The organism is Paraprevotella sp. (assembly GCF_986071375.1).
Genome location: NZ_CFQRNQ010000012.1, coordinates 1 through 57,671, shown reverse-complemented (window position 1 = coordinate 57,671; position 57,671 = coordinate 1). Strand labels below are relative to the sequence as shown.

General features: G+C 49.9%; 45 protein-coding genes (1 of these 45 running past the window's edge). 17 read left to right on the top strand and 28 right to left on the bottom strand.

From position 1 onward, the window contains the following. Positions 1–813, bottom strand: partial view of a malate dehydrogenase gene (locus AC5RDV_RS07980; protein WP_008628210.1) — the 5' portion only. The gene continues 180 nt to the left of window position 1, outside the view; the window shows 813 of its 993 coding nt (coding positions 1–813); it begins with the start codon at positions 811–813; the stop codon falls past the left edge of the window. Between the two features lie 130 nt (positions 814–943). Between AC5RDV_RS07980 and AC5RDV_RS07975 the strand changes: the two genes are divergently transcribed. From AC5RDV_RS07975 to AC5RDV_RS07955, 5 genes are all read left to right on the top strand, one after another. Then, positions 944–2,776, top strand: a complete 1,833-nt coding sequence (locus AC5RDV_RS07975) for an aminopeptidase P family protein (RefSeq protein ID WP_008628211.1) — start codon at positions 944–946, stop codon at positions 2,774–2,776. A 3-nt stretch (positions 2,777–2,779) separates the two neighbouring features. Continuing rightward, the gene (locus AC5RDV_RS07970; protein ID WP_040602944.1) at positions 2,780–3,364 is read left to right on the top strand and encodes a gamma carbonic anhydrase family protein; all 585 of its coding nucleotides are present in this window, start codon (positions 2,780–2,782) and stop codon (positions 3,362–3,364) included. Between the two features lie 19 nt (positions 3,365–3,383). Next, complete coding sequence (locus tag AC5RDV_RS07965) at positions 3,384–3,893, top strand: PH domain-containing protein (protein ID WP_282746977.1); 510 nt, start codon at positions 3,384–3,386, stop codon at positions 3,891–3,893. Between the two features lie 301 nt (positions 3,894–4,194). Then, on the top strand, positions 4,195–6,840 hold the full coding sequence (locus AC5RDV_RS07960; protein WP_282746976.1) for a hypothetical protein: 2,646 nt from the start codon (positions 4,195–4,197) through the stop codon (positions 6,838–6,840). 27 nt (positions 6,841–6,867) lie between these two features. After that, on the top strand, positions 6,868–7,053 hold the full coding sequence (locus AC5RDV_RS07955; RefSeq protein WP_008628217.1) for a hypothetical protein: 186 nt from the start codon (positions 6,868–6,870) through the stop codon (positions 7,051–7,053). A gap of 80 nt (positions 7,054–7,133) precedes the next feature. Here the strand turns inward: AC5RDV_RS07955 and AC5RDV_RS07950 are convergent, their stop codons facing one another. The 3 genes from AC5RDV_RS07950 to gltX form a co-directional block, all read right to left on the bottom strand. Beyond that, on the bottom strand, positions 7,134–7,343 hold the full coding sequence (locus tag AC5RDV_RS07950) for a hypothetical protein (RefSeq protein WP_040602945.1): 210 nt from the start codon (positions 7,341–7,343) through the stop codon (positions 7,134–7,136). Between the two features lie 354 nt (positions 7,344–7,697). After that, positions 7,698–8,918, bottom strand: coding sequence for a 3-deoxy-D-manno-octulosonic acid transferase (locus AC5RDV_RS07945; RefSeq protein WP_008628222.1), 1,221 nt, complete (start codon positions 8,916–8,918; stop codon positions 7,698–7,700). Then, positions 8,915–10,432 (bottom strand): glutamate--tRNA ligase, encoded by a 1,518-nt coding sequence (gltX, locus tag AC5RDV_RS07940; protein ID WP_282746973.1) that lies wholly within the window; start codon positions 10,430–10,432, stop codon positions 8,915–8,917. The genes AC5RDV_RS07945 and gltX overlap by 4 nt, the downstream gene beginning before the upstream one ends. A gap of 97 nt (positions 10,433–10,529) precedes the next feature. On the opposite strand from gltX, the gene AC5RDV_RS07935 reads away from it, so the two are divergent. Continuing rightward, positions 10,530–12,593, top strand: coding sequence for an HD family phosphohydrolase (locus AC5RDV_RS07935; RefSeq protein ID WP_282746971.1), 2,064 nt, complete (start codon positions 10,530–10,532; stop codon positions 12,591–12,593). Between the two features lie 10 nt (positions 12,594–12,603). Here AC5RDV_RS07935 and priA read toward each other — a convergent pair whose 3' ends face one another. The 10 genes from priA to AC5RDV_RS07885 form a co-directional block, all read right to left on the bottom strand. Next, entirely contained in the window at positions 12,604–15,081 is a 2,478-nt protein-coding gene (priA, locus tag AC5RDV_RS07930) for a replication restart helicase PriA (RefSeq protein WP_282746969.1), read from the bottom strand. A gap of 114 nt (positions 15,082–15,195) precedes the next feature. Continuing rightward, on the bottom strand, positions 15,196–15,834 hold the full coding sequence (locus tag AC5RDV_RS07925; RefSeq protein ID WP_282746968.1) for a porin family protein: 639 nt from the start codon (positions 15,832–15,834) through the stop codon (positions 15,196–15,198). 90 nt (positions 15,835–15,924) lie between these two features. Beyond that, entirely contained in the window at positions 15,925–16,992 is a 1,068-nt protein-coding gene (gene porN, locus AC5RDV_RS07920) for a type IX secretion system ring subunit PorN/GldN (RefSeq protein WP_443688312.1), read from the bottom strand. A 43-nt stretch (positions 16,993–17,035) separates the two neighbouring features. After that, positions 17,036–18,598: a type IX secretion system motor protein PorM/GldM gene (porM, locus tag AC5RDV_RS07915; RefSeq protein WP_008628232.1), complete on the bottom strand. Its 1,563-nt coding sequence runs from the start codon at positions 18,596–18,598 to the stop codon at positions 17,036–17,038. Between the two features lie 26 nt (positions 18,599–18,624). After that, entirely contained in the window at positions 18,625–19,560 is a 936-nt protein-coding gene (gene porL / locus AC5RDV_RS07910) for a type IX secretion system motor protein PorL/GldL (RefSeq protein ID WP_282746966.1), read from the bottom strand. Positions 19,561–19,581: 21 nt separating this feature from the next. Then, positions 19,582–21,018 (bottom strand): T9SS ring complex lipoprotein PorK/GldK, encoded by a 1,437-nt coding sequence (gene porK / locus AC5RDV_RS07905; RefSeq protein ID WP_130893562.1) that lies wholly within the window; start codon positions 21,016–21,018, stop codon positions 19,582–19,584. A 2-nt stretch (positions 21,019–21,020) separates the two neighbouring features. Beyond that, entirely contained in the window at positions 21,021–21,971 is a 951-nt protein-coding gene (locus tag AC5RDV_RS07900; protein ID WP_282746964.1) for a PorP/SprF family type IX secretion system membrane protein, read from the bottom strand. Positions 21,972–22,135: 164 nt separating this feature from the next. Beyond that, a complete protein-coding gene (locus AC5RDV_RS07895) occupies positions 22,136–22,357 on the bottom strand; it encodes a DUF2795 domain-containing protein (protein ID WP_008623219.1) in 222 nt (73 codons plus the stop codon). Positions 22,358–22,426: 69 nt separating this feature from the next. Next, positions 22,427–22,984, bottom strand: coding sequence for a cob(I)yrinic acid a,c-diamide adenosyltransferase (locus tag AC5RDV_RS07890; RefSeq protein ID WP_282746961.1), 558 nt, complete (start codon positions 22,982–22,984; stop codon positions 22,427–22,429). A gap of 12 nt (positions 22,985–22,996) precedes the next feature. Then, a complete protein-coding gene (locus tag AC5RDV_RS07885; protein ID WP_303176382.1) occupies positions 22,997–23,578 on the bottom strand; it encodes a hypothetical protein in 582 nt (193 codons plus the stop codon). 636 nt (positions 23,579–24,214) lie between these two features. On the opposite strand from AC5RDV_RS07885, the gene AC5RDV_RS07880 reads away from it, so the two are divergent. Next, entirely contained in the window at positions 24,215–26,221 is a 2,007-nt protein-coding gene (locus tag AC5RDV_RS07880; protein ID WP_282746959.1) for a DUF4954 family protein, read from the top strand. A gap of 12 nt (positions 26,222–26,233) precedes the next feature. After that, on the top strand, positions 26,234–27,319 hold the full coding sequence (locus AC5RDV_RS07875) for a DUF6057 family protein (RefSeq protein WP_282746957.1): 1,086 nt from the start codon (positions 26,234–26,236) through the stop codon (positions 27,317–27,319). Positions 27,320–27,349: 30 nt separating this feature from the next. On the opposite strand, the gene AC5RDV_RS07870 is transcribed toward AC5RDV_RS07875, so the two are convergent. Both AC5RDV_RS07870 and glmM read right to left on the bottom strand, forming a co-directional pair. Beyond that, entirely contained in the window at positions 27,350–29,857 is a 2,508-nt protein-coding gene (locus AC5RDV_RS07870; protein WP_282746956.1) for a glycoside hydrolase family 2 TIM barrel-domain containing protein, read from the bottom strand. A 30-nt stretch (positions 29,858–29,887) separates the two neighbouring features. After that, the gene (glmM, locus tag AC5RDV_RS07865) at positions 29,888–31,273 is read right to left on the bottom strand and encodes a phosphoglucosamine mutase (protein ID WP_282746953.1); all 1,386 of its coding nucleotides are present in this window, start codon (positions 31,271–31,273) and stop codon (positions 29,888–29,890) included. Between the two features lie 169 nt (positions 31,274–31,442). Between glmM and AC5RDV_RS07860 the strand changes: the two genes are divergently transcribed. The 4 genes from AC5RDV_RS07860 (at position 31,443) to AC5RDV_RS07845 (ending at position 37,750) form a co-directional block, all read left to right on the top strand. Then, positions 31,443–34,334, top strand: a complete 2,892-nt coding sequence (locus AC5RDV_RS07860; protein WP_282746952.1) for a hypothetical protein — start codon at positions 31,443–31,445, stop codon at positions 34,332–34,334. Positions 34,335–34,365: 31 nt separating this feature from the next. After that, positions 34,366–35,733 carry a Na+/H+ antiporter NhaA gene (gene nhaA, locus AC5RDV_RS07855; RefSeq protein ID WP_130893568.1) on the top strand — a complete coding sequence of 456 codons (1,368 nt, stop codon included), beginning with the start codon at positions 34,366–34,368 and terminating at the stop codon, positions 35,731–35,733. 141 nt (positions 35,734–35,874) lie between these two features. Then, complete coding sequence (locus tag AC5RDV_RS07850; RefSeq protein WP_008628267.1) at positions 35,875–36,393, top strand: RNA polymerase sigma factor; 519 nt, start codon at positions 35,875–35,877, stop codon at positions 36,391–36,393. A gap of 28 nt (positions 36,394–36,421) precedes the next feature. Next, positions 36,422–37,750 (top strand): anti-sigma factor family protein, encoded by a 1,329-nt coding sequence (locus tag AC5RDV_RS07845; protein WP_282746951.1) that lies wholly within the window; start codon positions 36,422–36,424, stop codon positions 37,748–37,750. Between the two features lie 84 nt (positions 37,751–37,834). Here the strand turns inward: AC5RDV_RS07845 and metG are convergent, their stop codons facing one another. The 9 genes from metG to xerD form a co-directional block, all read right to left on the bottom strand. After that, positions 37,835–39,874 (bottom strand): methionine--tRNA ligase, encoded by a 2,040-nt coding sequence (metG, locus tag AC5RDV_RS07840; RefSeq protein WP_008628271.1) that lies wholly within the window; start codon positions 39,872–39,874, stop codon positions 37,835–37,837. Between the two features lie 181 nt (positions 39,875–40,055). Continuing rightward, complete coding sequence (locus tag AC5RDV_RS07835; RefSeq protein ID WP_428387568.1) at positions 40,056–40,259, bottom strand: helix-turn-helix domain-containing protein; 204 nt, start codon at positions 40,257–40,259, stop codon at positions 40,056–40,058. Between the two features lie 16 nt (positions 40,260–40,275). Next, positions 40,276–40,953, bottom strand: a complete 678-nt coding sequence (locus tag AC5RDV_RS07830) for a cupin domain-containing protein (protein WP_282746950.1) — start codon at positions 40,951–40,953, stop codon at positions 40,276–40,278. 74 nt (positions 40,954–41,027) lie between these two features. Then, positions 41,028–42,089, bottom strand: a complete 1,062-nt coding sequence (locus AC5RDV_RS07825) for a BF3164 family lipoprotein (protein ID WP_282746949.1) — start codon at positions 42,087–42,089, stop codon at positions 41,028–41,030. Positions 42,090–42,094: 5 nt separating this feature from the next. Next, positions 42,095–43,951, bottom strand: coding sequence for an alpha-L-fucosidase (locus tag AC5RDV_RS07820; RefSeq protein ID WP_282746947.1), 1,857 nt, complete (start codon positions 43,949–43,951; stop codon positions 42,095–42,097). A 119-nt stretch (positions 43,952–44,070) separates the two neighbouring features. Continuing rightward, positions 44,071–45,609, bottom strand: coding sequence for a YifB family Mg chelatase-like AAA ATPase (locus tag AC5RDV_RS07815; RefSeq protein WP_008628281.1), 1,539 nt, complete (start codon positions 45,607–45,609; stop codon positions 44,071–44,073). A gap of 10 nt (positions 45,610–45,619) precedes the next feature. Further along, complete coding sequence (locus AC5RDV_RS07810; protein WP_130893570.1) at positions 45,620–46,633, bottom strand: TlpA disulfide reductase family protein; 1,014 nt, start codon at positions 46,631–46,633, stop codon at positions 45,620–45,622. A 15-nt stretch (positions 46,634–46,648) separates the two neighbouring features. Beyond that, positions 46,649–48,334, bottom strand: coding sequence for a tetratricopeptide repeat protein (locus tag AC5RDV_RS07805; protein WP_282746945.1), 1,686 nt, complete (start codon positions 48,332–48,334; stop codon positions 46,649–46,651). Positions 48,335–48,460: 126 nt separating this feature from the next. Then, on the bottom strand, positions 48,461–49,414 hold the full coding sequence (gene xerD / locus AC5RDV_RS07800) for a site-specific tyrosine recombinase XerD (protein ID WP_008628286.1): 954 nt from the start codon (positions 49,412–49,414) through the stop codon (positions 48,461–48,463). Between the two features lie 49 nt (positions 49,415–49,463). Here xerD and aroQ point away from each other — a divergent pair, with 49 nt between their 5' ends. Genes aroQ through AC5RDV_RS07775 form a run of 5 tightly spaced genes read left to right on the top strand, consistent with a single transcriptional unit; the run spans position 49,464 to position 53,617 of the window. Beyond that, on the top strand, positions 49,464–49,895 hold the full coding sequence (gene aroQ / locus AC5RDV_RS07795) for a type II 3-dehydroquinate dehydratase (RefSeq protein WP_282746943.1): 432 nt from the start codon (positions 49,464–49,466) through the stop codon (positions 49,893–49,895). 38 nt (positions 49,896–49,933) lie between these two features. Further along, a complete protein-coding gene (pyk, locus tag AC5RDV_RS07790; RefSeq protein WP_008628293.1) occupies positions 49,934–51,394 on the top strand; it encodes a pyruvate kinase in 1,461 nt (486 codons plus the stop codon). Between the two features lie 12 nt (positions 51,395–51,406). Then, positions 51,407–52,045 (top strand): O-methyltransferase, encoded by a 639-nt coding sequence (locus tag AC5RDV_RS07785; RefSeq protein WP_282746942.1) that lies wholly within the window; start codon positions 51,407–51,409, stop codon positions 52,043–52,045. A 10-nt stretch (positions 52,046–52,055) separates the two neighbouring features. Further along, positions 52,056–52,391, top strand: a complete 336-nt coding sequence (gene rbfA, locus AC5RDV_RS07780; RefSeq protein WP_008628295.1) for a 30S ribosome-binding factor RbfA — start codon at positions 52,056–52,058, stop codon at positions 52,389–52,391. After that, positions 52,388–53,617: an FtsX-like permease family protein gene (locus AC5RDV_RS07775; protein WP_282746939.1), complete on the top strand. Its 1,230-nt coding sequence runs from the start codon at positions 52,388–52,390 to the stop codon at positions 53,615–53,617. Before rbfA ends, AC5RDV_RS07775 begins: the two co-directional genes overlap by 4 nt. Before the next feature lie 159 nt (positions 53,618–53,776). On the opposite strand, the gene AC5RDV_RS07770 is transcribed toward AC5RDV_RS07775, so the two are convergent. Genes AC5RDV_RS07770 through AC5RDV_RS07760 form a run of 3 tightly spaced genes read right to left on the bottom strand, consistent with a single transcriptional unit; the run spans position 53,777 to position 57,096 of the window. Beyond that, positions 53,777–54,799, bottom strand: coding sequence for an HNH endonuclease (locus AC5RDV_RS07770; protein WP_008628304.1), 1,023 nt, complete (start codon positions 54,797–54,799; stop codon positions 53,777–53,779). Further along, positions 54,780–56,033: a DNA cytosine methyltransferase gene (locus AC5RDV_RS07765; RefSeq protein WP_008628305.1), complete on the bottom strand. Its 1,254-nt coding sequence runs from the start codon at positions 56,031–56,033 to the stop codon at positions 54,780–54,782. Before AC5RDV_RS07765 ends, AC5RDV_RS07770 begins: the two co-directional genes overlap by 20 nt. After that, a complete protein-coding gene (locus AC5RDV_RS07760) occupies positions 56,023–57,096 on the bottom strand; it encodes a DNA cytosine methyltransferase (RefSeq protein ID WP_008628306.1) in 1,074 nt (357 codons plus the stop codon). Before AC5RDV_RS07760 ends, AC5RDV_RS07765 begins: the two co-directional genes overlap by 11 nt. Positions 57,097–57,671 lie beyond the last annotated feature (575 nt).

Genomic DNA, 57,671 nt, shown 5'->3' with positions numbered 1-57,671 from the left:
CATCATGATATGGTCATACTTGTCAGTCTTTACGTATGTACCGGCCGGCCAACGGAATTTTTCACCGCCCATAGCCGCACGAATCATTTCCACAGAAAGGTAAGAAGGACTCTGGAAAGAAGAACGTCCCCGGAGTTCGATAATCTTAGCTCCACCCTTGGTCACGTCCACTTTCATGGTTTCCCATTCTTCTGCCGTAAACGCATCTGTTCCGATCAAGTCGTTCAAAGGCTTGCCGTCAACCTTCACGGCCGAACCGAACACAGCCATCTGCTCGCCGTGACCGCCGTATGTAGCACAACCCGTCACCTTGCTTTGCAACACGCCGAACTTCTTGGCCAACGCACTCTGCAAACGAGTTGAATCCAAACCGGCCAAAGTCGTCACCTGTGAAGGCTTCAAGCCTGAATACAGCAATGTCACCAAACCGGTCAAGTCTGCCGGGTTGAAGATGATGACCACATGCTTCACGTCCGGGCAGTAAGTCTTGATGTCCTTGCCGAGCTGTTCTGCGATTTCACAGTTGCCTTTGAGCAAATCCTCGCGGGTCATACCCTGCTTACGAGGAGCACCACCTGAAGAAATGATATACTTGGCATCTTTGAAAGCCTCAGCCACATTGGTCGTAGCCGTGATGTTCACATTGTCGAAACCGCTCTGGCGCATTTCTTCTGCCACGCCTTCGGGAGAGAACACGTCATACAGGCAAAGGTTTGAAGTCAAACCCATCATCAGGGCAGTCTGTGCCATGTTCGAACCGATCATACCGGCTGCACCGACAATCACCAATTTGTCATTCGTCAAAAATTCCATACTCTGTTTTTTATATATGATACAATTAGAAGTTCTTTATTACGCACACAAAATTAAAGAAAAAGGTTCAGACTTACTAATTAAAAAGCGGAATATTTTTTTTCTTAAACAAGAATAATATATTTTTGTAATGCACAAATGGCAAAACTGTATCATGAATAAAAACATCAATAAAAGAGTAGCCGAATTAAGGCTCCATTTAGAGGAAAACGGGTTGGCAGCCTACATTTTCCCTAGCACGGACCCACACCATAGCGAATACCCCCCCGAGTACTGGAAGACACGGGAATGGATTTCCGGCTTCAACGGTTCTGCCGGGACGGCTGTCGTCACATCGGACGATGCCGCACTGTGGACCGACTCCCGCTACTTTATCGCAGCGGAAGAACAACTGAAGGACACTCCGTTCCGCTTGATGAAAGAACGTTTGGAGGGCACACCGTCCGTCACGCAATGGTTGGCGGAGGTTCTTCCACCGGGAAGTGCCGTGGGCATGGACGCATGGACCAACTCCGCAGACGAAATCCGCACCATCAGGGAAGAGCTCACCCATTGCGGACTGCACCTTGAAATAGCAGACCAACCGGCTGACACGCTGTGGAAGAACCGTCCGGCTCTACCCGATTCACCGGTCAGAATACAACCGCCCGCCTTCGCAGGCCGTAGCATAACCGAAAAACTCGCACTCATCCGCGAGGCCATGGCCGGGCGACAAGCCGACGGACTGATTCTGTCCGCCCTTGACGAAATAGCCTGGACGTTGAACCTGCGCGGCACGGACGTGCATTGTACGCCCGTATTCGTAGCTTACACATGGATTACCCCCTCCCGCTGTACCTTATATATAAATAAGGTGAAAGTCACGGAAGAGGTTTCTACTCATCTGGAGGAATGCGGTGTGGAAACACGGAACTATACCGACATCCTGCCCGATTTGTCACGTTTTGACGGCAAGCGGATATGGACAGACTGCCAAACCACAAACTACGCCCTCTGCCGCAGCCTGCCCGAAACATGCTCCGTAGTAGACGCAGCATCCCCCGTGAGCTTGCTCAAAGCCGTAAAACATCCGGCAGAGGTGGAAGGCTACCGCCGCGCCATGCTACGCGACGGCGTGGCCATGGTGAAATTCCTCAAATGGCTCACACCGGCGGTGCAGGCCGGAGGACAAACGGAACTTGGCATCAGCCGTAAACTGGAGGAACTGCGCAGTGAACAGGACTTGTTCTGCGGAAACAGCTTCGACACCATCGCCGGATATGCCGCCCACGGAGCCATCGTGCACTACGAGCCTACTCCGGAAACCGATTTGGAACTTCTACCGCAAGGCCTGTTGCTGCTCGACTCGGGCGCACAATACGAAGACGGCACGACGGACATCACCCGTACCATCGCCCTCGGACCGGTGAACGAGGAGGAACGCCACGACTATACCTTGGTCTTGAAAGGACACATCCGGCTAGCCCGTGCCAAGTTCCCGCAAGGTTGCAGTGGCACGCAACTCGACGCTTGCGCCCGCTATGCCATGTGGCAGGAGGGCATTAATTATCTTCACGGCACGGGGCATGGCGTAGGTTCCTGCCTGTGCGTGCACGAAGGTCCTCATCAAATCCGCATGAACTATATGCCGTCCCCGCTCCTCCCCTACATGACCGTAACCAACGAACCGGGCATCTACAAGGAAGGGCGGCATGGCATACGCATCGAAAACACGCAAATCATCTTGCCCTATCGGGAAACCGAGTTCGGCACATTCCTCCAGTTCGACCCGCTCACCCTCTGTCCCATCGACATGGAACCGATAGACTGGTCCTTGCTCGACACGGAGGAAATCGAATGGCTCAACCGTTACCACAGCCGGGTGTACGACCAACTGGCTCCGTTGCTCGACCACGAGCACCGCACATGGCTTCGCGAGGTGACCTGGCCATACGAACACACAAAAACAACTCATAAATCATAAAATATGGCATTGATTAAGAAACTCAACGACTTGACTCCCAAGTTCGGCAAGCACTGCTACTTCTCCGAAGGGGCAGCCATCATCGGCGACGTCACCATGGGCGACGACTGTACCGTATGGTTTAACGCCGTCCTGCGCGGTGACGTACATTTCATCAAAATCGGCAACCGCGTGAACATCCAAGACGGCTCTTGCCTGCATACGCTTTACGGCAAAGCCCCCATCGTCATCGGTGACGACGTGACCGTAGGACATAATGTCACGCTGCACGGTTGCGAAGTGAAAAGCGGCGCCCTCATCGGTATGGGGTCCACCATTCTGGACCACGCTGTCGTCGGCCACGGTGCCATCGTGGCCGCCGGTGCCTTGGTCCTGAAGAATACGGTCATCGGCGACGGCGAGCTGTGGGGAGGCGTACCGGCCAGATTCATCAAGAAGGTAGACCCCGAACAAGCCAAGGAGCTCAACGTGGGCTATGCCCAACACTACGTCATGTACTCCGACTGGTACCGCCGTTCGGATGCCCATCCCGAACACACGCATTACTGCACCACATCGGAAGAGTATGACGAAGCTACCCGACGGTAATACGTCAACATGTGAAATCATGAGAAAATTCCAATCCTCTTATTCTATCGGACTGTTATGCACCACCTGGTTCATGTCTTTCATCTTGCTAGCAGCCGCCACTACGGCCATCTGCCGGCTGATGAAAGGACAAACCGGCATAGGACTTACAGTAGTTCTGTACGCCTGTATCAGTCTTGTCATCGTAGCATTCATATATTCCTATTTTAACCAAATCAAACAGGTAGAAGTGACAGCAGACAAGGTTGTCATCAGAAAGGTATATGGTGCCATAACCATCCCCCGAAAAGAAATCCTATATGCTCGCCACAGAAAAACGCTCACCCGTGCCATCAAAAGTTGGGGCGTTTATGGGCTGTTCGGACTCTCCGGAGAGTTTTGGGAAGATAAGACAGGACAGTTCACCGTAGTAGTCAAAGACACCCAATCACTGATTGAAATTAAAACATCAAACAAATGTTACGTCGTCAGTTGCGACCGCTATGAAGAGGTGTTGAAACTGTTGGAACAAACCGGATACCAACTTTAGACTGAAACATAAGGTTATGTCCCAACACGGAACTGTACCCCAAAAGTTTTTTGTCTAACTTTTGGGGTACAGTTCCGTGTTGGTGCCCACTTTTTTGTTTACCCTTGGCTCTACGTTCCTTACATCCTATTTTTGCATTTTCGGCACTCCCAAAGCACATTTTCCCCGGTTTTCATTTGAAAATGAAACCATTGTTACATTCCGTGCAACCAAAAGCGCATTCAATATCCGGCAAACAGAATAATTTTGCCATCGGTTAATCACACATCATAACCTTATGTATAAACAAAAATTTTTAGGCATGAAAAAACAAGTACTTTTTGCAATGCTTCTCATGGCGGCATGCTGCGAAAAAGCAAGTCCGAGAAACGTCACCGTAGACTTTCCTGTCTCTCTAAACGAAAACGGGGAACTTTCCGAAGGGACAATTTCAGAAGACAGGTTCGACAACGGCAACATTGAAGGATGGGACATTGAAGGAAAATGTAAAACATCCAACGGGGTTGTGGAATTCTATGAGAACGCATTCGATTTCCATCAGACACGGACTGGGCTATCGAACGGGTGGTACCAAATCACAGTCAATGCTTTCGGGAGAGACAGAAATTCGGATGGCGGAACGGCCCACCGCAACCGGAACGAAAATTTGTTATGGGAAATCTATGGAAACGATTACGCACTTCCGGTCAAAAGCCTATATGAAGAAGCAGAAACTACCGGAAGCGACAACGGGCAATACCCGTTCAGCACGGCAGAAGCCAACCAAAACTTCGAGAATGGCCGATATGGCAACACGGTCAATGTATTGGTGACCGACGGAACGTTGGATTTCGGAATAAGAGGAAGAGAAGGCGGCCAGGGCAGATGGTGCTGTTTCGATAATTTCAAACTGACATATATAGGCAATGACTTATCGGGCCTTTATCAGGCTATGGCAGAAGAAGCCTTAAAAAATGCCAGGAAAATAAGCCAACCCTACAAAGACAAAGTGAAAAAAACAGTGGACGAGACAAGCCCTTCCGACGAAGCGGAAGTCCCAAAGGCCATAAGCACGCTCAACCAAACCATGCTTGAATACATCGACATGCACAACGCGTTGGCAGAAGCCCATTCCAAAGAAACCTTTGAAAAGGGTAAACTGCTTTTGTCCATTTCCAAGTCTACCGACGAAGCCCGTACGGATTTGGAATCATCTTTGTCCACCGGCCAGGAAAACCTTGAGCAAGCAATAAGCCCGGACGAGGCACGCATGGCACAGCTGCAAATGGAAGAAAGCATACAAGGATTCCTTCACGCTTCGCTCCCACGGAATGTGAAAACAGACGTGACAGCCATACTGAAAGACGCCGAATGCCAAAACGATGCAGCCCGATATTGGAACCGGAGCGGAAAGGCTGGCGAATACGTGGAAGACATCCCGGCCTTCAAAAATGACCTTTACGACGGGAAAGGTATCTCATACTGGAACTCCGGACCCGAGGACAACCGCATGCTCGTCTGGCAAGAAACGCAACCCATCCGCCCGGGAAAATACCGTTTCACGGCTTATGCAGCCGGAGGCACATGGAGCGGCGGGAACGTCAATTCGGGCAACAACGGGGGCTTATACCTCTTCATCAACGACCAAAGCGTGGAAATTACCACGGAGACCTTCGGAGTTTACTCCGTGGAAGCAGAAATTCCATCGAATGAAACGAATATAACAGTCGGGCTCAAGGCAGGCGACCACAACACCGTGACATGGGCTATCTTGGCCCAAACCCATTTGGAATATTTAGGGACATCGGACATCACGTCTACTTTCCTCAAAGACGCAGCCTGCCAAGACGGTACGAACAGATATTGGGAACGCAGCGGCAGTGCTTCCGGATACATCGAAAATATCCCTGCCTTCCACAGCGCAGCATACAACGGAGCCGGTGTCTCCTACTGGACAGGGGCCCCGGAAACCGGCAAGAACCTGATTTGGCAGAAAACACAAGCCGTCCTTCCCGGAAAATACAGGTTCTCTGCTTTCGCAGCAGGATGCGTGTGGGGGAACAAAAACCAGAATTTGGGATACGACGGAGAGCTTTACTTGTTCATCAACGGCCAAAAAACGGCACTCACATCAAGTACTTTCAACCGTTATACCGTGGAAATCGAAATATCCTCAGAAGGAACAGAATTGACCGTCGGCCTCCAAGCCGGAGAGAAGAACACTGCCACTTGGGCAATTATTGCCCAGACCCGACTGGAATACTTAGGTAATGAAGCCATCCTGAAAGAGACCGACACGCAATACGGCATAGCAAAAGACACTTATGCCAACGTCGTGTTAGAACGTTCCTTAGTTTCCGGAAAATGGAACACGTTCTGCGTACCTTTCGACATGACTGCCGGGCAAGTCGCCGAAAACGGACTGGGCGAAGTGAGACGACTGGTTGAAGCCACACAACAAGACGGCAACATCGTCCTCCGGTTTGACAAGGCAGAAACGATAGAGGCAGGCCAACCTTACCTCGTACGCCCCACCGGAAACGTGACCGAAATCAAAGCCGACGAAGTATACCTCCACGCCGGACAACCGAACAGCTCTACAGTGGACGGCGTCTCGATGACCGGAAACTATGCGGCCACCACGATTCCACAAGGGGCTTACTTCATCAACGACGACAAGTTCTATTTGGCCGACACGGATAAGGTGAATCTGAAAGGCTTCCGCGCATATATCAACGCGGACCAGACTACGGCCATGGCAGGCGTCAACCGCCTGCTCATCGACATCGACGGCAAGGTGACCAGCATAGAAGAAATAACGTCCGACGGTACAAAAGACAGTAAAGAACTTGTAGACGTGTATACCATAAACGGCATAAAAATAAAAAACGACATGAAAAGAGCCGATGCCCTCGAAGGGTTGGAACACGGTATCTACATCATAGACGGAGAAAAAATAATCAAATAAAAAAACGTATAATAAACAAACAAAACAATGGAAAAGAAAATATATGAAATGCCCCACGTGAAAGCTGTGAAAATGGAATCAAACGGTATGATGGCTTGTAGCGGAATAAATGGTACCGGTGACGGTGTAGACCTCGATTTCGGAGGCAAAGCGTCCGATAGCGGTATCAGCGATGCTTATTCCAACCGAAACAACGGTTGGGAACTCTGGTAATCTGCTTCTTTAAGCACAATCCCCCCAAAAGGCTGCCCTACGCACCCGTGTAGCGGCAGCCTTCTTCTTTTACTATATTTTTACAGTGCAATCTTCAAAACGGCTCCAAAATCGAATATTCGCGCCCATCCCGGATGCCGGAAGAAAATACGCCATCCACGCGAACCGACGGGAATACAAAAGGAAAGCTTGTAACCGCCTTCCGGTGACATCCATCCCCTCAGCCTCCGCAGAACCGGGCGACGGCACTTCAGCCGTGACACAAAAAACAAAGAAATAAAGCGCATCATGCTCTTTCGTTTTTGCATGCAAAGCTCATTCAAATAGCAAAAAACGGAGGCTAAAATCCGGTTTCAAGCCCTCAAAAACACAGTTTGGAACACTTTGATTTTTCAATCTCAGGAGAACGTTTTTTCGTTTGGCTTAGATTGATTTTCCGTTCTGCGCCAAACAATCGGGAAAAATCCTCGGAAAAACGGGGAAAAATCCCCTAAAATGCCCCCGAAATACCGCATCTTCCCCCGCCTTTCCCGGATTTGAGCATACAGATAAGAGCTGTTTTACTGGTTTTCAGCCTATCAAAACACAAAAAAAAGCGGACAAACATCCGCTTTTTCCGACTTATATCTTATATAACTGGCCTTTCAGAACTTCACACTATCGAAAATCAGATCCGACGCTCCGGCATTCCGCTCGATATACTGTCCGGCAATTCGTCCCCGCTCCGCCAAGAACTTCCCGTCGGAAAGCAGACGGTCCATCGTCCGCGTGAACGTGTCCGCATCCGTCACCTCCAAACAACCGCCCTCGCGCAACAAATCCTGCGCCTCACGGAACTTGCGGTTGTTCGGGCCGATAAGCACGGGCACGCCATATACCGCTGCCTCGGGCACGTTATGGATGCCCACGCCGAAACCGCCGCCCACGTAGGCCATCTCGCCGTAACGATAGATAGACGAAAGCAAACCGTAACCGTCGATAATCAAGCAATCGGCACGGGCGGCACTTTCTTCCGTGACACGGGAATAACGCGCAAACGGACGGCGCAACTTTCCCTCTATCTCCTTCAAATGGTCTTCACTGACCACATGGGGCGCCAACACCAGTTTCATTTCCGGATGAGCGTTGAAGTAAGGAATAATCAAATCCTCATCCGGTGCCCATGAGCTTCCGGCCACCAACACCTTGGCATCTTGCTTGAAAGCTTTCACCAACGACAAATCCTTGGCCTGCCGGCAAATGTCCAACACACGGTCGAAACGCGTGTCTCCGGCCACGGTGACGTTCGTGATGCCCTTGCGTGCTAACAATTCGCGCGAAGCTTCGTTTTGCACGAAGAAATGGGTCACACAACGCAACACATCGCTGTAACTGCGCCCGTACCAACGGAAAAACACTTGGTTCTCACGGAAAATACTGCTCACGCTGTACACCGGAATCTGACGACGGCGGCAAGCATGCAGGTAATTGTTCCAAAACTCATATTTGATGAAGAACGCCATACGCGGACGGGCCAACCGCAAAAAGCTGCGCACATTGCCCGGCGTGTCGAACGGAAGATAACACACCACGTCCGCCCCTTCGTAATCCTTGCGCACCTCATACCCCGAAGGAGAAAAGAAAGTAAGCAAAATCTTATATTCCGGATGCTCACGGCGCAACCGTTCCATCAGGGGGCGTCCCTGCTCAAATTCACCCAACGAGGCCGCATGGAACCAGACATACATTTCTTCCCTGCGGATTCTTTTCCGTAAAATACGGAATGTGTTCCATTGCCCCTTCACCATCAGCCGGGCCTTCTTATGGAAAGGCGAGACCAACACGATGGCCAAGGCATACAGATAAAGCGCAACCGAATATATCATTTCAGGACATCTATGGCTTTGCGCATTCTACGTAATGTTTCCTCTTTCCCGAGGAAAGCTGAAAGCTCATACATGTCGGGACCCTTCCCTGTGCCCACCAAGGCCACGCGCCAAGGGTTCCAAGGTTTCTTGCCAGTCTCTTCCGCCCAACGGTCTACGGCCGCTTTCTGTCCCTCTACCGAGAAATCATCCAGGCCTTCCAGCAATGCGGCCAGTTCGGTCATGTCGGCCGCCGACGTTTCCGTCCAGTTCTTCCGCACGAACTTGTCCTCGCGGTCGTACGCTTCCGGGGCAATGAAGAAGAAGTCGCAAAGGGGCCACAGTTCTTTGATGAAATTGATTTTCTTCATCTTCATCATGCCCACCACGGCTTCTACGCGTTCCATAGGTGCTTCTATCCCGTTCTCGCGCAGTATCTTGTCGAAAGCGGGAGCCAATTCCTTGTTGTCCTTCATCAGGATATACTCGCGGTTGAACCACAAGCCCTTCACATAGTCAAACTTGGCACCGGCCTTGCTGCATTTGGTGATATCGAAAAGCTTCACCAACTCGTCCAACGACATGATTTCCTGGTCGGTTCCCGGGTTCCAACCCAACAAGGCCAAAAAATTGATGACGGCTTCGGGCAAGTAGCCGCTCTCACGATAACCGGAGGAAACTTCGCCCGTCTTGGGGTCGTGCCATTCGAGAGGGAAAACCGGAAAGCCGAGACGGTCGCCGTCACGTTTGCTCAATTTCCCCTTCCCGTCGGGCTTGAGCAACAAAGGCAAATGGGCGAACTTCGGCATCGTGTCCACCCATCCGAACGCACGGTAAAGCAGGACATGCAACGGAGCCGAAGGTAACCATTCTTCACCGCGAATCACGTGGGTCACCTCCATCAGATGGTCGTCTACGATGTTGGCCAAATGGTAGGTCGGCAATTCGTCGGCACTCTTGTAAAGCACCTTATCGTCGAGAATGGAAGAGTTGATGACCACATCGCCGCGAATCATGTCGTCCACATGTACGTCCTCGCCCGGCTCTATTTTGAACCGGACGACGTACTGCCGACCTTCGGTCAACAGCCGCTCCACCTCGTCAGCCGGCAACGACAGCGAATTGCGCATCATGCCGCGCGTAGAGGCATCATACTGGAAATTCTGGATTTCCTGCCGCTTGGCCTCTAGCTCTTCCGGCGTGTCGAAGGCGATATAAGCCTTACCGGCATCCAGCAACTCCTGCACGTATTTCTTGTAAATGTCCCGACGTTCCGACTGACGGTAAGGACCATGCTCCCCACCGAAGCTTACCCCTTCGTCGAAAGGAATGCCGAGCCAACGGAAAGATTCCAAAATGTATTCTTCCGCTCCCGGGACAAACCGGTTGGAGTCTGTATCCTCGATACGGAAAATGAACTCTCCGCCATGCTGGCGTGCAAAAAGATAATTGTATAAAGCCGTACGTACACCGCCTATATGCAAGGCTCCCGTGGGACTGGGAGCGAAACGAACCCTTACTTTTCTCTGTGTCATAACAACATTTGTGAATATTGTGCAAAAATACTACTTTTTATTTAAACGCCCCGTATTTTTTTCGTATTTTCGCCCTATATAAAATACGGAAAAAGAGATGAACAGACATAACCAACAGAACAGCCTTACCCCGAAGGCTTTGATTTATAGAATCGTCATCACGGTCACGGCCTTGTTTGTCGTGTGCCTGTACATGCCGCGTGACGAACGTTCGACCTACAAGTTCGACGTGGGCAAACCATGGCGTTACAGCCAACTCATCGCAACCTACGACTTCCCGATATACAAAAGTGCGGAAACCATACAAGCGGAACAGGACAGCATATTGCAGTATTACGAGCCTTATTTCGCCATCGACGAGACCGTTGGGAAAGCACAGGTAGAAAAGTTCAAGGCCACCATAAACGGACGGAAACCGGCCACCATACCGGCCAATTACCTGACGTACGTAGTGAACAAGTTGGAATACATTTACGCCCAAGGAGTCATGAGCACGGAGGATTTCGACCAGATGCACAGGGACGAAGTGGCCTCTATCCGCATATTCGCACAGAATGTGGCCAAGGAACAACAGATGCCCAAAATCTTCTCACACAAAACGGCATACGAATACCTCATCGATTTGGGAGAAGACAGCCTGCAATATGACCGCAGGATATTGCGGAAGTGCAATCTGAGCGACTATATCGTCCCCAACCTGACTTACGACAAGACAAAGTCCGAAGAATCCCGGAAAGATTTGCTCGCCTCCCTCTCTTATTCGTCCGGCATGGTCATGAGCGGGCAAAAAATCATAGGACAAGGCGACATCGTGGACAAGGCAACATACGACATCCTCACTTCTTTGGAAAAAGAATACAACCGGCGAAACACCTCCAAGATGCAATCACACACGGTGCTGCTTGGCCAACTGCTCTATGTGGCACTCATCATCGCCTGCCTCTCATTGTACTTCAACCAGTTCCGCCGCGACTATCTGGCCAACACGCGCCACATCTTGTTCATAGCCTCCATGCCGGTAATCTACCCCCTGCTCACTTCATTCCTCATCAAGCATAACCTGTTCAATGTCTACATCATCCCGTTCGCCATGGCTCCTATTTTCATCCGGGTGTTCATGGATTCCCGGACGGCTTTTGTGACTCACGTGGCCACGGTGCTCATCAGTGCCATATCCCTGAAATACCCCTACGAGTTCATTGCCACGCAGCTTGTAGCAGGCATGGTAGCCATTTACAGCCTTCGGGAACTCTCACAACGTTCACAACTTATCCGTTCGGCATTTTATGTCACATTGGCATCCATAGCTTTTTACATGAGCATGGAACTCATTCATGAAAAAGACTTCGCACGCCTGGAATATGGCATGTATATCTATATTATCATCAACGGTATCCTCTTGTTATTTGCCTACCCGTTGCTGTTCTTGTTCGAAAAGGTCTTCGGCTTCACCTCTAACGTGACTCTCGTCGAACTGTCCAACACCAACAACGAACTGCTGAAACGGCTCTCGGAAGTGGCTCCGGGCACATTCCAACACTCCATGCAAGTGGCGAACCTGGCTACGGAAGTGGCGAATAAAATCGGAGCCAAGGCACTGTTGGTCAGAACTGGAGCCTTATACCACGACATCGGAAAGATGAACAGTCCTGCCTACTTTACGGAAAACCAGAATAACTTCAATCCTCACGACCGCATCAGTTACGAACAAAGCGCGGCGATTGTCATCAGCCATGTCAAGGACGGACTCAAACTGGCCGACAAATATAACCTGCCGCAAGTCATAAAGGATTTCATCTCGACGCACCACGGTAAAGGTAAGACCAAATACTTCCTGATTTCATACAAGAACCAGAATCCGGACCAACCGGTAGACGAATCCCTTTTCACTTACCCCGGTCCGAACCCGTTCACGTTGGAACAGGCCATCTTGATGATGGCGGACTCTGTGGAAGCCGCTTCCAGAAGCCTGAACGAATACACGGAAGAGAGTATCAGCGGACTGGTGGATAAGATCGTGGACAGCCAAGTGCAGGAAGGATTCTTCAAAGACTGCCCCATCACGTTCCACGACATTACCGTGGCCAAAGATGTGTTCAGAGAAAAACTGAAAACCATTTATCACACGCGTATCAGCTATCCGGAACTGAAAAAGAAATAAAAGCCCGGACTTACACGGGGTCTACGTCATAATAGATTTGGGCACTGCGGTAATCGGGATGTGCCATCAGGCTTTGGCGGAGATAAAGCAACTGTTCCCGAACCTTGGACAGAGAAGCTCCGGGTTCTATTTTCACTACGATTTTACGGATATAGAGCAATTGGATTCGTGCCACGGGCGGTGCGTCAGGTCCTAAAATACGGGAACCGAAGACCTGACGCAGACGGCTCCCCATTTCAGCAGCCAGATGGTCGAGCACGTCTGCCCGCTTATGTTTCATATAGACATAAATCAAACGGCAAAAAGGAGGATATACAAACATCTGACGCTCTTCCATCTGCCCGACGTACAACCCGAAATAGTCATGTCCCGTTACTTGACGGATGAGGGGCAAATCCGGACTTTTGGTCTGCAGGATGACACGTCCCTGCCTGCTGCGGCGCCCGGCGCGCCCGGCCACTTGTGCCATCAACTGGAAGGCGCGCTCGAAGCTCCGGAAGTCCGGGATGTTAAACATGGTGTCGGCATTTAATATGCCGACTACGCTGACCCGCTCGAAATCCAATCCTTTGGTCACCATCTGTGTCCCCACAAGCACATCGGTCTTTCCGCTTTGGAAATCCTCCAAGATTCCTTCATATGACGAACGCGTACGGGTCGTATCCAAGTCCATCCGGGCCACGGCGGCCTCCGGAAAGACTTGACGTACGGCATCTTCCACCTTTTCCGTACCGAGCCCTCTCTGCACCAGTTCCGTACCTTCACAGGCCGGACAGCGCACCGGCACGTTACACGTGTAGCCGCAATAGTGGCAAGTCATTTGGTTCAGTCCCTTATGGTACGTCAGGCTGACATCGCAGTTTTTGCACTTGGGCACCCAACCGCACGTGTGGCATTCTATCATCGGAGCGTAACCTCGCCGGTTCTGGAACAATATGACCTGTTCCTTGTTTTCCAACGCCCGACGCATCTCTTCCAACAAACGCGGTGAGAACGGACCGACCATGCGCCTTTTGCGCTGCAGCTCTTTAATATCCACCACCTCGACTTCCGGCAAACGCACCTGCCCGAAACGTTCGGTCAACTCCACCAATCCGTATTTGCCCATGCGGACGTTATAATAAGTCTCCAACGCCGGAGTTGCCGTACCGAGCAATGTACGGGCACCGTACATCCGGGCTAACATGATCGCCGCATTCCGGGCATGGTAACGCGGTGCAGGGTCCTGCTGCTTATAAGATTGCTCATGCTCTTCGTCCACAATGACCAACCCCAAATGACGGAAAGGCAAGAAGACGGACGAACGAACGCCTACAATTATATCGTAAGGCTGTCCAGACAACTGTTTTTGCCAAATCTCGACACGTTCGGCATCGGGAAACTTGGAATGGTACACGCCCATACGGTTGCCGAACACGCGGTATAGCCTGTCCGTCAACTGGGTGGTCAGCACAATCTCCGGCACCAAGTAAAGCACCTGTTTCCCTTCGGCTATCATCTGACGAATCAAATGAATGTAGACCTCGGTCTTTCCGCTCGATGTCACCCCGTGAAGCAAGCATACCGGATGACGGTCAAAAGCTTCTTCCAACTCTCTGAACGCCTTTGCCTGTGCCTCACTCAAAGGAGAAACACCAAGCGTGTCGGCGACCTCCGTATGCGCCAAACGACCTATCTCGTATGGGTAGGCCTCCAATACGCCTTTCTCCTCCAAGGCACGGCAAATCGCCAGACTGCCGTCGGCTGCTTCCATCAGTGCCTTCCGTCCCACCTCCGCCAACATCTTCGGGTTACGCAACCGGAAAGCCGTTCCGGCACCTGCCAGTTCTAAATACTTTAATAAAAGGGACTGCTGTTTGGGGGCTCTTCCTAAACCGTCAAGCAATTCATGAAGTTTCTTTTCGTCAAAATAGGTCTCCGACAAGCGCACATGAACTTCCGTGCGGGGCTTATAGCTCCGTTTGACTTCCTCTTTCATGGCAAGGACGCCCTTGTCCATCAAAGACCTTACCACCCGTAGCACCCGAAAATCCTCACATTCTTTTTGAAGTCGCGTCATGGTCGATTCAAAACGTCTCGAAACCAAAGTAACGACCCGTTGTTCCCGTTCCGACAAAACGGAATTTCCCGCATATTCACTGTTTACCACCACCTTACTCTCGCTTTCCAGTTTCATACCGGACGGCAGGGCTGCCTTATACACATCCCCCACGGCACAAAGGTAATAGTCCGCCAACCATCTCCAAAAATCCAACTGCACAGGAAGTAAAACGGGAGCAGGATCAAGTGTCTCCCATACGGCTTTCACGGCATAACCTTGCGGTTGCCGCCCGTGAACTTCCACCACAATAGCCGTATAAAACTTTTTGGCTCCAAACGGTACGATAACACGGCAACCCGGCCGTACCGCCTCTTGCCACTCTTCGGGCAAAGCGTATGTATAAGTAGCCGACAAGGGAAGAGGAAGAATGACATCTACAAATTTCATACGAACGGATTTTAATGGACTACAAAAATACGACAAAAGGAGTAAACAGGCAAAAAGAAAGCCGCCCGCTCCATGCAGACAGCTTCCGTTTATTCCATTTTCTATCGGACTACATTAAAACAAGTAAGCCAAACGAACTTGCCATGTGTTGTTCTTTACGTCAAACTCTTCTATGACATCGCCCACACCGCCTAATTTTCCGGTCTCACCCATGGCGATATTGTAAGTCACACCTACTTGCAAATGGCTAAGCAACGTCACACCGGCTCCCACATTCCAACTGAATGTAGAGCGTTCCAAACTTCCTATACTTTCACCAGCATACTTTAAATTACGACTCCCCAGATACCAGTTGTATTGCGGACCTGTAGCCAAATAAACGCCGACCAGGCTGCTAAAACCAAAATTATACCTCAAATTAATGGGAATCTCCACGTAAGGCATGGATTTGTTAGGCGTACTCCCGTTGACATTCTCCCCGTCTACTTCACCCGAGAAGTCCATCTTCATGTACTTCTGGGAGTAGAGAAGGGAAGCGTCTATCCCCAATCCAATAACTGGCATGGTCATCTGCACCTTCGGTCCGACAAACCATCCCGTACGGTTGGAGGCATCAAACAAACCGCCATCCCCCTTTATACTTGCCTTACTCAAGTTCACACCGCCTTCAAGTCCCCACTTGAACTGCGCATTGGCAGGTGCCGCCCATAATAACGCCACCATGCACATCAATACTGCACTTAATTTCTTCATAGAAGTTTGCTTTTTATTTCTTATCGGAAAACAAAGATAGCAACTGTTTGCCGTACTATCAACTTTTTCCGGAAATATATCTCTTTTTTATTATCTGCGTTGCCTGCGTACAGTCACCCTTGGAGTTGAAGAACCGGAGTTACCGGAACTGCCCCTACGCGTCTTGGAAACCTTAGTCTTTTCGGCTTTCGCTTTTTTCGGTTCATCCGAAGACGATGAAGCACGACGCGAGTTACGCGTAGCCCGGGAAGCTTTCCCCTTTTTCGTTTCCACAGCCTCCTTGGCCGCCGTCGTATCCACAGCCACCGAGTCGTCATGCCCCCAAACATGTTTTTCAAAATCGGAAAGTTGTTTCTCTATCCGCTTCTGTTCGTTAGCCATGGCACTATCCGTCTTACAATAGTTAGCCAACACCTTCCCTTGCATATTGTTTGTCTTATAAATCTTTCCGTCATACAGGTTCATGGAGAAATAATCTGCCGCCGTCATGTTCGTCACGTTGTTGTAATTGCTTGCCATCATCGCGTGACGGGCCAAATACGTACTGATATCATCATATTTGAGCCAGAACAAAGGATATGGGGTAGCCTCTCCGCCAAAATCATCTCCCCGCATGAGCACCGGGCACAAAGCCGTGACTTTCGTACGGAATGTCGAAGTCCTTTGGTCGAAATAAGAACTCTCCTTTATATAATAACGGGAAACTTCAGCCGAGGGAATATCGCTGGCATTCACACGAGGCCGCCCGTTCTGCTCCTCGTAATATATATGATAACGTTCCAACAATTCTTTCACGTCCACCTTATCACGCGAAGTAAAAGACTCGTTGCCGTCCAGTTTATATTGGTATGCCGTAATCTTTCCCGTCAGCAACAAGTCGAACAGATACGTAAACAAGTTTATATGGCCTGCAGAAGGCTCCACCGGATAATATAGAGGGGCATTCTTGTCCAACGTCAGATCCAACTGACGATACACATCGCGACGCCACACCACATCCTCAGGCACTTCCACCGCCACGGGGAACTGTAAACTGGCACGGTCCACGGTCTTCTCGGCCTTGTCTGCATCATTGGGTTTCACCCTGCGGCGAGCCGGCTGCGCCTCCGCCTGCATGTACAGGGCAACTCCTAACAAAACAAAAAACAGACGTTTCATCCTTATCTTATTTTTACTCATAGTCTTCATTTCCATCCATTCATTAGTTGACAATCACTTCCATAGAGCCATCGAGCGTCCGCTCAGCCCCGTCGGGTCCTACGGCTCTTATACGGGAAATATAAAACCGTTTCCCACGTCCCAACGAACGGAACATCGTACGTTGTTGCTCGGTGAAAGACGCACTGTTCGACACCGCCGGTACGGCATTGCCCATATTGTCGAAAAACACCGTCTCGAACCCTTGCACCCGGAATTCAATATTCAAAAGCCCGTCATCAATAGCTGCGCCGATGCCTTTCGTCCCCATCAACACTTGTTTGGACAAGCGCCCGCCACGGAAACGGTTATTTCCGCCTTCCGCCGCATACTCTATATAAGCCGACGGGTCGGGCAACTTACGCACACGAAAGGCAAACTGTCCCATCTTCTGCATGCGTCCCTCCATATTGGCATTGACCGTAATCACGGCATCCTTGCCTACTTCTGCCGGTCGGGCCATATATTTGCCCGCCCCTGTGGGCTGCAACACTCCTCCGCTCATGGAAGCCACCACCTTATTGGCCGGAACCCCGGGAATAGACACGCTCATGGGGTTCTCATATCCGGCATACAACACATTCATCAAGTCTGCCGACACCGTAGCCGAAGGAGCCACCACGGTGTAAGGCTGAGAGAAGTCCCTGCGCACCATCTGGCCACGTCCGTCCATCATCTCAATATAACCTTTCAGCGTATAATCGCCCGTACTGCTGCAAACCGTCTCATACAGTCCGCCCGGCGAAGTGATTTGCCGTCCGCCGACATATACCGTCGGACGTTGGGTCGTATCCACAGCTGCCATGATGATCTGGGCACTGAACTTTCCACCTTGTACCACCGTACGCGAAGCCGGTATCACAAACGCATTCAACTCGTTCACACGCAAGTCTTTCATGTCTATATTGGCCACCAAGGCATGAAGCACCTCTCCTTCGGCATACCGCACATCACTTTGCAATTTGGAGAGCAAAGTGACTGCCGCAGCCACCGGCGTATTCTCAAACATATACTCTTGCCAATTCTTCCCCAAAGTACCGGCCTTGTCCGGCACTTCCGTACTCAGGTTGTCCGCAATGATTTTCTTTTGTGCCTCGTCTGTCAACATGCCGACGATGCTTTCACGGAAATTGTTGATGGCCGCGAACAACCTCTGTCCTTCTCCTCTGCGCGGTGCCAACATCACATGGGAAGCCGCCTCCAGGTCCTCCTTGTTCTGCACGTTTTTCACGTCACCGTCTGCCCCGTCAGCCTGTTTCACGATACTGACTTTCAGGACTTCCGCATAATTATATAAGGAGTCTGAGATTTTCTTCACATATTGTGCCTTGTCGAACCATTCCTTCACTTTGGCCGGATTGGCCTCCATCTGTCCCTGCAAATCCCTATAAAGAGCTTCGTTGGACGCAGAAGCATTCGCCGTAGTCCGCAGAAGGCTGTCTTCCACCAATGAAAAACCGTTCAACACATCGGAAGACACATTCAGGGCCAACATGGCCATCAACACCACATACATGAGGTTGATCATCTTCTGGCGCGGAGACATTCTATTTTGCTGGGATGCCATTTCGTATTCCTTTCTGATTAATCCGTTTATTCTGTTATCGAACCGCCCGGCGTATGTTTCATGTTCACCGTCAAGGCCTGAATCATACGGTTGTAAATACCGTTCAATTCTTCTATCTGACGCGCCATCTTGCGGGTCTGTTCGTTGATTTGGTCTATCGTGCCCACCTGCGTGCTGATACTCTTCAACTGCATCTCGTATATCGTGTTGATACCCGTCAGCGTACGATTCAGATTATCCATCTCCTTGGCATCACGCGTCATGTGTTCAGCCTGTTCGGACACGCGCGCCAAGGTTTCGGTCAACGTCTTCAGCTCTTCCACATAGTTTTCAGCCGCCTCCTTCATTTCGGGAGTAGAAACGTTACGGGCATCTTCAAGCACTTTGGCAAAAAGTTCTGCATTGGAAGCATTCACCATATCGGCCAAAGCCTTTATATCCAATGCCTGTTGCCCCACGCTGTCCTGCATGCCTTGTGTTCCGCCGCCTGCTGCGCCAGAAACTTCCGGATTTACAGCAGCCGTTGCTCCGGAAAGAGGAGTGCCTCCATTTCCTCCGACTACGACCGGCCCTCCCACAACTATGGGTTGGGATACCCCTCCACCGGACACAACCGGTTGGGCCACTCCACCTTGCGCAGCCTCAGGAAGGTTCCCGGCTTCCTTTCCGCCAACAGCCTCTTCATCCCAATCCTCTTCATCCGAAGCCAGACTCATCCGGTCTTCATCGCGCTTCAGTTCTGCCGGACGGTCGAAACCGGAGATGAAAAACACCAAAACCTCCGTACCCATACCGATGAACAACATCGCATTAGCCCCGGGGATATGAGTCAGTTTGAACAAAGCTCCAAGAATAACCACGGCTGCTCCCCAACTGTACGCATAATTCAGGAATGTCTGTCCAGGTACCGACTCAATCCAATCCTGAATACGGATTATTATGTTTTTTCTATTCTTAGCCATATTTTTACCTCTTTAATCTTTCTATTTACGTTTATTAGTTGTCCCCGACACGGAACGTACACAACGGAAACCGATGTACGAACGAGGTTGGTTTTGATATTCATATGAACGCCATACGGAACGTATCATGGATTCCGGATCTTTCCAAGAACCACCCCTCACCGACTTCTTCTTCAGGCGATAAGGATCTTCTTTCGCGGCATTGTATTTCAGCTCGGGGTTCATGTCGCTCATGCCGTCCACGCCCGATTCGGTATACACCGTACTCGTCCATTCCGCCACGTTTCCCGCCATGTCGAACAAACCGTTGGAATTGGCCGAATAAGAACCACCTTTAGACGTTATCAAGCTCCCGTCATCCGTATAATCCCCACGGTCGGGCTTGAAGTTGGCAAAATAACAATCTTTCTCGCTTTTCACCCCTTTCGTCTCCCACGGGAACAAAGCACCTTCGGGACCGCGTGCGGCAAATTCCCATTCCACCTCTGTCGGCAAACGGTAAGGCTGTATCTGACGGGCTGCCGCCCCCAAACCGCGTTTCAGAAACTCCGTACGCCAATCGCAGAAGGCATTGGCCTGTTCCCAAGTCACTCCCACCACGGGATAATCATTATAAGCCGGGTTGGAGAAGTACTGCAACATGTAACGTTCGTTTTCCGCATTGGAAAAGTCGTTCACCCAACACGTCGTATCCGGATAAATGTTCACGATATAAGTATTCAGGAAATCATGTAACCCCGAAAGCGGACGGGTAACGGTTTCACGCACGATGCGCCCTTCGTCGTCGATGTAAGCCGTGTCTTTGGATATCATGACCACTTCGTCCGCATCCACTGCATGATCGGTATTCAGGTTGCGTTCCTCCGGATTCAGGCGGTGCTTGCGCAAAGCAGCAGCAGTATAGTCGAACACTTCATAACGGTAATTCATCTGACGTGCATCCAACATCCGCTCCCCCGTGACCGGATTTGTCACGTACACGCTTTCAATAGCCCGCAACTCATCTTCATTGGGCTTTTTCCAGGGTATCGGTTTCTTCCAATTTAAATAAGGCGTAACGGGATTCCCGTATTTATCCTCTTCTATCTTGTAAGTTTCGTCACCTGCGTATGCGGGGTCGGCCAGACGTTCACGGATAATAGAGTCGCGCACCCAAAAAACGAACTGGCGGTATTTGGCATTCGACACTTCATTGGCATCCATCCAGAAGCCGTCGACCGAGATTTCCCGGGTAGGAATGGTCATCCCCCACAACGAATCGGTTTCTTCCGTACCGATTTTCAATGAACCTTTCTTCACGAAAACCATCCCGTAAGGAGTCGGTTCACTGTAGGCCGTTCCCCCGACACCGGTCACTTCTCCACCCGTAGCGGTGGACGCCGAACGGGGTCCCAGACAAGAACTGAACGCCAGACCTGCCATCATTCCCCATATCAACCCACAACACTTCATATTCATTATTATAATATTCTTACGCTTTTATGTTTATTCTTTCCTTTCTTAAACAGATTCAACTCCGTCTTATAGCCGATGATGATTTCATGACTACCATTCAATGCCCCGATACCGGCCGTGTACATTTCGTACGCATAACCGAGATTGATGCCGTGGAAGTCCCCGCCGAAGAGAAAACTGACCGAATTCGTCGGGCTATACGACACTCCGCCGTACAACTCATGCTTGCTGCCATGATAAGCGATGCGCCCCGTCATGTCCGCACGGAAACCTACGGCATCGGAACGCAGCATGGCGGTCGTATGTATGGTATATAACGGACTTTTAAGCCGTATATTGTACCCGCCCGTCAAATAATAAGAAGGAGAGACCTTAAATTCGTTCACTTTTTCCTCTCCCAAGGTGATGGTCGGCGAAGTACAATGCATCATGGCAAAACCGGCGTACCATGACTTACGGGCATACTGGATGCCGAAATTCATATCGAAACCGGCCCCGTTGGCCTCAGCTGTAGGAAAAGCGGGGTCTCCGGACTCTCCCAAATCCAACCCTCCCCCATCGAACGTCTCACTGAGCATGGACAAATGGATACCTCCACTCAGCCGGCCTCCCCATAAAGGTTGGTGGTAAGCATATTGCAGAAAAAACTTCTGGTGTTTGAACAGGCCTATCTGGTCGTTGGTGAACCCCACTCCGGCACCGTGCTTCGCGCTGATGAAGAACAACGGCAAATCCACATAGGCATACATTACGGCAGGGGCGTTTTCAAAGCCGGCCATCTGCATGCTGTACGCCCCTTGGAAGTTCAGCACGGGAGCCTGGCCCGTCGCTGCGGGATTATAAAAAGGTGCCATGGCCCAATAGTTGACAAAAGACGGGTCGTACTGAGCCGTGGCCCACTGGGGCAACAAGCTCAATACCAAAATAAGCCCTATCAGTTTTCCCTTTGCCTTCACCGTTTCTACAACTGTTATACTTTAAGGAAACAGAATCTTTTTCTTTTTATTGTCCGACATCGCACGAAAATCGCGGTTTCAAGTAAAACAATGGAGCGGATGCACACGTACACCCGCTCCAGTAATCACTTCAGGCCTTTCCGTCTTTCCCCTACCGACGCACATCAATACTCGTCCTCGTTGAAAAGAAAATCCTCTTTCGTAGGATAATCAGGCCACACATCTTCTATCGTCTCATATATTTCGCCTTCATCCTCTATCTCTTGCAGGTTCTCGATCACTTCCAACGGGGCGCCAGAACGCATCGCATAATCAATCAGTTCATCCTTGGTGGCAGGCCATGGCGCATCTTCTAACTTTGAAGCCAATTCCAGTGTCCAATACATAGTCCTTAATATTTATAACAACTTCGTTTTTCTATTTTGTGCGCAAAAATAATAATATTTTCGATACCATCAACGTTTCTTCCACACAATTTCATCTTTCCCCTCTATAAATAGCATTTTACGGGACAACACAAACAAATAATCGGACAAGCGGTTAACATACGCACAAACCTCCGGCATCACCGGCGCACTTCCGGACAGTTCCAAAATACGCCGTTCCGCCCTGCGGCACACGGTGCGGCAAACATGGCATACGGCCGTCCCCCTGGATCCACCGGGAAGCACGAAACCACGCCAACCGGGAAGTCCGTCTTCCGCCTCATCTATGGCTTGCTCCAGGCGCGCCACGTCTTCTCCCGTTACCACCTCCCGGCCAAACTTTTCCGCACGTGAGGGCTCCGTAGCCAGATAGGCCCCTATCGTGAACAAGTCACATTGGATACCTGTCAGGAACTTGCGGTCTTCCTCACCTTCCAAATAAGTAATCAACTCACCGATGTGGGCATTCAACTCGTCCACAGTCCCGTACGCTTCCACGCGGACATCCGTCTTCGGCACCCGCACGCCCCCGCTCAAGCTGGTCATTCCCCCGTCGCCCGTACGGGTATATACTTTACTTTTCTTCATTCTTCCGTATATTTAAAAATTCACGATATAATCTTGCCGTTGCTTGGAACGGTCATAAAACACAAGACCATAGTCGTAAAGATCGAAAGTCACTACGATTTCCGGCAAACGTTTCACATCGTTCCACGCCCGCAAAGCCGCTTTTGATGCCCGTATGCCGAAAAGGAGGCACACCGAACACCTTGTCAACGGACGCGAAACCACAGCCGTCCAATGCCGGGGAGCAATCCCCCTACCCACGACCATCAGTTCCTTCTGCCGCACGAAACCTCCGTTCTCCTGCACCCTCACTTTCCAAAACGCATCCCGGCATACCGCAGCCGAACGGCATCCCTCTGCCAAGTAAGCCGTTTCCGCCTCTTCCAAATGCCCGTATATCCGGATTAACGACGGATGCACATAGTTGGACAGGCGAAAAAGGAACTTGCGGCATTTCAACCGGTGAAAGCCCCCAAAGAGGCAAAACACGGGATAGCGTTTCTTCAGCTCCCGATAGGCGTAATATTCCCCACGCTCATACACCACATACGTCAGGAAGTCGAACGCAAAGGGAGAGTGCACCCCGTATCCGCGACGATGCCTGAACCTTTTCAACCAAATCCATTGTCTACAAAGCATTCTTGTACCATATATTTGTTCTTGCCCGACAAAGTTAGCACAAAAAAGCACTCCGTATTGATATAAATCAAGAAAAAGCCATTTTTTCGATATTAAAAGCCGGATATTTTGCCGGAAAGCCAAAACTCCCTACCTTTGCATCGTGTTTTTCATAGTATTAGATTTAAGGTTAACAAAGGTTGGGTCAGAGCGCTGACCCTTTTTTTATGCCCTACGGTGAGGCATTGAAAAACCAAGACACCGAAGCCCCGTATCTCCACCGTCTCTCTATATTGCGCAACCACCTCACTCACAACAAAATAGAAATCCACATAGAACGGCAAAAAAATCTGCGCCAAACGATTTTTCATTCTCCTGAGAATGATTTTTCATTTGGCGCAGAACGAAAAAACATTCTCCGCAAGGTAAATCCGCACACTCTTTGAAGTCGGATTTCATTTGACAAAGCCTTGTTTCCAAAGCCTGGCACGCCCACCCATAGCATAAAGTCCGTGGCCATCCCCATCCAGAGAAACTTGCAAAAAAATAAGGCAAACCTCACTGACTTTCAAAAAAAAAACGTTTCTTTATACCTCCAAACAGGAACTCGAATAAACCAACATAGAAAAAGACATGGAACTACAGACGCATACCGACACAGCATACCGGCGACTGCTTCCCGCCGAAATCCGACAATTGGAACAGCAAGGCTGCACGGCCGAGGACTGGCAACTCATTGAAGTCCATCCGAATATCGACCTCCACCATCTGGCGTACGTGCATTTTTCCGGCTCCAACCGTATCGGGAATTTCCAAAAGACCGTCACGCTGCCGGGCGGAATCACGCTCCATACGGGTATCCGCCATGCCACGCTGCACTGTACCACCGTGGGCGACGACTGCCTGATAGCCCACGTCCACGGGTATATCGCCCATTACGACATCGCCCCGGAGTGCATCGTCCTCCATACGGACACCATTGCCATGACCGGCCCGTCCTCTTTCGGCAACGGTACGGAACTCCATGTCTTGAGCGAAAGCGGAGGACGGGACATCCTCATCCACGACCGCCTGTCGGCACAGGAAGCGTACATGCAGGCCATGTACCGCCACGATGCCTTGTTGACGCAAAACCTCCGCCGGTTGGTTTCGGACTACGCCGCACGGCAAACCGGCAACCGTGGCAAGATAGGCGAAAGCACACGGATACTCCGCTGCGGACTGATCCGCAACGTGAAAATCGGGCCTTGCAGCTGTCTGGAAGGTGCCGTCCGGTTGGAAAACGGCACGGTATGCAGCCATCCGGACGCCCCTACCTTTGTAGGCGATTTGGTCATCGCCCGCGATTTCATCCTGCAAAACGGTTGCCACGTCACTGATGGCGCGATGCTCAGCCGTTGCTACGTGGGACAAGCCTCCGCCATCGGGCACGGCTTCTCTGCCACAGACTCCTACTTCGCTTGCAACAGCCAAGCCGAGCACGGCGAGTCATGCGCCATACTGGCTGGCCCCTATACGGTGACACATCACAAGTCCACGCTGTTGATAGGCGGCATGTTCTCGTTCATGAATGCAGGTTCAGGCACCAACCAAAGCAACCACGCCTATAAACTTGGCCCCCGCCACCACGGCGTTTTGGAACGAGGCTGCAAGACGGTTTCGGGATGCCACATCTCGTGGCCTGCACATATCGGAGCATTTTCGTTGGTCATGGGGCATTGCCCCCCCGGGACGGACAGTCACGAATGGCCCTTCTCCTACCTCGTGGAACAAGGGAACGCTTATTACGTACTCCCCGGCATCACCCTGCGCGGGGTGGGCACGCTGCGCGACATCGGGAAATGGCCTGCACGCGACAGGCGTTCCCCACGTGTGCCCCAAACCGACACGGTCTCCTTCGACGCCTTTTCCCCTTATACGATGGAACGGGTATGGCAGGCCATACACACCTTAGAAGGACTGACCGGACGTTTCGGGGAAGATGCAAAGGAAATCACATGGAACGGCTTGCGGCTCAAAGAGAAATCAGTGAAGCAAGGCATAGAATGGTACAGGCTAGCCTTAGACCGTTACTTGGGCGAACAACTGATCCGGCAATTAGAGACGCATGAGGGCATGCCTTCGGACGGGCTATGCGAACTCCTGCGCCCCCGTGCAGCATGCAGCGACCGTTGGGGAGACATCGGCGGCATGTTGGCACCCATAAGCGAAATCAATGACATAATAAGAACCATCACCACCGGACAACTCGACCGCATAGAAAAATTGGGGGAACGGTTCCGGCTTATCCACGACCGATATGACGATTTCGCCTGGGCTTGGACGTGGAACCTATTGCACGAGATATACCCCGATGCCTACGGCAAGGACTTCATCCCGTCGCTCTGCCTGCCCGTCATCCGGAAATGGGAAACCGCCGCCACGGCACTCAACCGGCAAATCATAGCCGATGCCACGAAGGACATCTCGACGGGTTCTCTTGCCGGTTTCGGTATCGACAGCGACGAGGAAACCGCCGTGGACGACGCGGTGGCCGTCCGGGGCTCCGTACAACAATGCGGTATCATCCAAGAGTTGGAGAAACAACAAACGGAAATCCAAAACAAGGCCGGATACTGGCTGCATAAATTAACCCTTTAACCCCATCCCCCCATGAACAACCAACAAAAAAATTCACCGGAAAACCGCACCTCCCGTGTAATGACGGAATGGCCGGACTCCCTGAAAGCATTCTTTTTCGCCTTTTGGGCGTTTTTCGGCATTTATTACGACGATGTGCTTTATATCGCCCAACAGCACAGTTTCTTTACCACCGATTTAGAGGCTCTGCGGCCTGTATGGGAGAAGCCTTACGGTTCATTGTGGATCATCGGGCGCGCCTTGCTCCAAGCTTTCCACTCGCCCTTTTGGGGCGGCGCCCTCCTGTCGGGCATGCTTACCCTCATCTCTTGGCTGTTCGGCTATGTCTTCAGGTTGCGCGGCCGGTTCGGATACCTGAAATACATCCCGGCATTCGTTTTTATTTATGTGGTCGTCTACCACGGTTTCGACATTTACTATCAGGCGGAAACAGGTAAACTGCTCGGCATTCCCTTCTGCATCCTCCTCATTCTGGCTTGCCAAGCCGTTTTCGTACGTTCGTTCAGCCGGAAAAAACTCTCGGGGTTGTTCACCCCACCGGCTTACAACCGTCCGCTCGACGAATGGAAAGCCATGGGATTCATCCTCATTTTGGGAGCCGGAGCCGTGGGTATGAACGAATGGTATCGCCCCTACGTACGCCCTACAGCCAGGATGCAGCGCGAACTGGAACGGCAGGACTGGAAGGGCATGCAAACCACTGCGTCCCGCTCCGAGCTTACCTACAGCACGGTGGCGGCTTACTACGCCATTTCGCGGATGGAAGACAAAAACGATGTGCCCAAAGTGCCCATAGACATGTTACCGCCGACAAGCCGCCCCATTTACCTGCATAACCGTGACGGTAACCTCGAAAACGTCCGGAATTATTTTTTGATGGATTACTGCATCGCTTCGGAACAATACCCCATCGCTTACGAACTGGGCAAGGCGGACTTGAAGACCGAAGGCCCGTCTCCACTCCTGCTCAAACAGATGATCCGGATTTGTCTGGCCTTGCATAAAAAAGAAGAAGCACGTTCTCACCTGAACGTGCTCCGTACGCTTCCTTTCGAGAAGGATTTCATCGAGACCTACACCCCGGAGGCGCAGGAATAGGAAAAAGGGATTCCCTCCTCCCCTCCGGGCTTATTCCGTCCGCTTGACAGCCAAGACCAGTTCGGCGGACTTCAGTCCTTTGGCTTCCGCTTTCAGGCGGATAGTTCCGGCTTGTCCCTTTTCCGCCACGATGGCGGTCATCTGTCCGTTGAACACCGGCATTTGCGGCCGGCCGAACGGTTCAAGACACACGGGATTGCCGTTGGCTCCGGCCTTGTAATACCCCGCCCCACTGACAGAAAACTTCACCGTATGCTGTGCGTCGGGACAGAGGTTGCCCTCGCGGTCCACCACGCTGACCGTGACAAAAGCCAAGTCCTCATCCCGCAAATCCGCGTCCAACGTGTCCTTATCGGCCTTCAATACGATGCGGTAAGGCTTACCTGCCGTGCGGACGATCTGCTCCGCACACTTCCGTCCGTTTTCGTCGTAGGCCACAGCCTTCACCTCGCCCGGCTCGTAACGCGTGTCCATCCACATCAGCCGGTAACGTTTCTGGCGGGCCAAAGCGCGGCGGGCCTCATCGTTTTCCGTCTCGTCGAGCTTGACGGTGGGGGCTTTCGTACGTTTCCCTTGGCTCTTGCCATTGATGAAAAGCTCCACCGTGGGGTAATTGGTGTACACGAATACCGGGGTCACCTCGCCTTCACGCCCAGGCCAAGTCCAGTGCGGAAGGATGTGCAAGGTTTCTACCGCCTTGTTCCATACGCTGCGGTAAAGGTAATAACGATCCTTGGGCAGGTAAGCCAAGTCGATGATGCCGAACAGCGAAGAGTGGCTGGGCCAATCGTCATAATACGGCGTCGGTTCGCCCAAGTAGTCGAAGCCCGTCCACACGAACTCGCCCATATCATAAGGCAAATCCTCGGACAGGATGAAATTATCTTCCGGCAGGTCGCTCCAACCACAGTGTTCCACATCGTAAGAAGAAGACTGGTGGTCGTCGTATTTCGCCCCGGCCTTGCGTTCCACAGGGAACTTATACACGCCTCGTGAGCTTACCGTAGAAGCCGTTTCCGACCCCAACACCACTTGTTGCGGCAATGCCTTATAAGCTTTTTGGTAAAGGTTGGAACGGTAATTGAAGCCCGGGATGTCCATGATGGCCGCCACGTGGCTCTTGATGGCGGCATCCACACGGTCCATGCCTTGCGTGCAGGGCCGCGTGGGATCTTCGCGGTGCACGATGTCCTGCATCATCCGGCACAACTTCGCTCCCTGCGCCGAACCTTGGTCGGGCACTTCGTTGCCGATGCACCACATCACGACCGACGGGTCGTTGCGGTAATGACGCACCACGTTCACCAAGTCGCGTTCCACCCACTCGTCATAGTACTTGTTATAACCGTTAGCCATTTTCTTGGCTTTCCACTCATCGAAAGTCTCCACCATCAACAGCATCCCCATCTCGTTGCAGGCTTGTACCAGTTCCGGTGACGGCATGTTGTGCGACGTGCGGTAAGCATTGCTGCCCATGTCCTTCAGCATCTTCAGCCGGTAACGGATGGCCTGCATATTCACCGCCGTACCCAACGGCCCCAAATCGTGATGATTGCACGTGCCATGGAAAACCAACCTTTTCCCGTTCAACAGGAAGCCTTTTTCGGGGACGACTTCAATCGTACGGATGCCGAACGTGGTTTGGTGAGTGTCGCTCAAACGTCCCTGATAATACACTTCCGTGTCTGCCCGGTAGAGGTTCGGATGTCCGCAATCCCATAACAGGGGACGGTCCACCACAAAATCCTGTTCGAGCACCCCTTCGTCATACCTCGACAAAGCGGTTTCGCGCTCCGCCACTTTTTGTCCTCCGGGAGCACGCAGGACGGTTTTCAGGCGGATGTCCTTGCAGTCCGTGCCGTCGGGATATTCCAGTTCCGTACGCACCTTCACTTTCGCAAAATCCTCACGCACTGCCGGCGTAGTGACAGTCGTGCCCCATGTACGTACCCCGACTTTACCCGACACGACCAGATGCACGTTCCGGTACAACCCGGCTCCCGGATACCAGCGAGAGCTTTCGGGTTCATTCTCCAAGCGCACCGCCAACACATTGTCTTTTGCATTCACGGCATCCGTCACGTCGAAATAAAAGGAATTATAGCCATACGGCCAATTCCCCACCTTCTTTCCGTTGACATAGACTTGCGCGTGGCTCATCGCCCCGTCGAACATCAGCACCACGCGTTTGTCTGTCCCAAAACCGGGTACATCGAAATACAGCCTGTACCAACCTACGCCGACGAAAGGCAGTCCTCCCGTACGTCCGGACTGGTTTTGCGCCTCTTTCTGTCCGTCCTGCTCGATGGCCATGAACTGGCGGTCGTTATTCGCATCGAACGGCCCGCTTATCGCCCAATCGTGGGGCACGGACACGCGTTTCCACTTTCCGTCGTCTACCTGCACTCCGCCGAACGACTCATTGTCCGCACGGATGAACCGCCATCCGTCCCGCAACAGCACCGTTTCCCGTTCTCCACCGGCCCGCCCCCCCAGACAGAAGAGCAAGCCCCACACATACAATAACAGTTTTTTCATATATCCTCAGGTTAATGATGAACAGGTCCGTCAAACCAGCGAATGCACCACGTCCATGACTTTCCGCCCGATTTCCTCCGCCTCAGCCTGCGTGGCTGCCTCGGAATACACACGGATAATCGGCTCTGTGTTGCTTTTACGCAAATGCACCCATTTGTCGGGGAAATCAATCTTCACTCCGTCAATGTCGTTCACCTCCTCGTCCTTATACATGTCTTTTACTTTCTCCAGAATGGCATCCACATCCGTCTCCGGCGTCAGGTCGATACGGTTCTTGGCCATGAAGTATGACGGATAGGTGGCACGCAGTTCGGACATTTTCTTTCCCGTCCGGGCCAGATAGGTCAACACGAGGGCGATGCCGACCAATGCGTCGCGCCCGTAATGCGCCTCCGGATAAATCACCCCGCCGTTGCCTTCCCCGCCGATCACGGCACGGGTCTCTTTCATCTTGGCCACCACGTTCACCTCGCCAACCGCAGCCGCGCTGTATTCCCCTCCGTACATACGGGTCACATCGCGCAAGGCACGGGTGGAACTCAAATTAGACACCGTGTTTCCCGGCGTGTGCTGCAGAATATAGTCTGCCACTGTCACCAAGGTGTATTCCTCGCCGTACATCGTCCCGTCCTCGCAGAACATGGCTAGACGGTCTACGTCCGGGTCTACCACGAATGCCAAATCGTGACCGCCTTTTTGCATCAAAGCCTTGATGTCGCCCAAGTTCTTTTCCAAAGGTTCGGGGTTATGGCCGAAATCTCCCGTCGGTTCCGTAAACAGCCCTGTGACCTGCTCCACTCCCAATTGTTCCAACAACCGAGGCAGGATGATGCCACCCACCGAATTGACTGTGTCTATGGCCACGCGAAAATGTGCCTTGCAAATCGCCTCCACGTCCACTAATCTCAGGTTCTTGACCCAATCGATGTGCTTTTGGTCATACGTATGGTCTTCCCGATAGTGCCCCAGATGATCCACGTCTGCATATTCAAACGCTTCTTCCTCTGCCAACCGCAACACTTCGTTCCCCTCTTCTTTGTTCAGGAACTCGCCTTTCTCATTAAGGAGTTTCAAGGCGTTCCACATCCGGGGGTTATGCGAAGCCGTAATGATGATGCCGCCGCAGGCCCCTTCCATCGTTACGGCCAGTTCGGTGGTCGGCGTGGAAGCCAGTCCGATATTGACCACATCGAACCCCATGCCCATCAGTGTGCCGCACACCACATTCTTGACCATCTCGCCGGAAATGCGTGCATCCCGTCCTACTACGATTGTATTGCCCTTCACCGTAGCCGTCCGGCGAATCAACGCGGCGTATGCAGATGTATATTTCACAATGTCCAACGGATTCAGCGTGTCGCCTACGCAGCCGCCGATAGTTCCGCGTATGCCTGAAATAGATTTAATAAGTGTCATAATAAGAGTCTTTATGTGTATAATCGAGTTTCATAATAATCTTAGTTGGGGCAAAGATAGATATAAAAACAATAAACGGTGGATATCACCTCAGAATTTCTTGGTAAAAACTTATTGATGGGAGATTTTAATTATTATCTTTGTACTTAGCAAACCTAAACGAAATATCATGAGACGTAATATTGCACTCGGTATCGCATTTTGCTCTTCTCTCTTCGCATGGGGACAAGGGGGAAATACTCCGCGAACCTCCGCCACACCGGAGGTCTTAAGCCAGAAGGTAGAAAAATTCGGGACGGCCGTCCCTCAAGAAAAAGTCTTTCTCCACATCGACAACACCTGCTATTTCGTAGGCGACACGATATGGTACAAAGCATACGTCACGCGCTCAGACCGGCAGACTTTGACCGACCTCAGTAAGATATTATATGTAGAACTGCTCACTCCCGACGGTTACTTGGTAGAACGGCAACAGGTGGAAATGCCGGACGGAACGGGGCACGGGGCTTTCACGCTCACCGACTCCCTATATGCCGGATATTATGAATTAAGGGCATATACCCGTTGGATGCTGAACTTCGGGCAATATGAACACCCACATTCCAAGTGGACGGAACTGATGTTCTACTTTAAATCAATGGCCAAGGATTTTTTCCGGGACTATGATAAGATTTATTCGCGCGTATTCCCGGTGTTCGACCATCCAAAAACTCCCGGAGATTACACCAAGGACATGACGCTCAGACCGATGCGAAGATATTTCAAATCCGAAAAAGGTAAACCGAAACTCGACCTCCGCTTCTATCCCGAAGGAGGAGACATCGTGGAAGGCACTACCGGAAGAGTAGCGTTCGAAGCCAACACGGAAGAAGGAAAACATATCGACATCGAGCTATCCGTACAGGATAAGAACGGGAAGGAAATCGCCCGAGCCAAAAGCATGAACCGGGGACGCGGCATATTCACTTTACCGGACATACCGGCCGGAGAGAAATATAAAGCCGTATTCCGATACGAAGGATATGATTACATGTATGCATTGCCCGAACCGGCCAAGGAGGGCTGCGCCATGGCTGTCGTACAAAAGGGGGAGGTCGTCAGCGCCTCCATCCAATCCTCCGGCCTCCAGAACCCGAAACCGGCCATGGGCCTTCAAATCATGCACAACGGTGTATCGAAAGCCTATTATGACATCAAGCTTGACGACAGCGGAAAAGCTACCGTCGAAATTCCGTCCGACCAACTCCCTACGGGAGTAAACCAGTTTACGCTGTTCGACGGGAAAGGACGTGTGTACGCCGACCGCCTGATATTCGTTAACCACCACGAATATGACACACCGCAATTAACCGTCGACGGAGTAAAAGCACAATACGAACCTTTCGAGCCCATCTCCCTGCAACTCCAACTGACGAATCCTACCACCGGCACGCCCAATGTGTCGTTGGCAATACGCGATCACGCCACGGACGAACTGACATACGACAACGGCAACATCCTTACGGAAATGCTGTTGGGAAGCGAATTGAAAGGTTTCGTCGAGAACCCGGGTTACTATTTCGAAGCGGACGACAGTATCCGACGTCAGGCACTCGACCTCCTCATGATGGTACAGGGATGGCGACGTTATTCATGGAAAACCATGTCAGGTATCGAACCTATGGCTCTTCAACACATGCCGGAACAGCTCCAAACCATTTCCGGTTGTGTGAACCGGATAGAAGATTTCCGATTGGCCTACGGGACGTATGTCAAAGAAGAAAACTGGTTGCCCGAAACCGGAACCATGCGCGCCCCTGACACCTCCGTGGAACGGGACGGCACAATAGAAGACATCATGGAAGCCGCCGACAACCAGAACCAAGAAAACAAAGGACTTGAATCCGGCAACACCTCGAACCACAATCCTATGACCCAAATGTTTCAGGACAACCAACGTGACCCGTTCACCACAGGTTCCATCATGAGCAACCTGAAAGAAGAAGTCAACGTATGGCCCACATTCATCCAAGGCAACCAGACCATGGACCTGATGCAAACAACGGAGAATGGAATGTTTTACATGAAGACTCCGTTATTATACGACAAATACATCCTGTTCCTCCCGGCTGCGGACAAAGACAAAGGAGAAGACTACATCAAGGAAAAAAGGAAGAAGGACTTCACCAACGAGGAGGCCTACCCGGATTATTTTGTCAAGTTGAACCGATTCAATCCCTTATTCCCGAAACCGTACAGCTATTACCACGACGCACCGCGCTATGACGCAGACGAACGGTTCGACAGCCAAGGTGGACAAACATCTTTCACAGACCGCCAACTTGCCACGATAACGGTACGAACCAAACGGGGCGGGTTGCGCAAGCTCGACCTTAGCAAGCCGGCCTTGGTAGTAGACGCTTACGACGCGTTCAACCTCACGGCAGACTATGGCATGAGCACCGGCACACACAACTGGGTCACCTTCCCGCAGCAAGTCGCCCTGACCTATATCGGTGACATGGGCATGGACAGGGACTATTTCCTGCAAGTCCGGTACGACGGCAAACCGATAAACCTGAAGCATACCCGCAAGAACGTTGCCCCACAGCGCATGCTCAACGGCACGCAGATTGAGATTCCTCCTGTCATCACGGCCGGAGAAGGTAAAATGGAGGCTTACAGGCACCTCCGGAACTTAGACAAGCTTTATATTTACACTGATTATGCCCCCCGCGAACAAGGCAGTCCGAAATACCAAGGGGACAACCAACCGGATGTCATCATCGACTACCGCCTATTCCCCAACGACGGCTACCAACCCACATACCGTGACCGACGTTATGTGTTGGACGGATATGCCGTATGCGAAGACTTCTATAGCCCCGATTACAGCCAAAAGCCCTTGCCGGACACAAAAGACTATCGCCGTACCTTGTACTGGATGCCCAATGTGAAATTCGACTCGGAAGGAAAGGCTACCGTCAATTTGTATAACAACAGCAAACCTACGGTACTCAGCATCCAAGCCGAGGGTATTACGACTACGGGAACGCCCATCGTATGGAATAGCAAAAATTAAAACCAACACCTACCCCCAATCCCTAAAAGCCATGAGGAATTATACTTTTCTTAGCATGTTCAGGAAATACGTGAACTCCAGCCTGATTCTGATTATCGTTACAATTTTGGCCCTGGTCGTGGCCAATTCCGGTTGGGGAGATGCCTACCGTGCCTTGTGGGACAAACCAGTCAGTTTCTCCATCGGAAACTTCAACCTGTTCAGCCACGGGAAGGAATGCCTCACCTTGTTGGAATTCATCAACGATTTCTTAATGGCACTGTTCTTCTTTTCCGTGGGACTGGAAATCAAACGGGAAATTCTCGTAGGCGAACTTTCCACGATGAAGAAAGCCCTGCTCCCCATCATCGGAGCCTGCGGCGGAATGGCTATTCCCGTGTTGATTTTCGTCCTCACCTGCCCCGACGACCCGCTTATGCTACGGGGTAGCGCAATTCCTATGGCTACTGACATTGCGTTCTCATTGGGGGTACTCTCCATGTTCGGCAAACGGGTTCCCATCGGCCTGAAGATATTTCTGGCCACCTTGGCCGTAGCCGATGACTTGGGCGGCATTTTGGTCATTGCCATTTTTTATTCTACCGAATTGCATTTCCAATACTTGGCCTACGCCGCTCTCCTGCTTGTGATTTTGGCCTTCGGCAACCATCGTCATGTCATGTCCAAAATGTTCTACATCGTCATCGGGACATTCGTTTGGTACTCCCTACTGAATTCCGGTATCCATGCCACCATAGCCGGAGTAATCGTGGCCTTCTTCGTCCCGGCACGCCCCGGAGTTTCTGCCCTTCACTTTGTCAAACACCTGCGCAACAAAATCAACCGTTTCCCCATAGACCAGGCAACCACCAATCATAAGGGGACTACTATCCTGTCCAACGAACAAATCATATTGCTTAAAAATATAGAACACGCCTCGGACCGTACGATTAGCCCTTTACAGGATTTGGAAGACGCTTTGCAGAACCCCATCAATTATTTCGTAATTCCGGTCTTCGCCTTCGCCAATGCAGGAGTGAACTTAGAAGGCATCAGCATGGACAGCCTGCTCAACGGAGTAGGTCTGGCAGTCTTTTTAGGATTGGCCATCGGGAAATTCGTAGGCGTATTCTCGTTCTCTTGGCTGGCAGTCAAGTTGGGATTCGTCCAATTACCCCAGGGCTGCAACTGGAAAAACTTTTTCAGCGTCTGCATGTTGACGGGCATCGGGTTCACCGTCTCCATGTTCATTGCCGACCTTTCCTACTATAATATAGGTATGGAAGGCAGTACACTCCTCAATGATGCGAAACTGGGCATTCTTTGCGGCTCCATCGTAGCCGGTGTTGCGGGTTGGCTGCTGTTGGCAGCCAATCTTCCCCGACAAGACCTCGAAGAGGACAAAAAGAACCTGCCTTAAACAGCAGACCTATTTTTCCGTGTAAAAACTGCCTTTTTCTTTTTTATTAGGTAATATCTAAAAAAGAAGGCAGTTTTTACGTCTTTTATCTCCCTATTGCGTCATTATTACAGATTGCAGTCTAAAAAACATGAATGAAATATGAAACAAACCCTAAACAACCATCCGGAAAAGAAACCGCATCGGGAGATAGCCGCATTGATGGAGAGCGAAAGACCTCATTTGCTGAGATACGCCTGTTACCGGTTAGGAAACGCAGACGATGCCGAAGATGCCGTACAAGACATTTTCCTGCAACTGCATACTAAAAAACAAGATGCAGGTGGTCATCCCCTGGCAAACTTGCGCAGTTACCTCTATCGAAGCCTTTCCAATTTCTGCACCGACCGGTTGCGCCGACGGCAAACACGGCAATTCGTGCCGATAGAGCAAGCCACACACGTCAGTGAAGAAAAAGCCGAAAACTTCGAACAAGAGTTCCAACTTATCTCGACCCTGCTAGCAGGAATCCCGGAGGAACAAGCCGAAGTCATCCGGCTCCGTATCCACGGCAATAACAGTTTCTCGGACATTGCCGCCATCCTGGACATACCGGTCACAACCGCCAAATCCAGATTCCAGTACGGAATAGAAAAAATCAGAAAAGGAATCAAATCCTAAAGTAGAAAAACCCAAAAAACAAAACATCATGAAATGCGAAGATTTTAAGAAATATATGGCCGACTTATGTGACAAACAAACCGATCCGGCCATTGCAGAAGCTTGTAGACAACACATGAAGGAATGCGCTTCGTGCCGTGCTTATTACGAAGACTTCATGCAAACGGTAGACTTACTTACGCCCAAGCATTCACCGGAGTTTGGAAAACAAAAACCGGTTATCACGTTACAGCCCTCACAACCACAAGGTGCCCCCCAACAAAAACTGATACGCAGAATCCTGCAGGTAGCGGCCGCCATAGCCATATTCTTAGCCGGTGTGGGCACAGGGCTAAGCAACCTGTTCTCCACACAAGCGGAGGCCGTCACTGCCATCCCTTTGGTTTTCGAGCAATCCATCCAAAAATCACGAGACGCGGAAAGCTTCTCCATGTCTATCTACGCCCGTACCACTCCGAAAGAGAACTTCGCCTACATCAATCCGGAATCCGGATTCACGCATATCAGTATCAAATCCATGCGGCAAGAAGCCAAGACATTCTGGAGGATTGAAAAAGAAGGCGGACGCACCATCATGTCGGACGGCGAGAATCAGTACATGTGGGACACGAACGGTTCAGGGGTATACGGCACACCCGATGCCAACTTTGCCGAAGGATTCGCCACACTGCTCCACCCCGAAACTCTGTTAGAGCGACAAAAAAGGGCATTACTGGATGACAAAGGTGCCCGGATGGAAACGACCGAAACAGACTCCACCATCACCATAGTTACCCATACCCAGATATACGGTTCCGACATAGCGACTTTGATGGAAGGGGAAGAAACAAGCTACCGGTGTACCACCGAGAACGTGTTCTCAAAAGAAGACAAGATGCTGAAGAGCATACAAATATGGTGGGAACGCAATGGACAAAAGACGCTTGTGCTGAAAAGTGAACACATTGACTATAATCTTCACCTCACACCGACCCAACTCATACAACGCCCCGACACGACACAAGTGACCTGGCTACCGGCCCACGCACCGGAAATCCAAGCCCCGGTACGCCTGAAAAAGCTAAAGAACGAGACTGCCCCGGAAGCCGCACAAAGAGTCCTGAAAGCACTCACCTGTGGAAAGCCCCAAATGGCAGGAGAAGCACTTTACTATTACACGGCCTCACTTCCCACACTCAGCGAAGACTTGAAAGGCTGCAAGGCTTCAGATTTCAGCGAAGCCAAAGAGAAGAAAGGCTACAACGGAGTCATCGTGTTCTATAAGCTGACCCACCCCGACGGCAGTTCTGCAATCCGCCACATAGCCTTGCGCCGCGACAATCCGCAAGGAATCTGGATGGTAGACGGAGGACTGTAAACCCCAAAAAGGAGAGGAACACCCTATCGGTTCCTCTCCTTTTATCATATACAGGACACAAATACCATTGCCCCTGCCATCTTGTCAACAAACCTCTGAACCGGGCTTCACCTCACGGTCTACGGTAATGACACTCAGCGACTCGTCATAATTCAGTGCCGAAAGTATCATGCCTTGGCTTTCGATGCCTTTCAGTTTACGGGGAGCAAGGTTGGCAATGAAGCAAACCTGCTTGCCCACCAGTTCCTCGGGCTTGTAGAATTTGGAGATACCGCTTACGATTGTGCGGTTTTCCAACCCGTCGGCAATCTTGAAGCACAACAGTTTGTCCGCTTTGGGCACTTTGGTGCATTCCAATACCGTTCCCACACGGATATCCAACTTCTGGAAATCCTCGAATGCGATATTCTCGCGGACAGGCTTGGCCTTGTAATTGGCTTCCTCATTGGCTTTTTTCGTATCCAGCAGCTTCTGCACTTGTGCTTCGATTACATCGTCTTCTATTTTCTCGAACAACAGTTCCGGCTTGGCCAACCGGTGGCCTGCCTGCAAGAGGTCCGTACGCCCCAACTGGTTCCACTCAAAGCTTTCCATGTTCAACATCTTGCGGAGCTTCTCGCTGCTAAAGGGCAGGAACGGCTCAAAAGCAATGGCCAAATTGGCCGTGAGCTGCAAAGAGATGTAGATGACGGTCTTCACCCGCTCCGGATCGGTCTTCACCACCTTCCAAGGCTCGCTGTCGGCGATATATTTGTTACCGATGCGTGCCAAGTTCATCGCTTCCTTCTGCGCGTCGCGGAACTTGAACGCATCGAGCAATTCTTCCACCTTCGCTTTCACGTCCTTGAACTCATCCAACGTCTGGCGGTCATACTCCGTCAACTCGCCGCAGGCGGGCACCACACCATCGTAATACTTCTGCGTAAGCTGCAAGGCACGGTTCACGAAATTACCATAGACTGCCACCAATTCGTTATTATTGCGGGCCTGAAAATCCTTCCACGTGAAATCGTTGTCTTTCGTTTCCGGAGCATTGGCCGTCAGCACATAGCGCAATACGTCCTGCTTGCCCGGAAAATCGCGCAAGTACTCATGCAACCACACCGCCCAATTCCGTGACGTGGAAATCTTGTCGCCTTCCAGGTTCAGGAACTCGTTGCTCGGCACGTTGTCCGGCAGGATATAGCTTCCCTCGGCCTTCAGCATGGCCGGGAACACGATGCAATGGAACACGATATTGTCCTTCCCGATGAAGTGCACCAGACGGGTTTCAGGGTCTTTCCACCATTTCTCCCACGAATCGGGCAGCAATTCCTTCGTATTGCTGATATAGCCGATGGGCGCATCGAACCACACATAAAGCACCTTGCCCTCGGCACCTTCCACCGGCACGGGGATGCCCCAGTCCAAGTCACGGCTCACGGCACGGGGCTGCAAACCCATGTCGAGCCAACTCTTGCACTGCCCGTACACGTTGTTACGCCACTCCTTGTGGTCTTCCAGAATCCACTGGCGCAACCATGCCTCGTGCTTGTCCAACGGCAGATACCAATGCTTCGTCTCACGCATCACCGGTTTCGAACCGCTGATGGCACTCTTGGGGTTGATCAAGTCGGTGGGGGACAGCGACGTGCCGCACTTCTCGCACTGGTCGCCGTATGCTCCTTCTGCATGGCAATGGGGGCATTCGCCCGTGATGTAACGGTCGGCCAGGAAAGTATGTGCCTCCTCATCGTAATACTGCATAGAAGTTTTCTCCACGAACTCGCCCTTGTCGTACAAGGTACGGAAAAACTCCGAAGCCGTCTCACAATGCACTTCGGACGTCGTGCGCCCGTACACATCGAACGAAATGCCGAATTCCTCGAAGGAGTCCTTGATGATTTTATGATAACGGTCTACCACGTCCTGCGGCGTGATGCCCTCCTTCTTGGCCCGGATGGTGATGGGCACGCCATGCTCGTCAGAACCGCCGATGAAAAGCACGTCCTCCTTCTTCAGACGGAGGTAACGCACGTAAATGTCCGCCGGGACATACACCCCTGCCAAATGACCGATATGCACCGGACCGTTGGCGTATGGCAAAGCCGACGTGACGGTTGTTCTCTTGAATTTCTTTTCCATTTTCTATATTTTTAGCAATTATATCCTACATTGTCGGGTATTAGATAAACCACTCACGCTCGGCAGAAGCAAGCGAGCTTGCCCCCTGCTTTCGCTTAATCGTGGTTTTCATGGCACAAAGTTACGGAATTATTCCTATTTTCAGGTCAAACCGTCCCGACAAGTGCCACATGTCGGACATTTAATAACAACAATCCAACAACTTGTTCCGGTAATCCTTCGGCTTGCAACCCGCAATCTTGGCAAACAGACGGGTAAACTGTGCCGGACTGTAAATGCCGACCCTTTCCGCGACTTGTGTTATCGTCATATTGGTGGTCAGCAACAAGGTTTGCGCCCGTTTGATACGCCGGTTCTGTATATAAAGGCAGGGGGACGTGCCCATCACCTGTTTGAATACTTTAGAGAAATGCCCCGCCGTCAGACAAGCCCTGTCTGCCAACTCGGCCAAAGGGGATATGCCGGTCCAAATGGCTGTGGATATAGTTCACAATTTCGTCGAACTTGCCACCGGCTGCCGCTCCCAAGCAATATCCCAGGCACTCGTCCGTAACAAAACGGGAAAACAACTGCATCAGGATGCCACAACTCTCCATCTCCTTTCGGGCATGGGAGAGACAGGTTGCCCCATCGTACACTGCCCGGTTATAGACCTTGGGGTCTACATTGACAAGTTCCATACACGGATTCAACTGCAGGAACCGTCGCATCAAAGCCAAATCATAAGGCTCTGCCTGTACCTGCAAAGCCATCTTGTCGGGACGAGGCACCCCGTTCCCTACCCAATCATCAAAGAAACAGATATAGTAATGGTTCATCCCTCCCGTGCATTCATAACTATGGCAAGCATATTTCGGAATGAGGAACAACTGCCCGGAGCGCAACTCATACCACACATCATCCACGCACACGCGAGCCGCCCCGCTCTCCACATAATACAAACGATAGAAAGGGCTGATAACATGCTTGAAATTCCACCAAGGCCCCACTTGCTTCACGCCCGCAAAAACCGGCAACAACGAAATATCCCGTAACGACAAAGCTCCCATATCCGACGCACACAACGTTGATTCATACAAACATCGAAAATAACGCTTTTCCGGATAAAAATCAAGAAAAAAAGAAAAAGAATGACGGGTATGCCCGTCATTCTTCATATCCTTGTCTGTATAAGTTTTATTTCCCCGTCCTTATTTTCCACAAAAGCCCAAAGCCGCCCTTTATCGACCGTCATACAATTTATATAAACAATATCCGACGGAAAACAATATCTATGCACACATTCCCCACCAAAATCAAATTTCAAGATTTCATTGTACCGCTCTTCCGGCCCGGCTAACACGGCATAAAAACAATCATTTGCCACATGCAGGGCATTAAATCCGACTACTGTTTCCGGACATACGACGACACAAGTCGGAACGGCTCCCTGAGCAATAGAATATTTCGGAGCATAGAAGCCTTTCACCAACTTATGGCTTATTTTTTCCCCACTCAAAGACAATATCTCAAAGGCCGCCCCTATCCCGGTGGTTGTGACGATATGTTTTTCATCCGGAGATACACCAAAAGATGCCAAATTACCCCAAACAGACCTGTTGTTCTCTTCTTTTTCGTCAAGAACCGGAAAATCTGAATACGCGGCAAGCACCTTTAACCGATTAAAGATTTGAACCCTATTTTCAGGATGGTTGCCAAAGCCAAGGAAACGGTTGTTTGACAAAGCCAAGACTTGATGGAAGCGATGCTCCACAGGTCGCCCGCTTTCTACTTCTTCCATTCTTATCACATCTTGGACAGGATTGCCTCCACCCAGTGCCTCTTTTACGGAAAAGCAAACAGTATATTGCGTATTATAATCGTACACGCAACAAGTCTCCTTATCTTTAGACAAGGACAATCCTTGCGGCAAGATAAATTCTCCGCGCGCCCGTCCCCATTCACCAAAACTTTTAACTACATACCCTTTCGTATGGATAAAATGGCAAAGTTTGTCACTTCTATTATCATCAAAAACGAGAATCAACGAATCATCTATAATGAAAAGAGCAGTCGGATTAGAAAAAAAGGTATTCATGCGCACCGAATCTATTTCCAACGTATCCGACACTATAGAACTGACAGGCAGAGCATGAAACTCTACCTTTTTACCGTCTTCTTTTTTACATGCAAACAACCACAATGTTGCAAGCACAACAAAAACAACTTTCTTCATACCTACTAATTCATGTGACATGAATACGAACCTGACAGCGAACCATCCGACTTACCGCTTGCCGGGATTCCGGCCACATCCTCGTACACAAACTCTATACGTTTGGTCTTGCCGAAACGACCCTCTACGACTTTCTCTTTTCCTACGAAGCGATAGCCGTCTTGCGACAAGTCTTCGGCCTTGACGGTAAAGCCAACCCCTTTCTTCCCATAAAGATAACGGGTGGGAAATGCCACATACCCCTTGGTCGTCACATAATCTATGCGCACAGCCTTCTCATCCTTATCCGGATTCAAACGGGCTTCCCCACGGGCTATGCCCAACGCACGAGCCCCTTCATACAAAGCTTCTACATCATAGTCTTTCAACAATCCGTCCTTGCCGGGAGCCAGGTTGACCACCAAGGTATTGCCCTGTTCCACCATGTGTTCGTATGCCGCCTTGATTTTATCGGCCGACATGACACTCTCCGCATTATTCTTTTCAGACCAAAACCAACTGTTGTTCATACAGACCGTGGCTTCGAAAGGCAAATAATAGTCCTGTCCCTCACGACGGTAGACTTTCGGGTCAGCATCCGCACCGCGCCGAGTAAACATCGGGTCGTGCAAACGAAAGTCGGAAGGGAAATAATAGATTTCTTCTCCGCCTTGGTATTGGTCCGGGGTGCGTCCACAACGGATGCAAGTATTGACCGCCATCTGGCAGGAAGGCTGCAAACGCTTCACCTTGTCATACATCCGGCCGAATTCCCATGCCTTATTGCTCTTCACCCACGCCCCGTCTATCCAGAATTCCGAAATCTCGCCGTAACGCCCGTCCATCAGTTCGGTGATTTGCGCCAAAGCGAAATCATTATATTCCTGCGCCAACTGTACACGGTCTAACCCCGTGGAGGCCTGCGTATGGTTCGCATCCCAGTTCCGGTCCCAAGCAGAATAATATAGCCCCAACTTGATTCCATACTTGCGGCAAGCATCCGCTACTTCTTTTACGATGTCCCGACGGTCGCCTTTCCGGCCCGTATGATTGATGTTATACGTACCGACCTGAGTATTCCACAAAGCAAAACCGTCATGATGCTTCGTAACCAACACAATGAAATTCATACCGCCTTCGTATGCCACCTTGACCCAAGCCTCGGGATTGAGCGTGGACAAGTCCGGATGGTAGGCCGAGGCCGGAGATGAACCATCGCTCCATTCCTGCCCCAAAAAGGTATTCATACCGTAATGGATAAACATTCCGTACTTCAAATGTGCCTTACGCTGTTGGTACACATTGGCCTCACGGGAAGGCAGTTGACGAATCCAACCGAGAGCATCCTCCCTCCACGCCGTCGGTTCGGGCGTAGCCACAGCTTGCGGGTCGTCATAGATACCGATTTCATCTACGTTGATGCCCTCCGGACTACACTCCAAAAAAGAGACCTGTACATAACGTGCTGTCATCTCTTCACCAACCAACACTGTCCGTGCATCACTCGGTCTGCGGTTCAGCCAACGTTTCCATCCTATTCCGTCATTGGACACTGAAATGACAATCTCCTCTATGCGTCCTTTGTAACCTTCTGTCTCATAAACATCAATGCAGTTGAACGTCCTTTCCCCTTTCAAGTCCAAGGTAAGCCATACCGTCCCAGACAGTCCGGCTGATGCCCAACGCGTATCCCAATTGCCATCCGTCACATACTTGGCCTCATATCCGGCACCATAGCAAGAGCCGGAAAATGCTTCCGCCCCCAAAGCCAAATTCACGGCTTTACCGCTTCCTTGCGGCAAAGCAGCGGCAACCTTTGCCGGGACAACACCTACCATTCCAGCACACAACAAACTCCATAAACCATGTGTCCATGCTTTCATACTTACCATTCTCTTCTTTAATTATAGGTTAAAACAAACTAAAGCAAAGATACAAAGAGAGAGCATTAAGAAGTTTCCCAAAAAAAGGGAATGTTTTGCCTATTTCGGTGAAATGCAAGCTACTCTCCCCATCCGGCCCGGTCCAAATTCCGGTAACCGATGGCTTCAGCTATATGGGGAAGCCCGACAGTTTCCTTCCCGTCCAAATCCGCAATTGTACGAGCCACACGCAAAATACGGTCATAAGCACGGGCTGAGAGCTGAAGCCGCGACATAGCCGCCCGCAACATCTCCACCCCCTGTTCATCAGGAGCTGCATATTCCCGTAACAGACGAGAGGTCATCTGCGCATTACAATGTACTCCCTTGCTATCGGCATAACGCTGTTCCTGAATACGGCGGGCACGAACCACCCGCTCCCGAATCACGGCACTGCATTCTCCGGGAGCTGTCCGCGAAAGTTCTTCAAACGACAAAGGAGTAATCTCTATCTGCAAGTCTATGCGATCCAACAACGGCCCAGATATTTTATGCAGGTAACGGTGAATCTGTCCCGGTGTGCAGACACAAGCCTTCGTGGGATGATTGTAATAACCGCACGGACACGGATTCATGGAAGCCACGAACATAAACGAACAAGGATAAGTGACACTATACTTGGCACGGGATATGTTGATTTGCCGGTCCTCGAGCGGCTGACGCAACACTTCGAGCACCGAACGGGAAAACTCCGGCAACTCATCACAAAACAGCACCCCGTTATGCGCCAGACTCACTTCGCCGGGTTGGGGATTCGCCCCTCCTCCCACCAAGGCAATCTGCGAAATCGTATGATGAGGAGAACGGAACGGACGCCGGGCGATGAGCGAACTTTCACGCTCCAGTTTTCCGGCCACCGAATGTATCTGGGTGGTTTCCAAACTTTCAGCCAATGACAAAGGAGGCAAGATAGAAGGCAAACGCTTTGCCATCATGGATTTCCCACTTCCGGGAGGACCTATCATGATGACATTATGACCACCTGCCGCAGCCACCTCTAATGCCCGTTTCACATGCTCTTGGCCTTTCACATCTGCAAAGTCGAAATCAAACTCAGTCTGTTGGGCATAAAATTCAGCCCGTGTATCTACTTCAGTAGGCAAAAGACCTCCCTCATCATTCAAGAAACGCACCACCTCACTGATATGACGCGCCCCATACACCTTAAGTTGGTTGACCACTGCGGCTTCCCGGACATTCTGCTCTGGAACAATCAAATGCTCAAACCCCATCTCCCGGGCCTTGATGGCTATCAGCAAAGCCCCTTTCACCGGTTGCAAGCTACCGTCAAGGCTCAACTCACCAAGCATCATGGTGCGGGATAACTTTTCGAGTTTCACCTTTTCGTCCGTCGCCAAGATTCCGATGGCCAAGGGCAAGTCATATCCCGCTCCCTCCTTACGGATATCCGCAGGAGCCATATTGACCACGAACTGTTTCGAGGGGAAACGGAATCCACTGTTTTCTACTGCCGCCACAATGCGCTCGTGGCTCTCTTTTACCGCATTGTCCGGCAAACCAACCAAAAAGAACTTAATCCCCCTTGAGGCATTCACCTCAATGGTTACGGGTATGGCAGAAAGCCCCCGGACCGATGCACCATAAACCTTTACTAACATAACGGCCCGTTTATCGCGATTCAAAAAGTTTCTTGATTTCCGGCTCTATGTCCTTCTCATAAGAAGCTCCGGCAGCAAGCACTTTACCGTCTGCCCCTACCAATATAAAGAAAGGTATGGAACGGATGCCGAACAGTTTGACCAACGGACTATTCCACGCCTGAAAGTCACAATAGCTTGTCCACGACACACTGTCCATACGTTCAATTCCCTTTCGGGCCGCATCGTTAACATCCAACGAAATACTGACGGCCTCTATCTTCCCGGAATTTCCTTTCAACATCCGCCTGATACGGAAAGTTTCAGCCCGGCTACGGCTTTCCCACGAAGCCCAAAAATTGACCAAAAGCGGTTTCCCACGATAATCGGAAGCCTGTACCTTCCTGCCGTCTTTCAAAGTAAAAACAAAATCGGGCAAAGAGCTTCCCTTTTTCAAAAGTCGCCCCCTGTTTTCTATATCAGACTGCCAACTTAAAAGCAGTAGGTTGTCGGGCTGTGCCTCGCACAATGCACGATAGTGTTTTTTTACCTCATCTTGCGATACATCATTAGCAAGCAAAAAATACTCCTTGAATAAAAAAACACTTACGGGCGATGAAGGCGAATGCGTCATAAAAGCCACAGCAGCTTCCCTTATCCCAACAAGCCCCTTATCTTTATTCTCCAAACGAAAAGCCGTCAGTTCCTCATTCGGCTTACTCCCCTTCACCTCCACGCTTTTCAAGTTACGGGCATCCCCCTTAAGCGTAATTACGTCGCCCGAGGTACCGAAAATAACCTGTTCGGACAAGTTGGGGTATAAAAGATAATAAATGGCATGGTTTCTCAAGTCCGTTTCATAGTCGAACTGTCCATCTTCAATCTTGATGGTATCGAATCCTGAGGTTCCTCCATCATTGCTATATATATAGAATTCACCCTGCCGCAGGTGTTCGAATTCTCCTTTCAGCCGAAACCGGCCTTCAGATCCTCCACAACTGAGCAGGGTGAATGCTACTAATGTATAGAGAATAAATCTCTTCATCTAAAAAGTCATCGATTACAAACTTTCAACAGCTGATTTGTATTCTGCAAATTCAAGATCCTTGACTGCGCGGCTCTTCAAAGAAGAATCCTTGCTGACAGCATCCTTCAAATTCGTGTTTACACCAGCTGCGTCATTTGTGCGGGCAGCAACGATAGCCAACAGATATGAAGTATAAGCATCCTTATTAGCTACGCCGTTCAATGTAGACTTGGCAGCAGCATAATCCTTATTCAGAATCTGAGCCAAAGCAGCTGTATTTGACTTCACGCCGTTCGCAGCACTGGCAGCCTGTTGGTAAGATCCCTTAGCAATATTCAATGCAGCATTGGCTTCGTTGAAACCTTCAGCACCGGAAGCCTTGCCCATATACGTTTCGGCATCCTTCACATTACCTTTGCTTAAAGCAATCAACGCCAAGTTAGCGTTCACTTCACCGGCATCGCCCTTCAAAGACTTGGCCTTGTTGAAATAGTTTTCAGCTGCACTCAAATCTCCTTTCTGGTATGCCAACATACCGAGGTTGTTGTATGCACGGTAATCGTTGGGATAAAGTTGTGAAGTCTTTTGGTACCAAGCTTTCTTATTGGATACAGAAGCCAAGTTTGCACCATAAAGCAATTCTTCCACGCTTAACTTCGAGGCATCGCTACCGAATTGTGCCACAATCTGCTCGTCGCTACGACCGATGATTTCATAATTCATCGTCAAACGTGCACGACGCAATTCAGGAAGAATCGTCTCGGCCAATTCCTTGAATACGGCAGACATGTTCTTAATCTGCGCTTCACGTTCCTCGGGATCCTTATACATAGAAAGTACACGCAAGATAACTTCCTTATCTTGGATATTGCTCTGTGAAACCAATTCCTGGAAACCATCCCAGTCCTCAGCAGTATACTTCGTATCCACTTCGGCAGTCACCTCATTGGCTTTCATTTTCTTTTGGAGGAACTTTTCAGAATTGTCCTGACGCTGTTCAGCCAAACGGGTGTTCAAATCAAGGGCTCCATCGGGAGAAGCATAAGCCGAAATCTCGATATTGTTCAATGCACGCGTTTCTTTGGCGTCATTGATTTCTTTCATCATTGCGATGAATTCTTTCATGTTTTCAGAATTCAATTCAGAATCGCGCAACTTGGCTTGCTGAATCAAGAACTTAATGTTAGCTTCCTGCTTTTCTTTGATAATGCGCTGATAAGCATCTGCAGCCAAAGACGGTTTCACAGAAGCCAAGGTATTCTGCAACAACTGAGATGTGGCAATAACCCCGTAACCCACTTTCACTTCAGGAACAGACACCGTCTTCTTGCCTACCTTCGCATCGAACTGCAGGTAAAGATCGGACTGCTGCATAGCCGGAACAAAGTCAAATATAGACTTCATCGTATAAGTGCCGCCTGCCTTGTAAGCGATAGTCTGGTCGTTACCTTGTACTTTTTCGCCTTGGAACGTAGCACTCTGTCCTTTAGCCTCGCCGCCTTCGTACTTCAATACCGGAGTCACCGTTACCACGGCTTTCTTCTTCATATACTTCTCGGGGAATTTACCGTCGATAGTGGCAGGCACCTGACCGGCAATCGCCTCCAACGGAGTCGGAGTCACCGTAAAGTTGTCGGCAGAAAGTTCGCCTAACTTCTTGCATGACGAAAGAGCCGCAACGGCAGCCAACGACATGACTAAATAATAATTTTTACGCATACTAACACTGTTTTAATTAATAGTTCCGGCTGCAAAGATACAAATCTTTAATAGACCGTGTTATTTTTAACTTTAAAATATTGCAAAAAAAATGCGTATTATACCATATTCAACCCACTTCCGCCTTTATTTTGAAGAATCGTCACGAATATTCCGCGGATGATGTTCCATGATTTCCCGCCGCAAACGGCTTCTGTCGATATGGGTATAAATTTCTGTCGTGGAAATGCTCTCATGCCCCAACATAGCCTGTATGACCCTCAAGTTCGCGCCCCCCTCCAACAAATGGGTAGCAAAAGAATGGCGGAAAGTATGGGGACTTATCGTCTTCTGGATTCCGGCTGCAACTGCCAGTTCTTTGACCCAATAAAAAATAGTAATCCGCGACAAGGCAGTCCCCCTCCTCAAACTCAAAAACACAAAATCCTCATGTCCAGGCTTGATACGGATAAGATTCCTGCAAAGGAACCAATTCTCCAATTCGTGTACGGCACGGCCGGAAATGGGAACCAAACGTTCCTTCTCCCCTTTGCCCTTCACCCTGATGAAGCCCTCTTCCAAAAACAAATCGGAAATCCGAAGCCCGCATAACTCACTTACCCGCAAGCCACAACTGTAAAGCATCTCCAGAATGGCACGGTTCCGTTGTCCCTCCGGTTGACTCAAATCAATGCCCTCGATCATAGCATCTATTTCTGCCACGGTCAGGACCTCCGGTAAACGTCGCCCTATTTTCGGAGATTCAAGCAGTTCCGTCGGATCCTGCTCGATTTCTTTCTCCACATACAGGAAACGGTAGAATGAACGGATTCCGGACAAGATACGCGCCATAGAACGGGGGCTGATTCCCACGTCTGCCAATTCTGCCATAAACTGATGCAAATCATCCAGAGAGACAGCCCTGAAATCCAGTTCCTCATCTGAAAAAAAGTCCAAAAGCTTCCTTAAATCTTCGGTATAAGCATCCAACGTATTTTCTGAAAGCCCTCTTTCCAACTTCAAATACTGGTAATATCTTCGTAGCAGCACTTTCGAGACATCCCCACCTCTATTATAAGACGTTTTTTCGCTGTATTCCATTCTTTTTTTGTATTTTTGCGGCACGTTTTCTACAAAATTATAGAAAAAGATGAGAATACAAATCATAAACGGGCCAAATATCAACTTGTTGGGTAAACGAGAACCTAGCATATACGGCGCAGAATCCTTTGAAAGTTATTTAGAGAAGCTGCGCATGGCCTATCCCGATTTGACCATTGATTACTATCAAAGCAACATCGAGGGGAAGATGATCGATAAAATCCACGAAGTTGGATTTGAAGACACAGGCATCATCCTGAATGCCGGTGCCTACACGCATACGTCCATTGCCCTGCAAGATGCCATCAGGGCTATTTCCGCCCCGGTTGTCGAAGTGCACATCAGCAATGTGCACAAACGGGAAGAGTTCCGCCACAGATCCATGATTTCATGTGCTTGCTTAGGTGTTATTTGCGGTTTTGGCCTTGACTCTTACAGACTGGCGGTCGAAGCACTGCTACGCGCAGGAAAGGCACAATAAAAAAGTATAGGTATTAAAATTTAAAAGGTATAAAGATTATGATGTTGAAAAAGACGAAGATCGTCGCTTCCATATCAGACTTGCGCTGCGATGTGGATTTTATTCGCGACCTTTTCAATGCCGGTATGAACGTGGTACGCATGAATACAGCCCACGCTAGCCGGGAAGGTTTCGAGAAACTGATTTCCAACGTTCGTGAGGTATCCAACCGCATCGGCATATTAATGGATACCAAAGGGCCGGAAGTGAGAACTACGAAGAATGCAGAAGAAACTACTGAATATAAGACCGGCGACAAAGTTAAAATCATAGGAAACCCGGACAAGGAAACCGTGCGCGGATGCATTTATGTCACTTATCCGCACTTCGTAAACGACTTATCCGTAGGTGCCAAGATATTGATAGACGATGGAGACCTTGAACTGAAAGTAACGGATAAGGATGAAGAAGCTTTGTATTGCGAAGTATGCAACGATGCGACACTGGCCAGTCGCAAAAGCGTGAACGTGCCGGGTGTACGCATCAATCTGCCATCCCTCACAGAAAAAGACCGTAACAACATCCTTTATGCCATCGAAAAAGACATAGATTTCATCGCCCATTCTTTCGTCCGCAACAAGCAAGACGTTTTGGACATCCGCGAAATTCTGAACGCATACGGCAGCGACATCAAAATTATCGCAAAAATCGAGAATCAGGAAGGCGTGGATAACATCGATGAAATTCTGGAAGAGGCAGACGGCATCATGGTTGCCCGGGGAGATTTGGGCATCGAAGTACCTCAGGAACGCATCCCAGGCATACAGCGTATCTTGATTAAGAAGTGTATCCTGGCCAAAAAGCCGGTTATCGTAGCCACACAAATGCTCCATACGATGATCAACAACCCACGTCCGACACGGGCAGAAGTAACGGACATCGCCAATGCCATCTACTACCGTACAGATGCCTTGATGTTGAGCGGCGAAACGGCTTACGGCAAATATCCGGTAGAGGCCGTACGCACGATGGCCACTATTGCAGCACAAGCTGAAAAAGACAAACTGGAGGAAAACGACATACAAATACCGCTCACGCCGGAAAAGGCAGACGTAACTTCATTCTTGGCCAAGTCGGCCGTACGTGCCACGAACTTGATGCCCATCCGTGCCATCATTACCGATAGTTTCAGCGGACTAACCGCACGGTCTTTGGCAGCCTACCGCGGCAAATATCCGGTATTGGCCGTCTGCTACAAGGAAAAGACCATGCGCCATCTCGCACTGTCCTACGGAGTGGAAGCCATCTTTATGCCGGAAAAGGCCAACGGGCAAGCATATTACTTCGCCGCCCTTCAGAAACTGCTCAAAGACGGCGTGCTCTCCGAAAACGAAATGGTGGCATACCTGAGCGGCGGAAAGCAAGGCACGAAGACCTCTTTCCTTGAAATCAACGTAGTAGGCGACGTATTGGAACACGCCATGGAGTACGTACTGCCCAATCGGACACGCTATCTCTAATATCTACCGAATATGCAGGAAACGGACCGGTTGGACCAATATATCCTCGAACATATCGACGAAGAAAGCGAATATCTGAAAGCCTTGTATCGGGACACGCATGTAAAACTGCTGCGTCCCCGCATGGCTTCCGGACATTTGCAAGGACGTTTGCTCAAAATGCTGGTCCGCATGATACGTCCGCAGCGTATTCTGGAAATCGGGACTTACAGTGGCTATTCAGCCCTCTGCATGGCAGAAGGCCTTGAACCGGACGGCCGCTTGTACACCTTTGAAATCAATGACGAACAGGAGGATTTCACCCGACCATGGATTGAGAACTCCCCATACGCCTCACAAATAGAGTTCATCATCGGCGATGCCTTGGAACGAGTCCCGGAAATGGGACTCACGTTCGACATGGCTTTCGTAGACGGTGACAAGCGACGCTACACGGACTACTACGAAATGATTCTCCCACGCCTCGAACCGGGAGGGTATATCTTGGCCGACAACACCTTGTGGGACGGCCACGTATTAGAACCTCCCCCCCATAAGGACGCACAGACAAGGGGAATCACCGCCTTTAACGACCGTATAGCCACAGACCCACGTGTGGAGAAAGTCATCCTGCCTTTACGTGACGGGTTGACCCTCATCCGCAAAAAATAAAATAAAAAATATGGAAACAACCAGACAAAACAAAATCTCCCGGCTGATACAAAAGGAACTCAGCGAAATATTCATGTTGCAAACCAAGGCGATGAAAGGAGTATTGGTTTCGGTAAGTGCCTGCCGCATCAGTCCGGACCTCAGCATCTGCCGCGTGTACCTGAGCATATTTCCGAGCCGGCAAAGCGAAGAAATCATAAAGAACATCAACGGCAACATGAAAGCCATCCGTTACGAACTGGGGACACGGGTACGCCATCAGTTACGCATCATCCCCGAATTGAAATTCTTCGTAGATGACTCCTTGGACTATATCGAAAACATCGACAAGCTGCTGAAAGAATGAACTTCCCGTTCTACATCGCACGACGATACCTGTTTTCCAAGAAATCGCACCATGCCATCAACATCATTTCTGCGATTTCGGTATGCGGTGTAGCCCTGGCCACCATGGCATTGGTCTGTACGATGTCCGTATTCAACGGGTTCCAAGACCTTGTCGCCTCATTTTTCACCGCCATCGACCCACAGCTGAAGGTCACGCCATCCCAAGGGAAGACCATGGCCGCAGACGACCCGAGACTCACAGCCCTAAAAACCTATCCGGGAATCAAAATCTACACGGAAACGTTGGAAGACCATGCACTTGTCATTTGCGGTGACCACCAAGCCATGGTCACCATCAAAGGTGTAGACGACAACTTCGCCCAAATGGCAGACCTGAACAAACTGCTTTACGGAGACGGTACGTTCACTTTACATGCCGATGTACTGGAATTCGGAGTGTTGGGCATACAACTGGCTGCGCAATTAGGACTGGGAGCCAGTTTCGACACTCCCTTAAAGGTTTACGCCCCCCAAAAGGGAGAGCGGGTTAACCTGTCCAATCCTACGGAAAGCTTCACACAAAGCGAATTATACTCACCCGGCGTGGTTTTTGCCGTGAAACAGGCCAAATACGATGCCGGTTACATTCTTACCTCCCTTCGTTTTGCCCGGGATTTGTTCGGGCAACAGGGACGTGTTTCTGCCATAGAATTGCAACTGCAAGACGGTGTGGATATCCACCAGGCACAAGCCGACATCCAAAAAATATTAGGTAACGGATTTACGGTAAAAGACCGCTACGAACAACAGGAAGACGTGTTCCGCATCATGGAAGTGGAAAAGCTCATCGCCTACCTGTTTCTTACGTTTATCCTTTTAGTAGCTAGCTTCAACATCATCGGTTCCATCTCCATGCTGATTATAGACAAGAAAGAAGACGTGCGTACCCTGCGCAACTTAGGAGCCAAAGACAACCAGATTATCCGTATCTTCCTGTTTGAAGGACGCATGATATCCGGCTTCGGGGCTTTAATCGGCATCCTTGTCGGACTGGGTCTCTGTTACCTGCAGCAAACCTACGAACTTATCACTTTAGGTAACTCCTCCGGCAGTTTCGTCGTAGATGCCTACCCCGTCAGTATCCACCTGTGGGATGTCGTCATCGTATTCTTTACCGTATTGTTGGTCAGCTATGGTGCATTATGGTACCCCGTAAGATACTTGAGCAAAAGGTTGCTCGAGTGACGATTTTACATAACTGTACTTCCCGTTCTTATCCCAACCTGCATAAACACCAAGGTGTATTTACGTTTTTACTTTAAACCACCTTTAAAACGCCAATACCATAATGACAAGCATCGGCATGTCTTCATGTCATTTACGCCATCCTAACAAGTTAAGAATTCACATCCTTCTACTACGTATTTGACGGAATGTTCCAAACACATTGTCTCTGTGATATTGGAGAAACCTTGGCAATGGACGGAAATATTCAACCTGCGGTATGAATATCTTCTTCCCATTATATTCATTCAAGTATGAATCAGTGGCAAGAACGTCAGCATGCACAATGACCGTATAGTCGTCTTCTATTGTGAAGAAACCCTTATCAAAAACACAATGCATGTCCCGACTCATAGCAATACCATTACAAGGGAGAAAACTACCCTTATGAGCTTGCGGCATAATATGAGCGGCTTCCAGATTGTTAAACCCATTGCATGATATAACCCTGTGGGTAATGGCACATCTTTCCCCGTAGGCCATCATCACAAAGTCATGGAAAGTACGGCTGTTGAACAGTTCTGCGCCCATGGAAGCTTCTATTTCAGAAATAGCCATGGCATCTATTACCTGTTTTTGCTGCGTCTCAATCGCATTTACAACCCGGTTGTCTCCAATGACTGATGCCGATTTAGTTGGCAAGTGAAACTCATGGTCAAAGGTTGGTGCAGAATCCCCCTCCCATACCCCATAAGCCTTTCCATTCAGTTTCTGATTCCAAAAGCTGTAATATGGCGAAGTGGCTTGAAATATATGCAACACATAAAATGTAACATCTTGCTCCCTACATTTCATCATTACCACAATATCACCTGGCATGAACAATGTTTTTTCATTATCCAATTTACCATTCAAGTAGATTCTTGACTCGTCACGGGGTTGGCCGTCAACCAATGCCGTATCAACATGCTTTGAATTATGGTAGACATATTGCGCATAGATGATTTCATCAGAATGTTCTGTCAAAATCGGAAGCGCCGTACAATCATTAAGTATAGTAGTCGACAAATGTGGGAAGAAACTATAAAATTCCTTTGAGATTAACATATAACGTCCTCTATGGAATTGCCAACCACCACCCTCCTTTGGCGTAGGAGACCCCATCTCTTGCCTCCCCAACCGTTTAATGAAAAATTCTGCCATCTTCGTAATTATCAGTATATAATTTATATAGAGCCTCTGCTATTATTTTAGAAAAGTCAACAGGTACTGCATTCCCAATCATTTTGTATTGGTACATTGCCGCACCCAAAAATTCAAAATCGTCCGGGAATGTTTGCAAACGAGCCGCTTCCCTTGGAGTAATCGACCGAGCCTGTTCAGGGTCTGGATGGATATGCCGCATACCATCCTTGAAAAGATGTGCAGGAATGGTATTACTGGGTTCGTTTTCCCTCAATACATAATATTTATGTATGTTGCTCACTTTTCCTGTAACCTCTGTATAAAGTTTCTTCAAGCGTTCAATACTGACATACTCCCTTTTGCCACTCTTTATGTCCTCGGCAAGCAACTTGAATACGGCTATATCCCTCGCATTATGAAAGCGAGGAATATGATTCGTAAAATATCGTGTATCACGTTGCATGTGTGACATCTTAGATTTCCCCTCCTTCTTCGGAAATTCCAATGGATACAGCGCCGGCAAATCAGAGATTGCATCGTGGACATTCCTTGCTTTCCCTTTTAGGGAAGGCAATATGCATGTATAGAATGAATCAAGCATCTTACCACATTTATCTCCAAACAGGCCCTTGGATATACCAAGGATGATTACCCTTTTACGGTGTTGGGGAATACCATAATCAGCCACATCAAACAGGGCAGTTTTGAAATTGGGCGTAACCACGTATCCCGCCCCATTAAAAGCTTCTGATATCCTACTTGTAATCAATGTACCATCGGGTGCTGCACTTAACAACCCTACCACATTTTCAAACACAAAAAACTTAGGCTTAAAATATTTGACTATTTTGACATAGCATTCAAACAGATAATTTCGGTAATCATTGCGCATACCATGTTCGTCGCGTATACGTCCGGCCAAAGAATATGCTTGGCATGGAGGGCCTCCAATTATGACATCAACAGCCCGCCCTCCTACCAGATTTTCCAACCCTTCATGCAAACCATATACCGGGTCATCAAAACCATGTATAAGTTCTTCTGTACGTTGGATATCAAAGCGCACCACAACATTATCCGCGTCATTATACCCCCAAGCTGTTTGCAAACGATGCTTAAGAGTTTCACGGGGAGCCCTTTCCCATTCCACGGCTCCTATTGTATGATAGTGGCCTGACTGGAGGAACCCCTCCGTAAGCCCCCCGCAACCTGCAAAAAGATCAAGCGTGTTTAAAACGACATTACGTTTCATAAGGCATGTAATCCAAAAGTTTTGTAGCCAAAGCTTTTGCCATCAGGACAGGAACAGCGTTACCCACTTGCTTGTTTTGTTGCCCTCTATTACCCAGGAACACAAAATCATCAGGAAATGTTTGTATCCTTGCACTCTCTCGTACCGTCGGACATCGGTTATATTTATAATGGAACAAATTCCGGTGCCCAGTATCAACTGTCCGGGCAGGCTTTTTACTGTTGAGCCGTGTCCAAGCCATGTGGAATGTCCGGCTTTCACCCACACCTGAAGGTAAGTCCTTGTAATTCCCCCCATCTGGCACAAGGGCTATGACATCCTTGACAAATTGCTTATGATTGATTGCCGTATGATTGTATAAGGTCGTACAAGCTCCTCTCATCAGTTTTTGGAAATCATTCAAAGGCTCCATTTCATACTTACCCACTTCTTCCCCCAAAGTATCAACAAGTGCAGGCAAGTCACTTATGGCATCCTCACAGGTTAGATAATTATCCGGTAACCGATAAGGAACCGGAAATTCATAAGAAGCTTTTGAATCCCGAAGGCCAATGAAGACCAACCGTTTCCTAATTTGAGGAACCCCATAATCTGCGGCACACACAATTTTGCACGACACCTTATACCCCATTTGGGTAAACCTCCTTATAATCTCTTCCTTTACAGCTCCACCATACAGGTTTGCCATACCAGGAACATTTTCTATGAGAAATGCCTTGGGCTTGAAGCGTCGCACCGTTTCAATCATAGCGAGGTAAAGTTTATTGCGTTGGTCATCAATATTACGAGGACCTGTCAGACTAAACCCTTGACAAGGGGGACCACCGATTATAATATCGACCAAACGACCGTCAACAGCATCAACTATGGCATCAAAAGACTCTGGCTCCGAAAGGTCTAATCTCAAGCCTACCGCACCGTTGTGATTGTAACTGAATGTATTCAAGGCACTCTGCTCAAAGTCAACCCCAACGAGTATATTGTATCCAGCCTCTTCAAATCCCTTTGAAAGACCTCCACAACCACAAAACAAATCCACGACATTGTACTTTTTGTCAGCCATTTATAACACAAGCTACAACCTCACAGTACTGACTGGCGACCAACCATTTGCGACCATGAAGGATTTTTAAGACAGTTTTATTCAATTACTCTTTTATTACTGGTCTGTTCGTCTACGACAAGACGAAATTGGATTGCAAAGTTACTCAAAAAACACGAAAAGCACTAATCCATAAAGAAGTTTAAGTTAAAAAGAACAAGAGCAACAAAAACAAACAAACTATATATTAACAAAGCCACCCATAAAATCCTTTACCTGAAACTATTGCCCAATAGAATACAAAACCGCCCGTACATCCTGCGCCAAACGATCTTCCGTTCTGCTGCAAACGATTTTTCAATCCGCTGAGAACGGTTTTCAGCTATGCAGACATCCATTTTACGGGCTTTGCTGTACCGGATACCGGGTAAAAAGGATGCGTGAATGTTTTCCGGAGGGTGTTCTCTGCTCCCACTCCTCCTACAAACGGATTTTCACCCGGAAAGGTTCGCATCCTTCAGACGCCCTCTGTACCAACGCCTTAAGGTGAACTTTCTGACTTTACATCCTTCACCGGGATTTCACCGGAAAATGAG

Coding starts and splice junctions, on each gene's coding strand:
- AC5RDV_RS07820 (WP_282746947.1), bottom strand. CDS start 43,951: ATGAAAGCATGGACACATGGTTTATGGAGTTTGTTGTGTGCTGGAATG.
- AC5RDV_RS07760 (WP_008628306.1), bottom strand. CDS start 57,096: ATGGCTGACAAAAAGTACAATGTCGTGGATTTGTTTTGTGGTTGTGGA.
- AC5RDV_RS07815 (WP_008628281.1), bottom strand. CDS start 45,609: ATGTTAGTAAAGGTTTATGGTGCATCGGTCCGGGGGCTTTCTGCCATA.
- priA (WP_282746969.1), bottom strand. CDS start 15,081: ATGAAATTTGTAGATGTCATTCTTCCTCTTCCCTTGTCGGCTACTTAT.
- xerD (WP_008628286.1), bottom strand. CDS start 49,414: ATGGAATACAGCGAAAAAACGTCTTATAATAGAGGTGGGGATGTCTCG.
- AC5RDV_RS07875 (WP_282746957.1), top strand. CDS start 26,234: ATGAACAACCAACAAAAAAATTCACCGGAAAACCGCACCTCCCGTGTA.
- AC5RDV_RS07960 (WP_282746976.1), top strand. CDS start 4,195: ATGAAAAAACAAGTACTTTTTGCAATGCTTCTCATGGCGGCATGCTGC.
- nhaA (WP_130893568.1), top strand. CDS start 34,366: ATGAGGAATTATACTTTTCTTAGCATGTTCAGGAAATACGTGAACTCC.
- AC5RDV_RS07765 (WP_008628305.1), bottom strand. CDS start 56,033: ATGAAACGTAATGTCGTTTTAAACACGCTTGATCTTTTTGCAGGTTGC.
- AC5RDV_RS07825 (WP_282746949.1), bottom strand. CDS start 42,089: ATGAAGAAAGTTGTTTTTGTTGTGCTTGCAACATTGTGGTTGTTTGCA.
- AC5RDV_RS07935 (WP_282746971.1), top strand. CDS start 10,530: ATGAACAGACATAACCAACAGAACAGCCTTACCCCGAAGGCTTTGATT.
- porM (WP_008628232.1), bottom strand. CDS start 18,598: ATGGCATCCCAGCAAAATAGAATGTCTCCGCGCCAGAAGATGATCAAC.
- AC5RDV_RS07785 (WP_282746942.1), top strand. CDS start 51,407: ATGCAGGAAACGGACCGGTTGGACCAATATATCCTCGAACATATCGAC.
- AC5RDV_RS07835 (WP_428387568.1), bottom strand. CDS start 40,259: ATGGGCACGTCCCCCTGCCTTTATATACAGAACCGGCGTATCAAACGG.
- AC5RDV_RS07955 (WP_008628217.1), top strand. CDS start 6,868: ATGGAAAAGAAAATATATGAAATGCCCCACGTGAAAGCTGTGAAAATG.
- AC5RDV_RS07845 (WP_282746951.1), top strand. CDS start 36,422: ATGAAATGCGAAGATTTTAAGAAATATATGGCCGACTTATGTGACAAA.
- AC5RDV_RS07775 (WP_282746939.1), top strand. CDS start 52,388: ATGAACTTCCCGTTCTACATCGCACGACGATACCTGTTTTCCAAGAAA.
- AC5RDV_RS07945 (WP_008628222.1), bottom strand. CDS start 8,918: ATGATATATTCGGTTGCGCTTTATCTGTATGCCTTGGCCATCGTGTTG.
- AC5RDV_RS07880 (WP_282746959.1), top strand. CDS start 24,215: ATGGAACTACAGACGCATACCGACACAGCATACCGGCGACTGCTTCCC.
- AC5RDV_RS07965 (WP_282746977.1), top strand. CDS start 3,384: ATGAGAAAATTCCAATCCTCTTATTCTATCGGACTGTTATGCACCACC.
- AC5RDV_RS07895 (WP_008623219.1), bottom strand. CDS start 22,357: ATGTATTGGACACTGGAATTGGCTTCAAAGTTAGAAGATGCGCCATGG.
- metG (WP_008628271.1), bottom strand. CDS start 39,874: ATGGAAAAGAAATTCAAGAGAACAACCGTCACGTCGGCTTTGCCATAC.
- AC5RDV_RS07810 (WP_130893570.1), bottom strand. CDS start 46,633: ATGAAGAGATTTATTCTCTATACATTAGTAGCATTCACCCTGCTCAGT.
- AC5RDV_RS07890 (WP_282746961.1), bottom strand. CDS start 22,984: ATGAAGAAAAGTAAAGTATATACCCGTACGGGCGACGGGGGAATGACC.
- AC5RDV_RS07950 (WP_040602945.1), bottom strand. CDS start 7,343: ATGATGCGCTTTATTTCTTTGTTTTTTGTGTCACGGCTGAAGTGCCGT.
- AC5RDV_RS07805 (WP_282746945.1), bottom strand. CDS start 48,334: ATGCGTAAAAATTATTATTTAGTCATGTCGTTGGCTGCCGTTGCGGCT.
- AC5RDV_RS07870 (WP_282746956.1), bottom strand. CDS start 29,857: ATGAAAAAACTGTTATTGTATGTGTGGGGCTTGCTCTTCTGTCTGGGG.
- glmM (WP_282746953.1), bottom strand. CDS start 31,273: ATGACACTTATTAAATCTATTTCAGGCATACGCGGAACTATCGGCGGC.
- AC5RDV_RS07770 (WP_008628304.1), bottom strand. CDS start 54,799: ATGGCAGAATTTTTCATTAAACGGTTGGGGAGGCAAGAGATGGGGTCT.
- rbfA (WP_008628295.1), top strand. CDS start 52,056: ATGGAAACAACCAGACAAAACAAAATCTCCCGGCTGATACAAAAGGAA.
- porK (WP_130893562.1), bottom strand. CDS start 21,018: ATGAATATGAAGTGTTGTGGGTTGATATGGGGAATGATGGCAGGTCTG.
- AC5RDV_RS07970 (WP_040602944.1), top strand. CDS start 2,780: ATGGCATTGATTAAGAAACTCAACGACTTGACTCCCAAGTTCGGCAAG.
- AC5RDV_RS07860 (WP_282746952.1), top strand. CDS start 31,443: ATGAGACGTAATATTGCACTCGGTATCGCATTTTGCTCTTCTCTCTTC.
- AC5RDV_RS07850 (WP_008628267.1), top strand. CDS start 35,875: ATGAAACAAACCCTAAACAACCATCCGGAAAAGAAACCGCATCGGGAG.
- aroQ (WP_282746943.1), top strand. CDS start 49,464: ATGAGAATACAAATCATAAACGGGCCAAATATCAACTTGTTGGGTAAA.
- AC5RDV_RS07975 (WP_008628211.1), top strand. CDS start 944: ATGCACAAATGGCAAAACTGTATCATGAATAAAAACATCAATAAAAGA.
- AC5RDV_RS07925 (WP_282746968.1), bottom strand. CDS start 15,834: ATGAAGAAATTAAGTGCAGTATTGATGTGCATGGTGGCGTTATTATGG.
- gltX (WP_282746973.1), bottom strand. CDS start 10,432: ATGACACAGAGAAAAGTAAGGGTTCGTTTCGCTCCCAGTCCCACGGGA.
- porN (WP_443688312.1), bottom strand. CDS start 16,992: ATGAAACGTCTGTTTTTTGTTTTGTTAGGAGTTGCCCTGTACATGCAG.
- porL (WP_282746966.1), bottom strand. CDS start 19,560: ATGGCTAAGAATAGAAAAAACATAATAATCCGTATTCAGGATTGGATT.
- pyk (WP_008628293.1), top strand. CDS start 49,934: ATGATGTTGAAAAAGACGAAGATCGTCGCTTCCATATCAGACTTGCGC.